This is a genomic window from Methanosarcina acetivorans C2A (assembly GCF_000007345.1).
Lineage (GTDB): Archaea > Halobacteriota > Methanosarcinia > Methanosarcinales > Methanosarcinaceae > Methanosarcina > Methanosarcina acetivorans.
The window spans coordinates 2,537,549-2,595,219 of record NC_003552.1 but is presented as its reverse complement, the minus strand read 5'-3'; the positions used below and the strand labels follow the sequence as shown (position 1 = coordinate 2,595,219).

Annotated in this window: 48 protein-coding genes and 3 pseudogenes (2 of these 51 running past the window's edge); 19 read left to right on the top strand and 32 right to left on the bottom strand. The window is 41.0% G+C overall.

Annotated elements, in window-relative coordinates; translation table 11 throughout:
* A protein-coding gene (locus tag MA_RS10885; protein WP_162013081.1) for a helicase C-terminal domain-containing protein crosses the window boundary here: on the top strand, positions 1-1,280 show its 3' portion. 754 nt of this gene lie to the left of the window's left edge; 1,280 of the gene's 2,034 nt are visible here — the last part of the coding sequence; its start codon lies off the left edge, out of view; the stop codon is at positions 1,278-1,280.
* A gap of 78 nt (positions 1,281-1,358) precedes the next feature.
* Here MA_RS10885 and MA_RS10880 read toward each other — a convergent pair whose 3' ends face one another.
* Entirely contained in the window at positions 1,359-1,583 is a 225-nt protein-coding gene (locus tag MA_RS10880; RefSeq protein ID WP_011022084.1) for a hypothetical protein, read from the bottom strand.
* Positions 1,584-1,873: 290 nt separating this feature from the next.
* Between MA_RS10880 and MA_RS10875 the strand changes: the two genes are divergently transcribed.
* The 4 genes from MA_RS10875 to MA_RS10860 all read left to right on the top strand — a co-directional run bounded on the left by MA_RS10875 (position 1,874) and on the right by MA_RS10860 (position 4,394).
* Positions 1,874-2,092 (top strand): hypothetical protein, encoded by a 219-nt coding sequence (locus MA_RS10875; RefSeq protein WP_011022083.1) that lies wholly within the window; start codon positions 1,874-1,876, stop codon positions 2,090-2,092.
* A gap of 699 nt (positions 2,093-2,791) precedes the next feature.
* Complete coding sequence (locus MA_RS10870) at positions 2,792-3,361, top strand: PadR family transcriptional regulator (RefSeq protein ID WP_011022082.1); 570 nt, start codon at positions 2,792-2,794, stop codon at positions 3,359-3,361.
* Positions 3,362-3,363: 2 nt separating this feature from the next.
* Positions 3,364-3,660 carry a hypothetical protein gene (locus MA_RS10865; protein ID WP_048065300.1) on the top strand — a complete coding sequence of 99 codons (297 nt, stop codon included), beginning with the start codon at positions 3,364-3,366 and terminating at the stop codon, positions 3,658-3,660.
* Positions 3,657-4,394 carry an SDR family NAD(P)-dependent oxidoreductase gene (locus tag MA_RS10860; RefSeq protein ID WP_011022080.1) on the top strand — a complete coding sequence of 246 codons (738 nt, stop codon included), beginning with the start codon at positions 3,657-3,659 and terminating at the stop codon, positions 4,392-4,394. Before MA_RS10865 ends, MA_RS10860 begins: the two co-directional genes overlap by 4 nt.
* A 161-nt stretch (positions 4,395-4,555) precedes the next feature.
* Here MA_RS10860 and MA_RS25470 read toward each other — a convergent pair.
* A pseudogene (locus MA_RS25470) lies at positions 4,556-4,711 on the bottom strand (ATP-binding protein); the annotation flags it as partial.
* A gap of 8 nt (positions 4,712-4,719) precedes the next feature.
* A complete protein-coding gene (locus tag MA_RS10850; protein WP_011022078.1) occupies positions 4,720-5,238 on the bottom strand; it encodes a DUF4386 domain-containing protein in 519 nt (172 codons plus the stop codon).
* A gap of 119 nt (positions 5,239-5,357) precedes the next feature.
* Here MA_RS10850 and MA_RS29785 point away from each other — a divergent pair, with 119 nt between their 5' ends.
* Positions 5,358-5,483: a DUF4326 domain-containing protein gene (locus MA_RS29785; protein WP_083755910.1), complete on the top strand. Its 126-nt coding sequence runs from the start codon at positions 5,358-5,360 to the stop codon at positions 5,481-5,483.
* 504 nt (positions 5,484-5,987) lie between these two features.
* Here MA_RS29785 and MA_RS10845 read toward each other — a convergent pair.
* Positions 5,988-7,742 (bottom strand): tetratricopeptide repeat protein, encoded by a 1,755-nt coding sequence (locus tag MA_RS10845; RefSeq protein WP_226990824.1) that lies wholly within the window; start codon positions 7,740-7,742, stop codon positions 5,988-5,990.
* Positions 7,743-8,061: 319 nt separating this feature from the next.
* On the opposite strand from MA_RS10845, the gene MA_RS10840 reads away from it, so the two are divergent.
* Entirely contained in the window at positions 8,062-9,366 is a 1,305-nt protein-coding gene (locus tag MA_RS10840) for an ISNCY-like element ISMac19 family transposase (RefSeq protein WP_011020207.1), read from the top strand.
* A 158-nt stretch (positions 9,367-9,524) separates the two neighbouring features.
* On the opposite strand, the gene MA_RS10835 is transcribed toward MA_RS10840, so the two are convergent.
* The 4 genes from MA_RS10835 to MA_RS10820 form a co-directional block, all read right to left on the bottom strand.
* The gene (locus MA_RS10835) at positions 9,525-9,941 is read right to left on the bottom strand and encodes a tetratricopeptide repeat protein (protein ID WP_048065299.1); all 417 of its coding nucleotides are present in this window, start codon (positions 9,939-9,941) and stop codon (positions 9,525-9,527) included.
* A gap of 294 nt (positions 9,942-10,235) precedes the next feature.
* Positions 10,236-11,450 (bottom strand): cation diffusion facilitator family transporter, encoded by a 1,215-nt coding sequence (locus MA_RS10830; protein ID WP_226990823.1) that lies wholly within the window; start codon positions 11,448-11,450, stop codon positions 10,236-10,238.
* Between the two features lie 120 nt (positions 11,451-11,570).
* A complete protein-coding gene (locus MA_RS10825) occupies positions 11,571-12,092 on the bottom strand; it encodes a cob(I)yrinic acid a,c-diamide adenosyltransferase (RefSeq protein WP_048065298.1) in 522 nt (173 codons plus the stop codon).
* Positions 12,093-12,712: 620 nt separating this feature from the next.
* On the bottom strand, positions 12,713-13,999 hold the full coding sequence (locus MA_RS10820; RefSeq protein WP_011022073.1) for a transposase: 1,287 nt from the start codon (positions 13,997-13,999) through the stop codon (positions 12,713-12,715).
* A gap of 438 nt (positions 14,000-14,437) precedes the next feature.
* On the opposite strand from MA_RS10820, the gene MA_RS10815 reads away from it, so the two are divergent.
* Positions 14,438-16,534 (top strand): MEDS domain-containing protein, encoded by a 2,097-nt coding sequence (locus MA_RS10815; RefSeq protein ID WP_011022072.1) that lies wholly within the window; start codon positions 14,438-14,440, stop codon positions 16,532-16,534.
* A gap of 734 nt (positions 16,535-17,268) precedes the next feature.
* On the opposite strand, the pseudogene MA_RS29780 reads toward MA_RS10815, so the two are convergent.
* Positions 17,269-18,742 (bottom strand): annotated as a pseudogene (locus MA_RS29780) (catalase).
* A gap of 433 nt (positions 18,743-19,175) precedes the next feature.
* Between MA_RS29780 and istA the strand changes: the two are divergent.
* From istA to MA_RS10795, 3 genes are all read left to right on the top strand, one after another.
* Positions 19,176-20,420 (top strand): IS21-like element ISMac9 family transposase, encoded by a 1,245-nt coding sequence (gene istA, locus MA_RS10805; RefSeq protein ID WP_011022071.1) that lies wholly within the window; start codon positions 19,176-19,178, stop codon positions 20,418-20,420.
* Positions 20,417-21,190: an IS21-like element ISMac9 family helper ATPase IstB gene (istB, locus tag MA_RS10800; protein ID WP_011022070.1), complete on the top strand. Its 774-nt coding sequence runs from the start codon at positions 20,417-20,419 to the stop codon at positions 21,188-21,190. Before istA ends, istB begins: the two co-directional genes overlap by 4 nt.
* A 169-nt stretch (positions 21,191-21,359) precedes the next feature.
* Positions 21,360-21,893, top strand: coding sequence for a flavodoxin domain-containing protein (locus MA_RS10795; RefSeq protein WP_048065297.1), 534 nt, complete (start codon positions 21,360-21,362; stop codon positions 21,891-21,893).
* A gap of 129 nt (positions 21,894-22,022) precedes the next feature.
* Here MA_RS10795 and MA_RS10790 read toward each other — a convergent pair whose 3' ends face one another.
* Positions 22,023-22,805: an exodeoxyribonuclease III gene (locus MA_RS10790; protein ID WP_011022068.1), complete on the bottom strand. Its 783-nt coding sequence runs from the start codon at positions 22,803-22,805 to the stop codon at positions 22,023-22,025.
* Positions 22,806-23,304: 499 nt separating this feature from the next.
* Here MA_RS10790 and MA_RS10785 point away from each other — a divergent pair, with 499 nt between their 5' ends.
* On the top strand, positions 23,305-24,321 hold the full coding sequence (locus MA_RS10785) for a cupin domain-containing protein (RefSeq protein ID WP_011022067.1): 1,017 nt from the start codon (positions 23,305-23,307) through the stop codon (positions 24,319-24,321).
* A 120-nt stretch (positions 24,322-24,441) separates the two neighbouring features.
* On the opposite strand, the gene MA_RS24555 is transcribed toward MA_RS10785, so the two are convergent.
* The 3 genes from MA_RS24555 to MA_RS10770 all read right to left on the bottom strand — a co-directional run bounded on the left by MA_RS24555 (position 24,442) and on the right by MA_RS10770 (position 30,123).
* Positions 24,442-26,793, bottom strand: a complete 2,352-nt coding sequence (locus MA_RS24555) for a M4 family metallopeptidase (RefSeq protein ID WP_226990859.1) — start codon at positions 26,791-26,793, stop codon at positions 24,442-24,444.
* A gap of 93 nt (positions 26,794-26,886) precedes the next feature.
* Positions 26,887-28,440 carry an IS1634-like element ISMac12 family transposase gene (locus MA_RS10775; RefSeq protein WP_011022065.1) on the bottom strand — a complete coding sequence of 518 codons (1,554 nt, stop codon included), beginning with the start codon at positions 28,438-28,440 and terminating at the stop codon, positions 26,887-26,889.
* A gap of 186 nt (positions 28,441-28,626) precedes the next feature.
* Complete coding sequence (locus tag MA_RS10770; RefSeq protein WP_011022064.1) at positions 28,627-30,123, bottom strand: C45 family peptidase; 1,497 nt, start codon at positions 30,121-30,123, stop codon at positions 28,627-28,629.
* A 355-nt stretch (positions 30,124-30,478) separates the two neighbouring features.
* Between MA_RS10770 and MA_RS10765 the strand changes: the two are divergent.
* A pseudogene (locus tag MA_RS10765) lies at positions 30,479-31,721 on the top strand (IS110 family transposase).
* A gap of 153 nt (positions 31,722-31,874) precedes the next feature.
* Here MA_RS10765 and MA_RS10760 read toward each other — a convergent pair.
* From MA_RS10760 to MA_RS10735, 6 genes are all read right to left on the bottom strand, one after another.
* Positions 31,875-32,270 carry a PAAR domain-containing protein gene (locus MA_RS10760; protein WP_048065296.1) on the bottom strand — a complete coding sequence of 132 codons (396 nt, stop codon included), beginning with the start codon at positions 32,268-32,270 and terminating at the stop codon, positions 31,875-31,877.
* A 338-nt stretch (positions 32,271-32,608) separates the two neighbouring features.
* On the bottom strand, positions 32,609-33,451 hold the full coding sequence (locus MA_RS10755) for a hypothetical protein (protein WP_011022060.1): 843 nt from the start codon (positions 33,449-33,451) through the stop codon (positions 32,609-32,611).
* A gap of 495 nt (positions 33,452-33,946) precedes the next feature.
* On the bottom strand, positions 33,947-34,198 hold the full coding sequence (locus tag MA_RS10750; protein WP_048065295.1) for an AAA family ATPase: 252 nt from the start codon (positions 34,196-34,198) through the stop codon (positions 33,947-33,949).
* Between the two features lie 127 nt (positions 34,199-34,325).
* Entirely contained in the window at positions 34,326-34,640 is a 315-nt protein-coding gene (locus tag MA_RS10745) for a hypothetical protein (protein ID WP_157860175.1), read from the bottom strand.
* Positions 34,641-34,688: 48 nt separating this feature from the next.
* Positions 34,689-35,726 carry a hypothetical protein gene (locus MA_RS10740; protein WP_011022058.1) on the bottom strand — a complete coding sequence of 346 codons (1,038 nt, stop codon included), beginning with the start codon at positions 35,724-35,726 and terminating at the stop codon, positions 34,689-34,691.
* A gap of 43 nt (positions 35,727-35,769) precedes the next feature.
* The gene (locus tag MA_RS10735; RefSeq protein ID WP_011022057.1) at positions 35,770-36,123 is read right to left on the bottom strand and encodes a hypothetical protein; all 354 of its coding nucleotides are present in this window, start codon (positions 36,121-36,123) and stop codon (positions 35,770-35,772) included.
* A 470-nt stretch (positions 36,124-36,593) separates the two neighbouring features.
* On the opposite strand from MA_RS10735, the gene MA_RS10730 reads away from it, so the two are divergent.
* Positions 36,594-37,625: a class I SAM-dependent methyltransferase gene (locus tag MA_RS10730; protein ID WP_011022056.1), complete on the top strand. Its 1,032-nt coding sequence runs from the start codon at positions 36,594-36,596 to the stop codon at positions 37,623-37,625.
* A 67-nt stretch (positions 37,626-37,692) separates the two neighbouring features.
* Here MA_RS10730 and MA_RS10725 read toward each other — a convergent pair whose 3' ends face one another.
* From MA_RS10725 to MA_RS10710, 4 genes are all read right to left on the bottom strand, one after another.
* Complete coding sequence (locus MA_RS10725) at positions 37,693-38,373, bottom strand: hypothetical protein (protein WP_011022055.1); 681 nt, start codon at positions 38,371-38,373, stop codon at positions 37,693-37,695.
* A 388-nt stretch (positions 38,374-38,761) separates the two neighbouring features.
* A complete protein-coding gene (locus tag MA_RS10720) occupies positions 38,762-39,256 on the bottom strand; it encodes a DUF6141 family protein (RefSeq protein ID WP_226990822.1) in 495 nt (164 codons plus the stop codon).
* 590 nt (positions 39,257-39,846) lie between these two features.
* Positions 39,847-40,053: a hypothetical protein gene (locus MA_RS24550; protein WP_011022052.1), complete on the bottom strand. Its 207-nt coding sequence runs from the start codon at positions 40,051-40,053 to the stop codon at positions 39,847-39,849.
* Between the two features lie 277 nt (positions 40,054-40,330).
* Positions 40,331-40,690: a carboxymuconolactone decarboxylase family protein gene (locus MA_RS10710; RefSeq protein WP_011022051.1), complete on the bottom strand. Its 360-nt coding sequence runs from the start codon at positions 40,688-40,690 to the stop codon at positions 40,331-40,333.
* 267 nt (positions 40,691-40,957) lie between these two features.
* Between MA_RS10710 and MA_RS10705 the strand changes: the two genes are divergently transcribed.
* Entirely contained in the window at positions 40,958-42,094 is a 1,137-nt protein-coding gene (locus tag MA_RS10705; RefSeq protein ID WP_011022050.1) for an aldo/keto reductase, read from the top strand.
* Between the two features lie 106 nt (positions 42,095-42,200).
* Here MA_RS10705 and MA_RS10700 read toward each other — a convergent pair whose 3' ends face one another.
* The 6 genes from MA_RS10700 to MA_RS10675 all read right to left on the bottom strand — a co-directional run bounded on the left by MA_RS10700 (position 42,201) and on the right by MA_RS10675 (position 48,628).
* Positions 42,201-42,530, bottom strand: a complete 330-nt coding sequence (locus MA_RS10700; RefSeq protein ID WP_011022049.1) for a TrmB family transcriptional regulator — start codon at positions 42,528-42,530, stop codon at positions 42,201-42,203.
* A 159-nt stretch (positions 42,531-42,689) separates the two neighbouring features.
* On the bottom strand, positions 42,690-45,032 hold the full coding sequence (locus MA_RS10695) for an efflux RND transporter permease subunit (protein ID WP_011022048.1): 2,343 nt from the start codon (positions 45,030-45,032) through the stop codon (positions 42,690-42,692).
* A gap of 497 nt (positions 45,033-45,529) precedes the next feature.
* Entirely contained in the window at positions 45,530-46,018 is a 489-nt protein-coding gene (locus MA_RS10690; RefSeq protein ID WP_011022047.1) for a MarR family winged helix-turn-helix transcriptional regulator, read from the bottom strand.
* A gap of 755 nt (positions 46,019-46,773) precedes the next feature.
* A complete protein-coding gene (locus tag MA_RS10680) occupies positions 46,774-47,349 on the bottom strand; it encodes a GDYXXLXY domain-containing protein (RefSeq protein WP_011022045.1) in 576 nt (191 codons plus the stop codon).
* Positions 47,346-47,480 (bottom strand): hypothetical protein, encoded by a 135-nt coding sequence (locus MA_RS29365; RefSeq protein WP_281085382.1) that lies wholly within the window; start codon positions 47,478-47,480, stop codon positions 47,346-47,348. Before MA_RS29365 ends, MA_RS10680 begins: the two co-directional genes overlap by 4 nt.
* Positions 47,477-48,628: a DUF2157 domain-containing protein gene (locus MA_RS10675; RefSeq protein ID WP_011022044.1), complete on the bottom strand. Its 1,152-nt coding sequence runs from the start codon at positions 48,626-48,628 to the stop codon at positions 47,477-47,479. Before MA_RS10675 ends, MA_RS29365 begins: the two co-directional genes overlap by 4 nt.
* Positions 48,629-48,845: 217 nt before the next feature.
* Here MA_RS10675 and MA_RS10670 point away from each other — a divergent pair, with 217 nt between their 5' ends.
* The 3 genes from MA_RS10670 (at position 48,846) to MA_RS28085 (ending at position 51,092) form a co-directional block, all read left to right on the top strand.
* Entirely contained in the window at positions 48,846-49,307 is a 462-nt protein-coding gene (locus MA_RS10670; protein WP_011022043.1) for a MarR family winged helix-turn-helix transcriptional regulator, read from the top strand.
* A 21-nt stretch (positions 49,308-49,328) separates the two neighbouring features.
* Positions 49,329-50,735 (top strand): MATE family efflux transporter, encoded by a 1,407-nt coding sequence (locus MA_RS10665; protein WP_011022042.1) that lies wholly within the window; start codon positions 49,329-49,331, stop codon positions 50,733-50,735.
* 195 nt (positions 50,736-50,930) lie between these two features.
* On the top strand, positions 50,931-51,092 hold the full coding sequence (locus MA_RS28085) for a hypothetical protein (protein WP_162829680.1): 162 nt from the start codon (positions 50,931-50,933) through the stop codon (positions 51,090-51,092).
* 166 nt (positions 51,093-51,258) lie between these two features.
* Here the strand turns inward: MA_RS28085 and MA_RS10660 are convergent, their stop codons facing one another.
* The 3 genes from MA_RS10660 to MA_RS10650 all read right to left on the bottom strand — a co-directional run bounded on the left by MA_RS10660 (position 51,259) and on the right by MA_RS10650 (position 53,151).
* Positions 51,259-51,645 carry a DUF3147 family protein gene (locus tag MA_RS10660; RefSeq protein WP_048065293.1) on the bottom strand — a complete coding sequence of 129 codons (387 nt, stop codon included), beginning with the start codon at positions 51,643-51,645 and terminating at the stop codon, positions 51,259-51,261.
* 169 nt (positions 51,646-51,814) lie between these two features.
* The gene (locus tag MA_RS10655) at positions 51,815-52,177 is read right to left on the bottom strand and encodes a DUF3147 family protein (protein ID WP_011022039.1); all 363 of its coding nucleotides are present in this window, start codon (positions 52,175-52,177) and stop codon (positions 51,815-51,817) included.
* An 80-nt stretch (positions 52,178-52,257) separates the two neighbouring features.
* Positions 52,258-53,151, bottom strand: a complete 894-nt coding sequence (locus MA_RS10650; protein WP_011022038.1) for a D-aminoacyl-tRNA deacylase — start codon at positions 53,149-53,151, stop codon at positions 52,258-52,260.
* 937 nt (positions 53,152-54,088) lie between these two features.
* Here MA_RS10650 and MA_RS10645 point away from each other — a divergent pair.
* A protein-coding gene (locus tag MA_RS10645) for a DUF2341 domain-containing protein (protein WP_048065292.1) crosses the window boundary here: on the top strand, positions 54,089-57,671 show its 5' portion. Its footprint extends 3,062 nt past the window's final position; only the first 3,583 of its 6,645 coding nucleotides appear in the window; it begins with the start codon at positions 54,089-54,091; its stop codon lies off the right edge, out of view.

Here is a 57,671-nt window from a genome sequence, read left to right as displayed (position 1 = left end):
CTAACTTCCCGGACCTCGGGGACATAGAGCTTACAATGAAGGAAAAGCTGGAAGTATATTCGTTCTGGTTGGAAAACATTAAAAAAACGATTCCTGAAGAAATAGCAAAAGAAGTTATCAACCTGGAAAAATTAAATTATCCTGAAAAAGAGCTTCACAGGATTGTAAAAATTATCCGGAACAAAGTTGATAGCAGAATTGAAGATTTAATTGACGTTTGCAAAGCAAGGCTAAAAGAAAAACAAGGTAATGAAGATAATATTTCATCCCTGGTTGCCAGATCACAAAAAGACCGAAGTGAAAGGCCGAAATATGAAGCCCAGCTCAGGGTTGAGAGGCTCAATAAATTAGTAAACTTGCATAGCAAAATTGCGAGATTTTTGTTAGAATACTGGAAAAATCCATCCAACTGGATAATAGACATCAAAGAAAAAGAAAAAGATAAGGAAATCGAGTCCGTTAATTTCAGACCCATTTTCATTAACGAATACGCTGAAGGCAAATTCTTCAGGTTTGGAAAAATCCGTGTAATACTGTCTGCCACTGTCCTTGATTGTTCTTACTTTGCCGGGAATATGGGACTTAATCCTGAAGATACGGTTTTCATCCCGATTCCTTCGACATTCCCCCCGGAAAACCATGGAGTATATCATCTTTCCATAGGCAAACTGAATTTTGAAAACCTGGTTCTGAATAACGACCGGATTTTGTGGACAAACCTGGTAGCGGCTGTGGATGTCATATTATCAATGTTCCCGAAGTATAAAGGAATCATTCATACATCAAATTCCGAGATCTCGAAATACTTAAAATCACATTGTAAAGAAGGACATTCCCGAATTTTAACACACAACCAGCAAAACAGGCTCGAGGTTCTGAGCCACCATCTTGAATCCCCTGAACCTACCGTGCTTTGCACCCCTTCAATGACAGAGGGCGTAGACCTTGCAGATGATTCCTCGAGGTTTCAAATTTTGATTAAAGTTCCGTATCCTGATATAAGTGATCTTTACATTTCAACAAGAAAGGACAAAGACAAATTTTTTTATCAATACAAAACTGCTATTTCAGTGTGCCAGAGTATTGGAAGGTCCATAAGATCGGAAGAAGACTGGGCTTACACATTTACCCTGGACTCAAGGTTCCCTAAATATATTTCGGACCATAGAAGCCTGATAAATGAATCCGTGAGTTTTTACGAGAAAAGAATTCTTGATTTTCCTTCGGAAAAATCAATACAAAAATTGAAGAAAGAAATATTCCGGAATTTACCTTTTTGAAAAACGTTGAATCAGAATCGAGTGAGATTCACACATGAATAAATCAAGTATAGAAATGTCATAATAAAGCAAGTATTTTTACCCTACCCGAAACAGCGAAGAGCCGTCTTCTTCTTTTATATCGCCGGTATATTCGCGGTATATTACGTATTTGCCATTTGCTTTTTTTATACATCTGGCCCCAAGCCCGCTCTTTTTTATCATGGCTTTTCTTTTCTCGGCATTGGATTTATCAAGTCCGAAATAGCTCAGCTCATCGAGCATGTAAGTTTTGCCGTTAAATTCTCGGAAGGTTTTGTGCATAATTTAGACTTAGAGCGTGTCTTAAAATTCAATTTGATTATACAATTGGGATAGGACTCATGTATTTGGATTGAAAAACGGTAGAATTGAACCGTTAAATGTCTAAAGTTTAAATTTTAACCATGATGTCTAATGCATTTGATATTATGCATCGAGCGAATAAGTAAGATCTAATTAATTTGTGGAGTAAACTTAAGATCAACAATGCGTACCACCCAAATGTAGAAATGATTTGAATTTTAAGACAGCCTCTTAGGGATTGATGCTATGAAGATATGAGAGGTTGAATTGTGAAGATAGCAGAGCTCAAAAATGACAAGTTCATATTAAAATGGTTATCCAGCAGAAGAGCAGCAGATTATTACCTTTTAGATAACGTATCATGCTCAGATTTGATATTGATTAATATTTATTACAGTAAAGAAGCAAGAGATAATTTTTCACAAAATCCGTTATGGAAAGACAAGATTCCTGAAATTATGAAATTAAATACATTGGTCATCGGTTAAGGAATTTTCTTGCCTGAAAGCTATCGATTTTGCACCAAAAGGCTGCCTTAAATTTTGGCCTTATTACATGAAATCGATACCCAGTTCCAGTCCACAACACATTAAAATTATTGACAATTGTTGTGAGAATGGAGGCAATTTATCACGATTCCTCACTCAACCGAAGATGCATGAAATTAAATATAAGTGAAATTTTGGGCTTTTGACGACGACGAAGAAAACCGCTGCATAGTATATATTACGAGCTTATCCCAAAACTCAAAATCAGCACTCCGAATCTTGAATCTGAAATAGTCAATCAAGTCACAGAATGAAAATAATTCTGAAATTTTGACCGATGCAGGGATAGAATAGGTTTTGGGATGAGCTCAACACGAAAAGATAAAAAAGGCAATATATCCATCAAACTAAGGAAAAAAATAATAACAGATGTTCGAAAACAATTATTTTTGTGTTTAAAAATCAACCATGTGTTAGAATTTCCACTATTTTATTGTGTAGCCACCTAAAAGTCATCGTAACCACTGCATTTCCAAATAGTCCTACAATGAACCTATGAGAATACCCCTGCAAAAAAACCTTTTCTATCTCTCTTTTTTCCTACAAATGAATAATTATTTATATTACGATGGACCATAGTAGTATTGACCATACTATAATAATGCATCTTCAATTCAGATAAACGGGAGAACAAATAATATGTCGCCTATCGATCTGATAATACTCGGACAACTAAAAAAAGAACCGATGAGTGCTTATGAGCTTACAAAATTCGTAGAACACATCTGCGTGAAGAAATGGCTTAAAGTGGGCACTCCGACCATCTATCAAAACTTAAAGAAACTTTCATCAAAAGGTTACCTTTCCACAAGTGCAGTAAAAGAAGGAAATATGCCGGAAAAAGTGATTTACACTCTTACTGAATCAGGTTCTGAATACCTTTTGGAATTGATGGACCAGTTCTCAGAGAACCCGGGAAAGATCTACTTCGATTTTAATGCTTTTGTTTTCAATTTGGACCTTGTTGATAAGGGTACCGGATTGGAAATGTTGAGGAATCTCAGACAATTTTTCTACAGTGGAAAAAGAGATGTTGGAGAGGATATTGCTAGTTTTCCCAATGTCCCCGTAGGTCCTGAATCTATTATGAGGCAATATGAACTCCTGTTTGACAGTCTGATTCAGTGGGTAGATGAACTGATCGAGAAGTACCTGGAAGATGAAAAACTTCCGAAAGGTTCGTCGAGGCTCAACACTGAGGTGAAATGAATATGAAAGACAATGTAAGTGAAATGAACATGAAAGGCAATGTGGGTAAAATGAACATGAAAGACATTGTTAGTGAAGCTCTGAAGATAGCCTCCGTGGGAGGAATTGTAAGCGGATTAATCACAGCCGCATTGAACTACTATGTTATCCCTTTCCCGGAAACCATTATCTCTAATGTTATAGGACACGGCGTGGGAGGATTCGTCGGGGCTTCAACAGCCGGCTTTATCGGGATAATGATCTATGCCCGACAAATTGAATCCAAAATCCAACGATATGCTATCAGGAGAATTACATGAAAATTGATGGAAAGAACATCGTGATAACCGGTGCTTCTAAGGGTCTTGGAAGGGAACTTGCACTGCACCTGAGCCGGAAGAACGCAAATGTTATTCTGATAGCCCGTACCGAATCACTTTTACGGAAGGTACAAACGGAAATAGAAACACTGACAGCTCATGCACCCTGCATCATCCAATGTGACATTTCTTCCGAAAAGGAGGTGCTTCGGATGAGATCAATAATAGAGAACAATTTTACATGTGTTGATGTCCTTATCAACAATGCAGGATTTGGAACCTATGAAGTCTCTGAAAAACTGTCGAATCAGGAAATGAGAAAGCATTTCGAAGTCAATTTCTTCGGAGCTTATTATTGTACAAAAGCGTTACTTCCTTTGATCAAAAAGAGCGATTGTGGATATATCCTGAATGTCGGGTCTCTTTTTAGCAAAATATCACTGGCAGAGAACAGTGTTTACGCTGCAACCAAATTTGCTTTGGCAGGCTTTACCGAAGGTTTGCGTGAGGAGTTGAGACCCTGCAACATCAAGGTAGGACTATTACTCCCTGGGTCAATGGCAACATCATTTCAGGATAACAAAGACAATAATATAAGAGCTCCTGCTTTCATGACCCTGAAACCTGAAAAGGTAGCTAAGGCATCAGAGAAAATGATCCGGAAAAGAAAAAAGCAGATGATTATATACCGTTGGATGATGTATTTGATTAAGATTCGACAATTATTCGCATGAATATCTTTGGAAAAACTTAGGGCTAACGGCATTAAAAATCCCTGTTCCCAGAGAAGCGGATACGGTGTCAACTGCGGTTTACTTTTCCCCACTTCGGGCGGTTTAAAATTCCCCACCTTTTGATATAAAGTTTGCTCAATTTTTCAAGAACTTCTGTAGAATTAAGTGTATGGAATTACAGTTTTTATTCCCTGTTTCTTCCTTTCTTTTAGCCTATAGCTCCCTCCTTTTATGTTAATCGTAGTGCAATGATGGAGTATACGGTCAAGTACTGCAGCAGCTATTACATGATCCAGGAATATTTCTCCCCAAGCTCCATTCACAGTCACTTCTGAATTTCTTTAGCACCTATGATGGTTATCCATAGCACCCAAATAAGCTCACCCATTGTGAAGGCCTCAACGTAAGCTGGCACAAATCCTATAAGGAAAAATGAGATTGTTCCCCCTAAATATCCTAAAGATCCTAGATATAAAAAATATCCCACCCATTTTGGGAACATTCTTGATCTGATAACTAGCGTACCAATGGGTATAAGCCACAGTCCCCAGAACACCTCTGCTAAGTGTGATGCTTCAGGAATGAGTATTCCCATCAATGCGAGAGGTACTCCTAAGAGACCGAATATGACAATCATCGATGCCTGTACCTTATCGGTCTTCTCGAAAAATTCATACAGCAATAATGCAACCGCTATCTGGAACAGTTGTACAATTATCTGACCTAATTGACCAAGTTTGAAAAATGTAGATTCGTTAGTGAGTGTCGGTGCGTATAGCAATGAGAATATGCTTATAACAGTCCATATTGGATAAAGAATCCTGAGCTTGGTTATGGTCTTCATGATAATATTTGCGCTGATTGAATATATGTGACTTTCCGCAGGTGCGACAAGAAGCTATACCACGAATTGCGTATACGCTACCTTCTCCATTTGAGGTAATCCTATTGGGACATGCATAAATGGTAACGTTTGTGTTTGAAGCTCACATGACAATATCAAGACTCAAGGGCAAAGTATTAGGCTGTTGGTGCAAACCTTATGCATGTCACGGGGAGTTTTTAGCTGAACAAGCGGATAAAACATGATTTCTTAAATATTTCAGCCTATTAAAACCTTCCACACGCTTAATCGTTATTCACAGTAATCGGAAAATAAGGCTTAATCCTGTTTATTCAACTCACCACCAAAACATTTAACTCCCAAAAATTGTATAATATCTACTGTTAACCCTAAATTATGTGCATAACATCACAGGTCTACATGGTTTTTAAAATATCATTTTTATTCATCTTTATCCATTCACCTAAGAGCCTATCCGAAAAGTGTTGTGACCTACTGTAACTTACCATTAGCAATATGCAAAACCGAAGAGGACGCCCTGCTATTATAGACCTGCTGTAACTTTTCGATCGCATTACCGACTTTTCGGATAGGCACTAAGAGCCTATCCGAAAAGTGTTATGACCTATTGTAACTTACCATTAGCAATATGCAAAACCGAAGAGGATGCCCTGCTATTATAGACCTGCTGTAACTTTTCGATCGCATTACCGACTTTTCGGATAGGCACTAAGTTTAAAATATCATTTTTATTCATCTTTATCCATTTCACCTAAGTCCTCTTCAGCCAGTTTCCTGTGTATTTCCTCGGATTTTTTGTTGTAATCCTCTGCTTCCTCACTTCTGCCCAGTTTTGAGAGTAACTTTGCATATTTCTCAAATGTTTCCGCCTGGTTTATCTTATATATGGGATTCTCCGGCTCTTCATCAAGGAGAGCTATATTTATTTCCAGGGATCTTTCAAAAGCCTGCTCTGACTTTTCATACTCTCCGATAAGAGAATACACTTCTCCGGCGTCGGTATAACTGATTCCTGCTTTTTCCCTTGCTTCGGGATTTTCGGGATCTGATTCAATCAATTTTTCCACTATTGAGAGCATCAAATCAAAGATTTTAGCCGCTTCTTCAAAGTGTTCCAGGGCTTGTTGCAGCCTTCCGCTCTGGAAGAGGGCTTCACAGATGAAAGGATAGTTTTCCGGCTCTTCCGGGTCTTTTTCATACTGGCTTTCAAAAAACTTAAGGGTAGTGTCCAGGGCTTCTTTCGCACTGTCAAATTTTCTGGAATTAAGCAGGTTTATCCCATGGAACTGAACATCAGTAGCCAGGATTTGTTTCACTGGAAGCGAGAGTTTTTCATCGTGCAATACTCTGGAGAAAAGTTCAGCAGCCTTTGAATATTGTTCCTTTTCCAGTTCCGTTTCTCCAATTTTTCCATAAAAATACCCTAGCTGATACAGGTAATTAGTAAGAGTCATTATATAGATCCATTCATCGGGATTATCTTTTACTGCCTGTTCCTTGATCTCGATAATGCGCCGGTAAAATGGAATCACATCTATGTACCTTTCCTGAGCTGCAAATGAATCTCCAATTCTGCCCAGCGTCCTGACAAGCTCATCCTGGCATGTTAAATCGTCAGGATATCGTCCAAATTCTTTTTCGTTTAGTTTGAGGGCTTTTTCGTAGTATTCCCGAGCAATTTCAAGTTCTGCATCTTCGGCTTCCTCTTCGGGTTCCATATCTTCGCGCCCCACTTTTGCAAACATGTCCCCAAGAGCGGTAAGGACGTCCGAAATACCAATCTCAAAATCAGTTGACTCCGGGTTTTCGGAAAGCAGCATTTCGTATCCCTCAATCGCCTTCTCATAGTATTCTTTTGCCGGCTCCGTATCTCCTGCTTCAGCATAGAGGTTCCCTATCTCCATTAAGGTGTCGATAATCTCCATTTTGAGGTCTTCATCCTCGGGATCATTTTCGAAGAGGGAATCATAAATTTCAATTTCATGCATATAGCATTGTTTTGCTTTCTCGATGCTCTTTATTTTTGCAAAAAGTTTCCCAAGGTTGCCAAAAGTTTCTATAAGTTTAAACTGATAATCCGGGTCATCCAGGTATTTCCCTTTCATATTTTCAAAGTTTGCGAGCGCTTTTTCATAAAACGAGTTTGCTTTTTCGGGGTCTCCTGATTCAGAATAATCGATCCCGATTTCCTCGTAAATTTTACCTCTGTTAACGAGAAATGCAACGTCCTCAGGGTTTTTGCGTAAGTTGTCTTCTACTATTGAAAGAGCCTGCAGGTAAATTTCTTCCATTTTTTCAGGGTACCCCTGTTTCGAATGGAGGTCTCCTAAGTACCCATAGGAGAAAATAAGATAATGAAGTACAAGCTCGTTATCAGGATCTTTTTCAAGAAGAGTCCTGTAAATTTCCTGTAACTGGTCATAGACTTTTTTCGCATCTTCAAAAAGCCCATTTTCCAGATATTCTTCTCCAAGCTTCTTCACGAATAAATCAAGTTGTTCTAAAATTTTCTGATTCTCGGGCTGGAGAATTAATATTTTCTTGAAAGTTTCCAGGGTACTGTTGGTAAGCGGAATTTGCTTTTCAGGTTGACCGATAATTAAAAAATAAGCCCCAAAATTTTTCAAGGTTTTTAAATAATTCAACAAATACTCAGGATTTTCAGGCTGCTCCGCAATCAGTTTATTATATGCATCAAGTATCCCATCGACTCAGTCCCAAAATCTAGTGATAAAAGTAAGTGTAACATCACTACACAAAATTATAATCCTATAATTATGTAATGATGTTACGGCAGAAGCAATGGTGACTATAAATCTTACACTTAATAACTTTTCTGAGCTCCATGCTCTCTTAGACGTTTTTGGTTGTTTTGGAAACGATTATGAATATACTACACGAGGAATTTTTCGTAGAAAAATTCCTCCCGTCTGTTCAATTTGTAATACTCCAATGGTTCATAATGGCTATAATCCCCATACCAAAGACGGTCTTGGGGAAATCAACATTGGTCGGTATAAATGCTCAAACTGTGGTAGTACACACGAAGAAGATTATAGTTTTTGGGAAGATATGAAGACTTTACTTTTTGATACATTCAATGATTTTTTCCAGTTACTCAGATACCATAACGTTTCATATGATGGAATTTCTGATCTAATGGATTTCATATATCCAAGATCAAGAAGCACGATTTTTAGAGCATTCTACAAAGAAATGGAACAGGAAACTATTCCATATTCAGAAAATATACATATGGTGCATTATGACGAACAACATCCAAAAGAAGGAAGATGTCAGAAATACCGTTTAACTTTACTGGATGCAAAAGCTCAAAGAACGATAGCAGATGAACTTTTCAAAGATAAGAGTCCAGAAACCATCAAGAAATTTCTAAAGAAAAATCTTGATGCATCAGAGCCAGTGTTTATCGTTACGGATTTTGATAAGAGATACCCTGATATATTAAAGGAAATTTTTAGGGATAAGTTAGTCCATCAATATTGTTTGATGCATTTAAATAAGCTTATTGTTAATGATTTTCCAAAGAACACAACGATAGAACAGGAACTTTTGAAGTACAGGTTATTAAGTATATTTTATAATAGAGAGAATGAGATTAAATTTCTGCAAAAACTTCAATCTGAAGAACTCAACGTAATTAATAACAAAGAAAAGCATCAAGAATGGATTAAAAAAGCAAAAAAGGAATTTTGCCAGTATAGACATAAATTAAAGCTTGAAATCAGAAGAAAAAAGGAAAATCTTCCACGTAATAGTCTTGAAAAAGCAAAATATAACTTTGATAAATTAATGGAAAATATAAGAACATATGATGAAAAGGTTCAAAAACGATTGTGGATGATCAATAAACACTGGTTAAATCTTACTTTGTTCCATTATCTTCCAGGAGCGCCAGCGACAAATAACCCTATCGAAAGCTATTATTCAAAAAGTCTAAAAACGGATAACAAGAAGAAGTTTAGAACTGACAAAGGAATTGAAAATCGGATTAAACTTACTCAGATGAGAAGATTAAATTTACTTAAGAAACCACAAAAGTCATTTATGGAATTGTTCAGATTATTTTCTCCATTTAAGCTTTAGTAATATCTATTTTTGAGAGAGTAGTTCAGAATGACATAGCGGAGCGTGTCGATTTTAGTCAATAGGTTCAGTGAAAAATTACAGAAGTAAAAGAATTCTTTGGCAGAAACGCCAAAAAAATTGTTTCTCAAGGGTTATATTACAGTTTATTTAGGAAGTTAGCAGAGAAATTGAAGTTTAAAGGATGGAAAAAAATGAGAAATCACTAAATTATGGAATTGTGTCATCCCATCAAAATATTTATTTGTACGTTCATAAGACTTCTCCGCTGCCGAAAAACTATCTCTATCTTCAAGATTTTTCCCAATAAGACCAATGGAATTATAAAGATATATCTGATAGGAGGAATCCTGGGGTTCATTTAAAAAAAGATTTGACGAAATTCCCAGAGCTTTTTCATACAGCATCAGCGCTTCGCCTGGCTTATCCATGGCATCCATAACCTCTCCTTTGTGGAGCAGGGTACGGCACAAAAGGTCCGAACTTTTTGCCTCTTCCGCCAGTTTTTCAGCTTTATTAAGTTTCTCAAGGGCCTTTTCATATTTCCCCTTTTCAAAAAGAGTAGATGCATTCATCAATTCCCTGAATGTTAAATCTACGAGCCGCCTAGACATAAAGGTAATTTGGAGCTCGGAGTATTAGAATTAAGTGTCTCTTCCAGCAGTTCCCGCAAAAACAGTTAACTTCATAATATCTCAGGTAAAAAGCACTTGATATACATGAACTTCTCAGCTGCTTCACGCTTTCCCAGTAACAAACAGTCTTATGTTTCTATTTTTGAAGGGCATGAAGAGTGCAGGTGGTCGGAATGGAAGAGAAAAAGTATCCATATTTATTATTCTGAAGAATTTACTAACCCTGGGGTTATTTTATTCCGTAGGGGCTGTAAGCGTATTCAATTCCGAAACCTTCTTCACAACTTGTTCAACATCTTCAATTTCTTCCGGCATCTGGAGCAGCTTTACAAAATTATCGCGGAGAGTGTGGAAAGGGGCTTCTCCGATTTCACCCGCGATCAAAACATTGACACCCTGATCCTTCAGAAATTCTGCCGCTTTAAGACCTTTTTTCTTCTCCAGGCCTGCGGCAGGGTTCTCACTGACATCCCAGCTTATTATATCATTATTTTCAAGTTCGATAAAAATAAAATAAGGAGCTTTGCTAAAATGCCGGGAGACTTTTGAATGCAAACCTTCCTGCATCAGGACAGGAACTGCAATCTTCATTACCGATATCTTTTCGGGCTTTACATTGACAACCAGATGTTCCAGGTTCTTTACCTCGTTTTTCACCGTCTTTTCTATTTCCTCGAAAAGCATTTCTACTCTTTTAAGGCTGGCATCGCCCTCTATTTCGATCTCGATTTCCCCGAATACTACAAGACCGGATTTTCGAAGTCTGATTTCATCAACAGTTTTCACGCCCTGAATACTACCCACATTCTGCCTGATTCTTTCAATCGAATCTTTATCCAGCCATGCGTCCATCAGTGTCAGTATTGAGTCCTTTGCCATACCGATTCCAAGCTTGAATATCATTAAAGAGATGACCAGTACTCCGGCACTATCGAGCCATAACACGCCTAAGAGTGAACCGATAATTGTAATAGCAACTATCAGGGAACTGAAAACGTCTGTATAGGAGTGGAGGGCATCGGCAATCAAAGCCTGAGAATCTATCTGTTTGCCGACTTTGAATTTGTATTGAGATAGTGCATACATTGCTATTACTGAAAATACAGCTGTACCAAGTGCGATTCCCTGCAGTTTAATCTCAACAGGACTTGCGATGTTCAGCAGCGCCTCACGTACAAGTTCGACTCCGGAAAAGAGGATTATAATAGAAACAAAAAGTGAAACAAGGTTGTCTGCTTTGTAGTAGCCATAGGGGAATTTTTCTTCACTGCCCCTCATGCTGAGCTTGAGCCCTATCCAGACAGCAAGTGATGTGAAAATATCCAGGGACGTGTGGATAGCATCTGCGATCAGAGATGCGCTTCCGGAATAAAAGCCGACGACGCCTTTTAAAATTGAAAGAAAAACCAGAGTAAGAGTAGCATTCTTTGAAGCCTTAGCTCCTAACAATAAGTTCTCCTGTACAGCCATTTTCTCACATCATTTTTGAATATATACACAGAAAAATATACACAAACGGAAAACACATAGACAATGAATTTTAAAATTTTTTAGAAATTGGTCCGGAAATTAATATTCAATCCCTTTCCTTGCAGGAACGTTTTTCTCAAATGGATGCTTCACAAACTTCATTTCAGTAACAAGGTCCGCTCTTTCGATCAGTTTTCCTGGAGCCCTTCTTCCTGTCAGGACGACTGTTGTCTCTTCCGGTATATCCTCCAGCAATTTCAGGATATCTTCGGTCTTCACAATTCCGAAATGAGCTGCAAGATTTATCTCGTCCAGTATCAAAAGTCTTGGCTTTCTCTTGAGAGCTTTTTTTGCAAATTCGAGCCCTTTTGCCGCCAGTTCATAATCCAAGGGCATAGGATTCTTAAAGTCTATAAATTCTTCCCTCCCGAACTGATGAATCTCATATTCCGGAGCCAGCCTATCCTTTACCCTGTATTCTCCGATGTATTTTCTACCTTTCATGAACTGGATAATTATGGCCCTGTACCCGTGACCTACCGCTCTGAGAGCCAACCCAAGGGCATTCGTGGTCTTTCCTTCCCCTTCCCCAGTATAAATATATATCATGCCCCTGGTCATTTTACACCTCAGAAGATATTCTCCTGTTGACGAAGAGTTATTTGCAGAACCATACATTATTTTGTTTTCATATTATATCTAACAATATTCAGTTCCATCTTTTCTCTAAAAACTTTTTGTACTCTCTAATTGGCAGACAAAAAAATAAGAATAAAAAAGGAGAGGGTGTGTTGTGAAGATCTCTGTACAGTGAGGATTGGTGTACAGTGAGGAACCTTACTCTACAAAGATCTTCGTATATTGAGAGCCTGGAAAATAAAGATGCTTTTGAAGCGAGTAAGAATAAAGAAAGTTCGTATATAAACGAATAATATATATTCATTTTTAGGAAATTTCAAATATTAATTAATATTATTTTCATTATACAAAACAAAAGGAATTTAGGTTATCTCGGATTTTTAGAGTCTTTTTAATTTTTTCTGGTTTTTCTTCAATTTCAAGACAACCACAAAATTTCATCCCAATTTGAGCAAATCAATTAACTCATTTAAAAATGTTGATTCATTTACACAAGCATTCACCAAAATTTTCCAAATTGTGGAACTATTTTTGTGGGAATTTCCGACAGCTACAGCTATAAGCCATCAAGTTTAAGAACTAATTATTCTCCAATTCTAGCATTATCCATATTGGAATCTTGCTCTCATTAAAGGTGAGAAACCTTTCCATTTTCCAGTGCTGAAACACCGTTTGTTGAAAAAAGTAAATAGATTGTAACAAAAATTAGTTAGTCCATTATCGGTTTTGAATGACCTTACTTTGTCTACTATATCACATATCAAAGAAAATATTTGTTCCATTGTATTATCTGTCTCAGGTGTAAAACCTTTTTTCAAGAAGCTCACATTCTTGCTGAAAATCTCTTCGGCATAAGAAATCGCTTTATGAGACGCTTCAGAAAGTTCAAGATCAGAGTTAAATTCTCGTATCTTCTGAATATGCGCAACAGCACTGATAACCGTATCAGAAAGTATCAATTGAGATATCTCATTGTAGGTAATCTTATCGTTATCTGGAATCTCTTCAATAGAACTGAATTCCTCATAATACCTCTTACTAACGTTTTTTAATTGATGAAACACACAAAAAGAATGAGTCACTTCAGGAAAGACCATTTTTACGGCTCCAATGATCGCTTTATCCTCATCAGAAACAATCTTTTTGATTTTATCTTCAGGAAATCGGTTCTTTATTCGTATAAAAAGAGGCATCAGAGCCTCAATTGTTGGTAACCTCTCAGTTACTTCAAAATCTAAAATGACCTTCTCTTTGGTAGCAACAACGTAAACAGATTTATATCGCATTTTTTTCCATTCTTTCTTTGTGAGTTTCGTTCCAATAAATTCTTCAAGCTTTTTTTTCCATCCATTCTTGATCCAATTCCCATCAACATACAATGTTTCTTCAAAGCTAACTCCTTGGTTCAAAAGTTCTTGCTTTGAAAGTTTTGCTAGTTTCTGTTCATATAACCACAATGAAGTGGGACAAGGAGCTCTTCCACAGACATTTATTACTCCTTCTGTATATGTTTCCCCAATTCGCCGAGAATTGTGCAGACTGCATCGTCCATCGTATCTGACATTTATTTGTGTATCATAATATTCAGAACTGTAATTTGCAGAACCCTGAACACCAATAACCTGATCATGATAATGTTTCTTACAAGTGGGACAAAGCCAGTATGTAACATTGAGAGATATAGTGCCGTAACGTGATATAATAAAACGAGTGTGATGAGAGTTAACATGTAATTTACTTCCACAACTATCACACTGAGTAGGGGAGAATATAGAGAACATAGGATAGTATCGATTTTCAACCAAAACTTTTGGCAAAGGAATTATTATTTTGCCGTCAACTATTGTTTTTATCATTGATTTATCTATTGCAATGTTTCCTTTTCCCATAAATAGAAAAAATATATCAATATAATTAAAATTTTATTGTTTTGCACGATATAGAGGGAAAACGAAAAACCAGAAAATAATAAAAAGTCTCGATTTTTAGGATTCTTAGGATTTCAAGGAATAACGGGTATAGCAACCGAAAACCACGGAATGGCTGGATATGTGGCTTTTTTTGTTTCTTTATCTTTTTAAAGTAATATAAAGAAAAATAATTTTAGACTTCAGCAACAGGATCAAAGATTAATGTCAATGTAAACTGGAATACAGCCACGAACCGGCATGGGTAAGGAAAAATCCGAAGAAGTAATGAAGGAATACGCAGATTAAAATGACAAAAACCTTAGAATAGTTTTAATTTCATAAAACTCAGAAATAACATGCTTACGTTGATTAAACGGAAAGTTTTGAATTTATTTTCGTTAGCTGGAGAAGGGAAAAATGGAAGGAAAACTGAGAAATTCTGGTATTGAGATAATTGGAAATGTGCCCTGGGGGACGCACTTTTGCCAATTTTACCAGACAAAAGAAGACTTGATGGAGATACTTGTTCCTTATTTCAAAGCAGGGCTTGAGAATAATGAAAATTGCATCTGGATCACGTCACAACCCCTGGAAGTAGAAGAGGCAAAAGAAGCCCTTAGAAGAGCTGTTCCTGATTTTGAAATTTATCTGAAGAAAGGACAGATAGACATTTTTCCTTACATCCACGGATACATAAATGAAGGTGTTTTCGATTCGGAAAGAGCTGTAAACGGATTGAAAGAAAAACTAAATCAGGCTCTGGAAAGCGGTTATGAAGGACTCCGGGTAACGGGGGACGCCTGCTGGCTGGAAAAAGAAGGCTGGACCGATTTTGTTAATTATGAGAATAAGGTAGATTCTGTTATTGAAAAACATCAGATGATATCTCTGTGTTCATATCATCTTGAGATGTGCAACGCAACCGAAATTCTTGACATCGCCTTTAACCACCAGTTCTCTTTGATCAAAAGAGAAGAACGATGGGACCGGATAGAAAATTCCGGGAGAAGAAGAGCAGAAAAAGCAGTTTTTCAGGCAGCAAAAGACTGGGAACGGACATTTGATGCCGTACCAGATCTCGTAGCCATAATTGACAATGAATGCAGGATTGTTCGTGCGAACAGAGCCATGGCAGCAAGGCTGGGAGTGACACAGGAAGAATGTGCAGGATTGACATGTCATCGTGTTATGCATGGGACAGATGAACCTCCCTCTTTTTGTCCGCATAAGCAATTACTTAAAGATGGACTTGAGCGCATAACAGAAGTTCACGAAGAACTTCTGGGCGGCGATTTCTTATTAAGTGTTTCGCCATTATATGATCCGGATGGAAAAATTATGGGATGCGTGCATGTCGCTCGTGACATCACAGAACGCAAAAGAGCAGAGGAAGCTCTGAAAAAAGCACACGAATGTTTGGAAGAAAAAGTCAAAGCACGTACTGTTGAGCTTGAAGAGGCTTATAAGGCCTTAAAGGAAAACGAAGGAAGGCTTTCCGAAGCTCAAAAAATGGCTCATATAGGAAATTGGGATTGGGATCTCGTAACCAATAGATCGCACTGGTCTGATGAAATGTATCGTATTTTTGGGCTTGAACCACAAGAATCCGGCTTAGATTATGATAAAATTCTTAATTATATTCATCCCGATGATCGAGATTACCTTGAAAATTCCATTAAGAGAGCTTTAAACGAAGGGTCCTGTGACAGTGATTATCGGATCATCTCAGATAATGGTGACGAGCGAGTAGTTCATGCACAGGGTGAAGTAGTATTCGATGAGGAAAATAACCCAATTCTGATGAAAGGAACGGTTCAGGATATTACTGAGCGTAAGAAGACTGAAGAAGCCCTGGAAAAAATGGAGAGAATCCGAATAAAAGAAATTCACCACAGAATAAAAAATAACCTTCAGGTAATCTCTTCCCTGCTGGACCTTCAGGCTGAAAAGTTCAGGGATAAAGAGGTACTTGAAGCTTTCAGGGAAAGTCAGAACCGTGTAGTTTCAATGTCCCTGATTCACGAAGAACTCTATAAAGGGGAGGGAACCGATGCACTGGACTTTTCTGCATACCTTCGAAAGCTATCTGAAAAACTTTTCCAGACATATAGCCTGAGTAGTAAAAATATCCGCATGTACATGAATCTGGAAGAAAATACATCGTTTAACATGGATATCGCAGTCCCGCTGGGTATAATCGTTAACGAGCTAGTTTCCAATGCTTTCAAACACGCATTTCCCGAAAAAGTAGGAGAAATTCGAATCCAGCTTCAAAAAGAAAAAATGTGTAATGAAGTAAACAGATCCCTTTTCAGCCTGATAATTTCAGATAACGGAATAGGAATTCCTGAAGGCGTGGAACTGGCAAGTTTCGAATCCCTCGGAATGAAATTAGTAAACACTCTTGTTGACCAGCTGGGTGGAAAAATCGAGATTATACGAGCACATGGAACGGAATTCAGAATCACCTTCAATGTAACGGAACGATCACAAATCCCTGTGGGCGTCGAGTAGGAAAGTCCGCACCATAAGGGGCCAGATTTGGAATAGAAGAGTAGGAATAGAAGAGTAGGAATGCAGATTAGGAATGCAGAATTAGGAATTTTAGTCAAATACCCGTAATTTCTATCGACAAGGTGCAGAACAAACAAAATGAAATAAATTTGAAATCAATTACCTTAAAAATAGTTTAAGTAGTGTTTCTTAAGTTTAGTCTAGAAGTAGATGGTAGGGTCCGAGTCCCTATTCTCGAGGTCCCTACCTGCGATCCAACCCAAGATTAAGAGGAAACCCTATCACCCTTAATCTGCACATATATAATAACACGGTCATATATATCATGATTGATACGAAAAATTAGCCCTCACTAGAAATTTCAATATATTAGAATAATTATATTACATTGAAAATTTTAATGCCATTGAAAATGATCAGAACTGGCGTACGAAAAGAACAATAATAGGCTTGAAATATTTTACGTCGAATTAATTTTTGTTTGGAACCGATTTTTTGTATAATTAATTTAAAATAATTTACATTACCAGTATATTATGTAGTGGAAAGTAAGATGGGGGAAAATCTACCACATAAAGAATCACCTTGGAGTTGCTGATTCTCTCTTCGAATCAACCTGCTTGGGGGAGCGTGAGATTCGAAGAGGCTGTATTGGGGGATACAGTAAGGATGCAGTGACTCCGGGTTTCTTCTTACATTACTGATTTTTCATGAAACCTTTCCCTACAAGCATTTTATTTTTCAGTTGCCTTTGCACGTTCTTCATTGCTCATGCCAGCAAGGCGTTCGACTTCCTTTACTTCAAGTCCGAGGCCTTTTGCCACCCGGCTGCCGTAGTCGGGGTCGGCTTTGAAGAAGAGAGCTGTCTGCCGGAGCTGGATACGTTTCTGGGCGCCTGAGAGATGGTAGACGATGTTGCCTACCAGATGCTCTCTGTCCTCTTCAGTCATGACATCACGGTAGAGGTTTCCGGGCTGTACAAAGTCATCGTTGGGGTAATTGTAAGGTGTACGGGCTGCCAGTCCCGGGACCTTGAAAGGCGGTTCCAGAATAAAGGGATTCGGAGCAGACCCGCCAAAACTGTTAGGCCAGTAATTCGGTCCGCTGCCTCCATTGCCGTCAACGCGCATGAACCCATCCCGCTGGTAGCTGGTTTCAGGAGAGTATTTTGGCGCATTCACCGGGATCAGGTGGTAGTTGGGTCCAAGCCGGTGGACGTGGGTGTCATGATAGGAAAAGACCATCGCATGCAGCATCTTGTCCGGGGAAATACCAATGCCCGGCACCAGGTTTGCAGGACTGAAGGCTGCCTGCTCAACTTCGGCAAAGTAGTTTGTCGGGTTCCTGTTCAATACAAGTTTTCCTATCTTCATGGTCGGAAAATCACCGTGAAGCCAGACCTTGGTGATGTCTCTGATATCAAACCGGTAATCTTCAGCCTGCTCCGGGGTCATTATCTGCATTTCAAAGGTCCAGGAAGGATAGTCACCTCTTCTGATAGCCTCATACAGGTCCCTGGTAGCATGATCCGGGTCCGTTCCGCTTAATCTCTCTGCTTCTTCTCGGGTCAGATTCTTCATACCCTGATCGGTCTTGAAATGGTACTGTACCCAGAAATATTCACCCTTTTCATTGTACCACTTTATTTGTATGGCTTGAATAGCCATTCATGTTCCTGAAGGCAGCAAGAGTACCCCTATCAGAGAAAAGGATAGTGACCTGGTGAATCGATTCCGGGGTCAGGGAAAGAAAATCCCAGAACATGTCCGGATCTTTGCAGTTTGTTACAGGATGACGCTTCTGCGTGTGAATAAAATCAGGAAACTTCAGAGAGTCGCGGATGAAAAACACGGGAGTGTTGTTTCCTGTCAGGTCATAATTACCTTCCTCGGTATAGAATTTCACGGCAAAGCCGCGCGGGTCACGGGCTGCATCAGCCGAGCCCTTTTCTCCCCCAACAGTTGAAAAGCGGACAAAAACTTCGGTCCGTTTGCCTACTTCAGACAGGAACTTAGCCTTTGTGTATTTGGTCACATCCGCGGTTACTTCGAAATAACCGCCGGCACCTGCACCTTTGGCGTGCACCACACGTTCCGGAATTCTTTCCCTATCAAAATGGCTGAGTTTATCCAGCAAATGAACATCCTGCATAAGTACAGGCCCACGTTCCCCTACTGTAAGACTGTTCTGGTCATCCCCCACAGGAATCCCAAATCCGGTAGTTTAATACTTTAGAACGCTCTTTTCATTCATCTATATCACTCCTCATTATACAGGGGGCATATTGCTAAACTAATTGAACAATAGCCGCACTGGATTATTTATTACAACTCACCAAAAAAGTAAGAATAGTTACGTTCTTTTTTTATAAATTATTTACTTATGTAGCAAATACTCCGGCAAAGTATGAATTAGTATTAAGAAATAAGAGCCTGATAATGCAGCAGCACAGACATTTGAATCTGTTTTTGAAGAATCAGGGAGTGAAAGGGATCGAAATGGAAGCGTAAAATGTCTGAGGTAAAAAGATTCAGGTATGACAGCAATACCTGCTGTCAACGGCGGTTAAGAATTCCCCATTTTCGGCGGATTAAAATTCCCCAATTCTCAATCCTTGAGAAAAGTTCGAGGATTGTGAATCATGCTGAAAAAGGAGGATTTATTCTTGATTCGAGATTTAAGTTCACAAAACTTGAGCATTAGTGAAATCGCCAGACAAACCGGTTTTGACAGGAAAACTGTGAGGAAATATCTCCAGCTGAAAACCTTACCTGAACCCCAGAAACGTCCCGGAAGAAAGAGCAAGCTTGATCCATATAAACCTTATATACTCAAAAAGCTTGAAGAAGGCTCCTACACTACTGCTCGGCTCTATCGGGAAATCAAAGAAATGGGTTTTGATGGAGGAATGACCATCGTCAAGGACTTTGTAAGAGAAGTCCGACCTCAGCAGGGAGTCCCTGCTGTATTCCGCTATGAAACAAAACCAGGTGTACAGGCTCAGGTTGACTGGGCAGAGATGGGAACAGTTGAGGTTGATGGAAAGATAAAGAAACTCTTTTGCTTCAACATGATTCTTGGATATTCCAGGATGAAATATGTTGAATTTACACTGGGCATAGACACTTCCACTCTTATCCAGTGTCATCTGAACGCCTTTGAGTACTTTGGAGGATTTACACAGGAGATTCTCTATGATAACATGAAACAGGTTGTTATCAAAAGAGCCTTAAAATCATCAGATTCTGAATGGAACTCACAGTTTGAGGATTTCTTCAAATGCTTTGGTTTTATTCCACGGTTATGCAGGCCTTACAGGCCTCAGACAAAAGGTAAAATTGAAAATACGGTAGGCTATGTCAAGAGGGATTTCTTCCTTGGAAGACGATTTACCTCTCTCGAAGACCTGAACGCCCAAGTTCACAGGTGGTTGGAAAGGGTAAATTCAACTGTCCACGGAACAACCTATCAAATCCCCCTTGAACGTTTTAAGGAGGAGAAACTGATCCCTCTGGATCAGGTTCCTCCTTACAAAGTTGTCCATAAGGAGACCAGAAAGGTCTCCAGAGACTGTTATATTTCGTTCCTTGGAAATAAGTATTCTGTTCCTTACAGGTTTGCAGGAAGAACTGCAGAGCTTCAGATTTTTGAAGGAATATTCGAGGTCTATGTTGATTATGAGAAGGTTTGTGAACATGAAATTCTTTCAGGTAATTGTAGGGTTTCCAGAAAAAAGGAACATTTTCAGGGCCTCCTGAGTGAGATTCTTAAAGAGAATTCAAAATGCAAGAAAGAATTACAGATTCCGTTGAAGTTCTCAGGTCCTGAAGTTGAAAAGAGGTCTCTTGACATCTATGAAACATTCAGTGACGGTGATTTTGAATGAACAATTTCAGCTATGAGAGACTTCACAGTAACCTGCAATACCTCAAACTGAATACTATTGAAGAGGTTCTGGACAACTATCTTGAAATTGCTGCAAGAGATAGCAAGACAACAATGGAAGTACTTGATTATCTGTTTGAACAGGAAAAGAAGCACAGAGAAGCTGCTGCAATTGAGAGAAGGATGAAAAGTGCAGCATTTCCTGTGAAAAAGACGCTTGATGAATTCGATTTTGAGTTTCAGTCATCTATTGATAAAAAAGTCATAGAAGACCTTGCAACGTTGAGATTTGTTCATAACGTAGAAAACGTTGTTTTCCTTGGTCCTCCCGGAGTTGGAAAGTCTCATCTTGCAATCGCTCTTGGGATTGAAGTAGCAAAAGCAGGGATTTCGGTTTACTTTACCAATACAGGAAACCTTATCGAGAAGTTGAAAATAGCAAATCGAGAAGGAATGCTTGAAAAGAAACTCAAAGGCTTTATGAAATTTAAAGTTCTGATCATTGATGAAATGGGTTATCTCCCATTTGATGAGGAAGGAGCTCACTGTTTATTTCAGTTGATTTCCAGACGTTATGAAAAGAGTTCGACCATCTTTACGTCAAATAAATCATATGGAGAATGGGGAGAGATATTCAAAGACCAGGTAATAGCGGCTGCTGTACTTGATAGAATTCTCCATCACTGTACTACAATTAACATCAGAGGAGAAAGTTACAGGCTGAAAGAAAGGAAGAAACATGGTATAAAATCAGGAAATATCTACCAGTAATTTCTAACAAGTTTATGAAAAATTGAGTAAAATTTATATCAAAAGATGGGGAAATTTAAACCGACCAATGTGGGGAAAATTAAACCGCTGTTGACACCTGCCGGCATCTGTACCCGACAATGGTAAGTAATAGATGCAAAAATAATAATTAATGGGGGGATTGATCCGGATGCAAACCAGAGTTCTTGTGGCTTATGCTACCAGGTATGGCTCAACACAGGAAATAGCCGAGGTAATTGTAGCTACTTTGCGCGAAAGTGGCCTTGAGGTAGATATCGAGCCCGCAAAAGAAGTAAAAGCCCTTGAAGGATACACTGCAGTAGTGCTGGGCGCACCAATTTACATGCTCCGCTGGCACAAGGAAGCAAAAAGTTTTCTTTCACGGTACCGTGAAGCCCTGATGAAGCGGCCAGTTGCAGTTTTTGCACTAGGCCCTTTCTATGATGAGGAAGAGGAGTGGAAAGAAGTGCGTGCCCAGCTTGACAAGGAGCTTGAGAAGTTTCCCTGGCTTACACCCGTTGCTATAGAAATATTTGGCGGCAAGTACGATGAGGAAAAACTACGCTTCCCTGACAACATACTTGTCAGGTTGCCGGGAAGCCCCTTACACAATATGCCAGCAATCGATATCAGAGATTGGGATGCTATCCGAGACTGGGCGAGCAAGCTGGTCGCCCAGTTCCAACCTGCTCTGGCACACTAAAAAAATTCGATAAAAGATTAGATAGAAGATTCGATAAAAGAATTAGAAAAAGAATTCGATAAAAGAATCAGAAAAAGATTCAAAAAACTTTGAAAAAAGAAGAGCAAATAAAGTGTTTGACTGAAAAAGTCAAACCTGAAATTCGAGTTCAAGCCCCACCGGACAGTGATCGGAACCTGTGATTTCAGGGTAAATCGGGGCAGCTTTTACATTATCCCGAAGGTTTTCACTTACGAAAAAATAATCAAGACGCCAGCCAACGTTTCTTTCGCGGGCCCGGGTTCTCAATGACCACCAGGAATAGTTTCCGCCTTCACTGTTGAACAGGCGGAAGGTATCAAGATATCCGGCATCAAAGAATTTATCCATCCAGGCTCTTTCTTCGGGGAGGAAGCCCGAGGTGGTTTCGTTTTCTTTGGGTCTTGCGAGATCTATTTCTCTGTGGGCGGTATTCACGTCCCCGCAGATGACAAGCTTTTTGCCCTCGGCTTTAAGGGCGTTTGCATAATCCAAAAAAGCATCATAAAAGGACATTTTGTATTCCAGGCGTTCCTGAGAGGCTTTTCCGTTTGGGAAATAGATGTTCATCAGGGTAAAATTCTCGTAATCGACCCGGAGAAAACGGCCTTCTCTGTCAAACTCCTCGATTCCCATTCCGGTTTCTACTTTGAAGGGCTTTTGTTTTGAAAAAGTCCCGACCCCGCTGTACCCGCTTCTTTCAGCAGAGACGAAATAGTTGTGGTAGCCAGGAATGTTCTTGACTTCCCTCGGGAGCTTTTCCGGGGAGGCTTTGGTTTCCTGGACACAGATGACATCGAATTTCTGCTCCAGCAGCAAATCCAGAAAGCCCTTTTTCATTGCAGCCCGGAGACCGTTTACATTCCAGGAAATAAGGTTATAATTTTCCGGCATTTTTTACCTCCTTTATCCATTTAGGGTCTTTTATTCACCTATTATTTGGTTTTTTATTTAAATTTCAATTTAACTCTTTTTTCGGCTCTTTAATAGCTCTCTTTTGCTATTATCAGCTCTTTTTTGGCTTTTACAGCTTTTTTGGTTTTTACAGCTCTTTTTTTGGCTCCTTTCGTCGGCTATATGGGAGCCTGAATTTTCGAGTAATATCGATATAAAGTTATTCAGGATTGAACATAGGGTCATAGTGCCGTAAAGAAGTCATTGATTCATAAGTCGCATAGGATAGAATTGTCTGTCACAGTACAGAAACATCTGATTTACTATGAAATTATCTGGAGTTTCAGTAAATAAATGCTTGTTTAAGCAGTTTACGGCATTAACAGAGTGAAAAAAATAAAATAATACTTCCGATAATTATTAGAAGTATGTATTTAAGAAAATTCTGAAGGCAGTTTCAGTAGAGCTGAATAATAATTCAAAAAAATAGGGAAGTCGTATGGATTTAATAAAAATTATATTCGTAATGCTTGCAGTTGCTCTTTTGCTTGGTATTTTTACCTGTGGCAGCCACGACGACCGGGCAGCAGTTGCAGAAGAATTCAAAAATGAAACTTTAGGCGAGCCCGCCTCAGGGGTGACCGGGGAATCCCTGGCTGCAGAAGAAAACATAACAGAAGAACAAACTGTCCAGGGACCTGCCCCGCCAGACTCTCTTATTCTTGCAAAAGGAGAGAGTAAGATGGCGACCGAAAGGAAAACTATCGAATATAAAGTCAGGGCTACAGCCAGACTTATCGAGGCACAGGGAGAAAAGCTCTTCCCCTCATTCCGAGAGCCAAAATCCCCCTGGTACAACGGTGACTTCTATGTTTTTGTCTGGGCAATGAACGGGACTCAGGTAGTCTGCCCTCCGGACAGGGAACGTGAAGGAGAAAACATGAGCGGGCTTCTGGACGCAGAAGGAAAGCCCATAGGGGAACTCTTCATAGAGGCAACCCGGAGCGGAAGGGGCGAAGGCTGGGTGGATTACAGCTGGAAGGAGTCAGAAAGTTCCGAACCTGTCCACAGGTTCACCTTCGTTAAAAAGGCTACTTTTGAAGGGAGGGCTTATTTAGTCGGTTCAAGCTTCTATGCGGATGACTATATCCTCTGCAAGAACCTGACCGAATGCGCCTATCTCGAAGAACCAGGGAATATCCATGTTGCCGAAATGCTGAACCCCGGAAATACCGATAAAAACCTTGATCTTAACTACAGCATAGCTCATTCGGTTATCGAGCCCGGAGAAAATATCGCCCCCCACATGATGAAAAATTCGGAAGTCCATTATATCCTCGAAGGAGAAGGCATCCTCTATATTGACGGAATCCCGGTCGAACTGCAGCCGGATCAGCTCATATACATCCCCGCAGGGGCAATCCAGACGACATACAATACCGGAAACAGCACCCTCAAATTCCTGGCCATAGACCAGCCCGGCTGGTCAGAGAAAAACACAGAAGTCTTTGAATAAAAACCAAACTGGTAGAATAAACAAAAGACTAGTTGAAAAAAGATCAGAATCATTGAATAAACAAAAAATTAGTTGAACAAATATCCAAATATTTGAATAAAGCATCCATAGGGACAAACCTTAAAGAAACTCCGGGTCACTCTCGTATTTAATGCACAGCCCCCAGATGTCAAGGCTTCCTTCATTTCCTGCTGCCTGGTCTGTAAGCTTCAGAGTCCAGACCCCTTTCATCTCTTTATTTACAGCAGGCAGCAGGACCTCATCAGATTCGGTACTGAAGGTTTTTTTGAGGTCTCTTTTTCCGTATCCTGTCCTGTTATGCAGCAACAGTTCCTCTCCCGACGGCATGACAAGTACGGCTTTCAACTCCCCTATCGAAGGGTGGGTAATTTCCAGGGACACTTCAAAGCTTACTATTTTTCCCCTTCTTTCAACCTCAATGAAGCTTTCTAAGCCTTTGGGGTCATCATCGGGCACATTGAGAAAAGGAAAAATCTCCCTTTTAAGTTCCTCCTTTTCAACCTTCCTTATCAGAAATTTAATTCCCCAGCTGTGGAAAGAACCCGTATGTTCCCTTGCAAGATCCTCAACCTTCAGATTCCACCTCCCCCAGGCCCGCTCTCCTATACAGGTTTCAAGGGCAGGAACCGACCCCGGATTATATGTCCTTACAAGGCTCCGGTCCCTTCGGGCTAGCCGGTCGTGCAGAACTATCCTTTTTCCGACAGGCGTAAACAGCGTGAGCCTCAGGTCTCTGAGATATGGGTGTTCAATGTTTACACTGACTCTGATGTCTTTTACAAGCCCGTCTTCCGGAACATAAATGGAACTAAGGATTCCGTCAGGGCTCACATCAGGGATAGGGACTCCGGGAAAAGCCTCTTTTTCGACCAGAAACCGATCACCAAGGTCTTCCGGCTTTCCAAGGCCGACCGCAGCCCAGGCATTTTTTATAGCCGCGTACTCGGGCCCTTTTTCCCCGTAAAGCTGGCGGCAGGCATTCAGGAGGGCATACCTGGCTTCCCGGAACCTCCACCTGCTCAGGGTTGCACTGCAGAGGTATGCAGTAAGAGCAAGGTAATAGATCTTTTCGGCTCTCGCCCTTGAAATCCCTTTGACTTTTATCCCGTAGTGGGTCCCGCCCTTAATGGTCAGGTAAGCAGCTTTATTGAGGATTCCACTGTTCAGGTGAATATACCCTGCCTGGTTCTTATGCAGATCAGGAATTTCGCCGGGAGCAAGCCGCACGTAATTGTCAATATGATCGGGCTGCCCGAACCTTGGAGGATCGGAAAGGTCCCGCAGGGCGTCTCCCGGATGAAAAGGGGTGTAGACTCCTTCCCCTATTTCCCAGTTTTTTATCTTTCCTTCATTTGAGATAAAAGTTGCAAAAACGTCTGCAAAGGACTCATCAAGAGCTCCTGCCTCTTCACTGTACACAAACCGGGCTGTCTGACCTGCAACGGCATGCGTCAGCTCATGAGCCACAATATCGAGCGCAAAGGCCATGGGTCTCCAGCGAAAACCATCCCCGTCTCCGAAAACAAGCTGTTTGTGATAGTCGCTCCAGAATGAATTATTGTAGTTCAGTAGAAAGTGAACCGAAGAAACGAGAGGAGAACCCTTATTATCATAACTCTCCCTTCCGAAGGTGTTTTTGTAGTAATCGTACACTATGCCCATATTTTCATGAGCTGCCCTGGCGACCTCATCCGTAGCCATCCGATTTTCGGACAACAGTTCTCCAGGCAGGATGGACTCATTCTTCGCAGTGTAGGTCTTTCTAAAAAGGGCAGATCGGATCTGGGAAAATGTGTAAAGCTGCTCTCCGGTATGGGCGTCAATGAAATGGAACTTCCCCGCAAACCCTTTGGCAAAGATGGACTCAACCTGCCAGACCAGATGAAGTTTATTCAGACGAGGTTTTTTCAGATGAAGCTTATTCAGCTGGAAATCGTTTGTGGGAAACCGTGTTTCACCATCCCGAAAAAGCATCAACCTTGAACGGGGAACTGTTACAGCCCGTTCCGAACCGATATCCCGACGGACAATTTCAATGGCTTCTTCTCTTTTGATTTTCGGCTCAAGAACAACCGGCACCTCTGTCAGGCGAAAGTCCTTGTATGCGATAACCTCCCCGGCAGGGTTTATGTGGACCTGGACAGATCCTTCAAAAACCGGGATCCCTTCTACATGCTGGAGGAAAATAACATGGTGAAATCCGGAAAAATCGGTATCGGCACAGAAAAATTCCAGGTTCTCATCAAGCCCGGGCTGCATGTCCGGAAGCGCCCTGTATTCTTCCAGAAACTTCGTTGCTATTGTTTCAGGATTTTCGGCTGAAGGTTTTGAAAGGGTGCCTTTGATGAATTTAGGAATTTTCATCCGGGAATCCCAGAAAATTTCGGATTCGGGGTCAATTTCCTTTAGTTTCTCGACAGATTTTGCCTGTTTTTTGCTCAGTCCTCTCATATTTGCCACAGATCTTAATTTTCCTTCTCAGTATATTCCATATTCATCCTGAAGTTATTTATAAGGTGGTTATGAACCTGACTTCCCATCGAATTAGGCACATATTCCAAGCGCATCTAATATTTCTTTTTGCTTTTTTGTCCTTTCCATGACAATTTGTTCTCCTTCTGACAGAAGGAGAATTTTGTTCTTTTCAAGTTGCACGATCAAGCTTTCAACAGAGAACTTCTTGTTGAGTTTTGCCTCTTTCATTTCCTTCATCAGCTTCATTCTAATGATCAAAGAAACAAAGCAGATGAACAGATGCCCTTTTAAAGTGCTGTTTTTCTTGACATTTGCCGGTGGAACTTCTATGTAATTTTTAAGGAAATAAAATCCTTTCTCAACTATATCTTTGCTTCTGTAAAGTGAAAGGCACTCATCCCACTCCAGATTTCCCCTATACAGCAGGATGAATTTTCCCATCTTGTTTACTCGTTGTGACACTGCATTCTTCTTTACTTTAATTTCAAACTTATTGTCCTTGACTTTCCATGTCAAATAAGAAGCATATCTCTTTGCCAGACTAATAAACACCATTTTAGGATCCATCCAACGTCTTAAATCTACCTTTTCAAGCATCTCAAGCGTTGCATGCAGACCTTTGAAAAAACTATTTCTTTCCTGATGTTCTCGCTTTTGATCGTAATAGGCATAACCTTTTACGTTCAACTCTCCAACGTTAATGTCGACTTGCATCGTGAATATAGGTTCACCTTCGTAGACATCGAGATTTTGCGGGTCATATATCGTTTTGTGTATCTCGGACGTTTTTTCCTTCACACTTTTAATCGTTTGTGAAGGTGGGACTATGAAAGAAAGATCGTTGGACACAAGTGATTCTATGTTAGCTGTTGAAATGAAGCCTTTGTCCATGATTAAAGTATAATCATGGACTCCTTCCTCCTGAAGCTTCTTGATCGTGTTTTTTAATGTAGTTACATCCGATATGCTTCTTGGATAAAGATCGTACATCACAGGAATCCCTTTTTCCTTATCCACGATCATCGAGAAGTTTATTTGTGGCAAATCGAGATTATCTCTGTTATAACCGTACTCCAGTAGGCTGATCATCTGTGAATAGGTCGAAATGGAGGTGATGTCATAAATGAGAGTATTGGAAGTGCATACCTCTTTTATCAAGGACTTTGAAAAATCAATGTGTACAGCACTATTTCCAATAGAGTCCAGAAGGTTTGAAATGGATTGAGAGGAAAGAGGTAGTTCAGGATGATCCTTAGAGAGAACAGTACCTTCATACCAGTCTTCAATGTGATCATAAGCTAGCGGTTTTATTATGTGATTCATCGCAAGAGTTAAAATCGACCACGCTTGTTTTTCTGAGAAGCTTTTGCTAAGCAGCAGATCAAGTTTTAACTCTTCTACGATTTTTAAGAGGGGAAGGTACTCTCCATAGGAGAGTACCTTTTCAGGGATAGATATCAGTGGTTTCTTTTGAGAGCGAACTTTTATTGGTTGGTCGTTCACAAGTTTCCCAAGATACTTGCTTTTCTGTCGGATTTTCTTTTCTACAGGATCGTAATAAGGAGTGATCTCATAGAGGTATTCGTTTCCTTTTATTACTTTGACTCTTGTAAATGGCTTCATTATGCATAATAATTAGGCACATAAAGATATATACTTTTCGATAGATAGAGCACTGAAATTAAAGCAAAAAGAGGAGTTGTGCCTAAATTAGTGGGAAGTCAGGTATGAAAGTTTCGAAAAAATTGTTTATACGAGATACGAAAAACAAACAGAAATTCTACAAAAATTGAAAAAAGTGAGAGAAATTTAGATTGAACTGCGTTCTAATAATTCCTTCAAATTGAACTGTTCATATCCTCCGTACTGTGCCGGAAAATCATTGATTGCGAGCCAGAAATCTCCGGTTTCCGGATATGCCACCAGACTCCACATATTTGCTATATGTGCTTTAAACTGCCCCACCGGTTCTTTTGCTTTATAGGCAAAGTCAGGATACAATGCACAAATAGTACAGAGAATATTATTTGTCCAGGAAGGGAAAAGTACGTCGCGGGTCTGGCGTGTATAAGGGTCATAGCAGTCGCTCAAGATTTTTATTGCATTTTCAACCGTAATATTGCTATAATACTCGTGAATCAACTGCTGGTAGCGTTCAAAACGGCTGGGGGCCTGGACATAAAAATTATAAGGTTCTTTCAGGCTGTTCTGCCAGTTTTCGATCGTTGAGATGTCTTTTAGCTGGTTTACCGGGACCTGATCAGCTACCATGTTGTACCCGGAATAACCCATCCAGCCCGGATAACAGTTGGAATGGTTCGTCTGCCACAGGGCTTCAACACCTGGCATAGGGTAACGGCAGCAGACTTTCCTGGAAGAAGTTTCGACCACGACTGCCTTTTTAGCCCTGGCATCAGCTACATGATAGGCAATCCCGGCACAGCGAGGATGCTCCTGGAAAATCCTGATCGCATCCTCAACCGTCCGCGCATGAGTCAGGAGCAAACGAGTAAATGTGGCTATCCCGCAGCCTTTCATACTTTCATGCTGCATGGAACTTAACTGGGTCATCATCGCAAGCCCATCCGCATTTATACCCCCGTCAAGCCCGATCATTCCCGGATAAGTCAAAAAAGCATGTCCAATTCCATCATCGGGACTTGCTACAACCAGCATTCGGTTTGACAACTGTTCCGGCATATTGAAATTGTCTTCATTTTTCCCGAATATCAGTTTTCCATCGCCTCCAGCCCACTCTCCCCAGGCAGAAAAACTGCTGCAGCCCCCACCTGCAGGTTTACTTATATTCTGCCGGGCAGCTCCATTACTTCTGTTTTTCCCGACAACAGGGTTTTCACCCTGATTATCGTCCTGATCGGCCTGATTATTATCTTTTTTATCTACCTGATTATCACCTTTCCAGTAATCAGGATGGCAGTAAATACACCACTGATCATAATTGGTGTTCCAGAGCAGGATCTGCTCGAGGCTTACGTTTATTCCGGCATCTTTGACCCCATCGGCAATTCCAACCATTTCTTCTTTGAATTCCTGCGGTAAAAAAGGTTCAGCTGCCTTTTGCCCCATCCATAAGAGTTCCTCTGCCGTATCAATATCTGAGCCTGTCTGTGCAGCAACATAAGCAGCGGTGGCTAAAAGAGTCCTGTTAACCATCAAGTCTATTTTATCCGCCAGCAAATACCCATGCTGATACCCCATTTCATACGCTTTACCTTTAAGGCGAAGGACTTTGACTCCCTTTATTTCCTCAAAACAAGCCTTACTAAGAATTTCATCTTTTTTCATGGTCTAAAATATAATCTTAAATTATTTAAGACTGTTTGGCTCTTTGGTGCAGGAATGTGGGAGCACCCTTTCAGGCAAGACGCAGATCTCTTCTTACCGGCTCAGTCTGAAAAACGCATATGAAATTCTTCGAATAACAGGCACAACCAATGAAAGTACTCTATGGTCTTCCTTTTTTACCTTTTAACTCCATTATTATCTTGGGCAGGAAGGTTGTACTGATTTGGGTTCTTGAAGCCGTCAAAAAACTAACCAGTGAATTGCTATCGAAGGCGTAACTGTGACCTTGATCACGGATGCCAAATTGCCTTCGAGACAATCACACTGCCCATACAAAAATATGGGGTAATGTAACTTGGCAGGAATAATAAACAAAGCTTGCGTTTTAGATATCCATAAGAAATTTTTAATTACCACAATTCTCAGCATATTCGGTGAGAAAAAGCAACTGCGCTTTGAGAGGACTGAAAAAGGCATTTTAGACCTTAAAAACTTGGTTATCTCAGAGAAATGTGATGTTGTTGCATGTTAATCAACAAGCGATTTTTGGGTTCCGATTTATGAGTCACTGATAAACCATCTAACTGTTATTGTTGGAAATGCTCGTGACATGAAGGCTTTTACCCACAAAAAAACGGACAAGATCGACTCTGAGTTTATTGCACAACTTGCCTTGAATAATATGATCAAACCTTCAAGAGTTTTTTCGAAAAATCAAAGAGAATTTAGATCATATATTCGCCTTCGTCACAAACTTGTGCAAAAAAGGACAGATATAAAAAATGTGGCTCGTGCAATTCTTGCCTCTGAAATGTTTCATCTAAATGATGTGCTTACCGATATTTTTGGTAAGAATGGAATCATAATTCTATCAGAAATTTCTTCAGGTAAGAATGTCGATCAGATCATAGAGAGTCTCTCCCCAAATGTTCGCAAAAAAAGTGATAAGATAAGAGAGGTTCTTGATCGTGAAATGTCTTTAAGCGCTGCAATCAGGATTCAAACCTGTTTAAGCCTTATCAAAAATATTGATGAACAGATCAACATCTTAGAAACAGAAATTTTCCGGTACGCCTATACAAACCATAACCGTGAAATGAAAATTTTATGTCCTCTCCAGGAGTTGGCGAGATTAGTGCCGCAACTATCATCGCCGAAGTAAGCGATTTCAATGACTTTTCATCTGGTGATAAACTTGCTTCATGGCTTGGGCTGGTACCTAATGTTTACCAATCTGCAGATAAATTCCATAATGGGAGGATTACAAAGAGAAGATCAAAGGTTGCAAGATGGATTTTAATTCAGGTTGCTCAGGCAGCAGCAAGAAAAAATGGAAGCATGTTAAAAGAATTTTTTGAACGGAAGAAGAAAACAATTGGACACTCAAAAGCAATAGTTGCTCTAGCAAGGAAAATTGTGACAATTCTGTGGCATCTTATAACAAAAGATGAAATGTACGAGGATGAAATGGAATACAAAAAGGGAGAAGTTCAAAAGAGGAAGATTGTTGAGAGTGAGGAATTCTCGGTTGATGAAAGGTATCAATAATTAGTGAAATCTTCGCTATTGTAAAGAAAGAGGAAACTGACAGTACGTGAACACAGAGAATCCTCAAGTTCACATTCCGGACCCTGGATCCAATTAAAAAGGACTAAAATGTGATGTTGGTGTCCAATATAATCAGAAATTTTGAACGAGGGTCTGGAGTGCGAAATCAGAGATACTTTCATGCCAAATCTTCAACTATCATATTACCCTCCTATAAAAACAGTGCCAACAGCCAATACAGTCCCGGAAGGCAGATCAGAAGGGTCATTGCATGTCATAGCCATATCTCCATTCCTTGCTGCCATTTTTCCATTTATCCGCACTGTGGTGCTTCCCAATTTTATCGTAGCCTTATTGGAAGGCGGTTTCTGAAAAGGACCGCCTTGAGGAATATGAGGCGGAGTGTTCGATGCTGTGGAATCAACCGTAGCCGCAGGCATCCCCATTATTTTTACATCAGAGCTTAGATTTCCGTTAATTATACCCATAAACGGATGGGGTAAAGGCGTTGGGATAGGCGACGGAACTGCAGGTATCATAACTATATTGATATCTATGGCCACGATCCTGTCTCGCTGTTTAGCTGCTGGTTGCCCCATAATCAATAGCTCCTCCAAAAATGACTTCTTAAATTATTGATCCAACATGCTTATTTTAATCCGAACACGACCGGAATTCTCCTCAAAAGTAAACATTGCATGAAAGTAAACACTACATGATATTTTGAAACAAATTAATTCAGGGATAGAAAAAATAAATGCATCGTCCCACAGCAAAGTCTAATATTCATAAAAGAAGGAAAATGCGGCTTCGTAGAAATCCTCATTTGAATAATAAGTATAACCTAGACATACCTGTCAAGGTTATAGACTAATTATTTGAATTTAACCTTTTATAAGAAAACATCAGGACACTCTGAAAAAATGTATAATCAGTATTAATCTCTGAGTTGTCTTACTATTGTTTGTCTTTCTTCGAGAATCTTCATAATATTCTCCTGATTTGAACTAATAAGCTTATAGAGAATCGATCCTACAAGGACGGTAAAAACATCGAAAACAAATGTTATCTCATCCGACAATCCAGTGGTACTAATTTGATAAAAGAAATAAATAATAAAAAATGTCCAAAGGGCAATCATCACTCGAAAATACCATTTTTGCTGATTTTTAGAAATTTTTAAAATATCTGATGACTCACTCAAAGAAGCATCTAAACCCTTAATTTTAGTTTTTCTTTCTGTAATTGTAAGGTACGTGCCTTGATCCTTAATCATTTCAAAAAATAATACCACAGATTTGAGCTGGTCGCAACTTTTTTCAATCTGTTTATCATCAATACGATTAGTATAAATTTTATGAAGCGGCAATGCATTTAAATCAATAATTTTTTTTCGTAATTCAGGATTTTCATTTAATCTAGTTGAATAAACAATCTTAAAAGCTTGTGAATTTTCCTCTAATTTCTCACAAATTTCAAAACCAGCATTCTTATTTTCTTTATAATCATTCCAATGCAAATCGATGATAGCTATGTCGAATTGCTGTTCTTTGTCTTCGGCTAATTTTATTGCATCTTTATAGCTATTAGCAACGGTTAATTTGGATATATCATCTAATGCTTTTTTATGTCTCCATAAACTATATTTTTTGGAGTTAATAGGCTTTTTAAGTTCGTCTTCTAGAACTTTTTCATAAGGGATTTCCTTTCCGAGATCATCCCCTACAGATTTCCTATCTGGAATTTCATCATCGGCAAATAGTATCTTTAACTGTGTCATTTTCGTTCACCAGATCTGTCTTTTTTATGTTTCAAGGCAATCCAATCATCAATCTCGATCTCAATTCCAAGGCCTGTATGCAACCTTTCAACATCTCGATTTTCAATCCTGTCCGGCAATAGATTTCTAAACCATACACCATCTATTTTCTACAGGGGCATGATGGTAATTTGAGAATTACAAAATATTTCCATACATTGTAAATGCAGGAATTTTTTTTCTAAAAAATCGCAAAAAAAACGGGTCTATTGGAAATCTACTTCCTATTTTATTTTAGTATAACAAAGAACGATAAATCCCTGAGTGTTATCTGCTACCAGAAACACAAAGGGGATTTAATATGCTTATTTGACGACAAAATGAACGGTCCTTCGTTTTGCGGGGACAAAAAATGAGGAACAATTTTACTATCTGGATTACTGCCCAAAACTTTTTGTATAAATACAAAACTTGCTGTTTTTGGATTTTGATCTCAAGTACGTAAGTCCTAAAAAATTAATTAAGATTTACCATTGCTCCTTTTACATTCATGGTTCCTGAAGCCTTAAGATCCATGCTTGTTTCAGCTTCTTCGAAGATTTTTTTCAGATTTTTCTCGGTTTCCCCGATGTACTTACTTACAACACTGGAAAGGTCAATTTTATAAAGATCCAGTTTTACATCATTTGCAAGAACCTCAGCAGCCATAGTTTTTCCTGTTCCTGGAGAGCCTGAAAAGAGAACATTCAGGCCTTTTCCAAGAGACATTTTTTTTCAAAACCCCAGTCAAAATGCACCTTTCCTTTATATTTGATGAACCCGGAAACTTCTTTTAGATGTTCCAGTGTTTCTTTCGGAAGTACAATGTCTTCCCATATATAATGCGGACTGGTTTTCAGGGCAAGAGAGCCCAGTTTCTGATTGGACTGCGCCTTGCAGCCTTTATGGAGATCTTCTGGAGATCTTCTGGAGATAACACAGGGCTGGCAGGATTTTTATCTCCTGCAAAAATATATGCTGTGTGGGCAGCGTCCCTAATTTGACCTCCGCTAAACCTGAACTTACTTGCAAGCATATTCAGGTCTATCCCTCCCTCCAGCTCGTAATTTTTCAGACAAGATTCCCATAGCTGCTTACGGACCAGGTATGAAGGCAAGGGAAAGGAATAGGGAACAAAACCATTATTGATCGAACCCTTACTGTATTCCATAGACTCTTTGCCCGCCAAAAATATTAGTCCTGGAAACTTATTTAAGGCCTAGTTTAGGGCTTCTGCAAAATTCATTGCTTCCTTGCCGTCAAAAACCACATCAAAAGCTTGAAGATACAGTGCAGAATTTTGCAGAAGCGCTTCTCGCCTTATAAGATCAATATTTTCTAGAGATGTTTCAAGAGACTGAACTTCAAAAAGAACCCTGGAATTCACGACAAGCAGATTTATTCCCGCTACTCTGCAAACTGCTTCTGCCGCGCTTTTTTTCCCACTTCCAAGAGGGCCGCAAAATACAAGTTTCAGCGGGAGCTTGTTACTGCTGTACCAGATTGCCATATTCATTAGCTTGCTTTTAAAATCTGCAGGCAGAATAAGGTCTTCAAAAGATCTTTTCGATTTTATCAGAGCTGAAAAATTCCCAATTCTGGTATCCAGATCATCATAACCGAGCAAAAAATTAACAATTCTATCATCTATTTTGATAAAGCTGGATATGAGAGACAGACTCGAGTTTGTTTCTCCCTCCAATAAATGAATCAGATGGTTTTTTCTAAGGGACGCATCAGGTAAAAAATATTCTCTAGCTTTAATTTTTTCTTCAATTGCTGGAATAAACATTGAAAGAACAAGGTCTACAGTTGGCCTTTTTTTATTTACGTCGTTTTGAAGATAGGGATAGAGTTTCTCATATTTGAGATCCAGTTCCGGAGCAAGCCCGATTAAGAGTATATCCATCTCAAAGGGATCAAGGCCAAAAAGTTCCGAAAGAATATGAAGCCTCAATTCCGTGCCTTTTCTCAGGCTTTCTATCTTTCTGGCATTTATTTCTTCTCTGATAGCCTCAATTATAGCCTCAATTACCTTATGTCTTTCAATTCTTGCATCTGCTACTACCTGCTGGCCTCCTATACCGGGATTTTTTTGGATCTGTTCGATTTCAGCTTCTGATACGTAAAGACCTCTAAATTCATCGCCAGCTCCAGGAAAACTCTCCAGTACTTTTTCGAGGTAGCTTTGTACCATCAGGTCTATTCTTGAAAGTTCATCCAGAAGATGTTCGAGATTATTAGCATAAGGCTTCATATTGCAAAGTAACTAATGATTTTTGTTCAGAAACTAAGACTCTCTATTCAGAATACTGGCTCACTTCACTCATAGTTTTCAAAACGTTCTGGTATGCATACACCAGAATTCTATCATCCGAAAGCTTACCACAGGATTTTAACCTATCCACCTCAAGCAGAAATTTTGAAACAATTTCAGGAGAAAACTTGTTATTTTCCGCAAAGCGTGCTGCTAAAATTTTCAATTCTTTTCTTGAAGAGTACTTCTTAGGCCAATTTTCCTCCACAAAATCAAAAATAAGTCCGCAATTTCTGTGTCCTATAGTTCTTGTAGATGGATTTCGGGATGTCTTTATGTATACGTTGAATGTGTCTTCCCGAATCTTTTCCTTTACTAATATTCCACACTCACACAAAAATACAAAACCATCTCCTACCCAACACCTTTCTTGAAAAATTAACCGTTATTTTAGAACGAATCAGAGATAGTCAGATGTATAAGAAGTTTCCACAATGCCCCTTTTGACTTCTTATTTACCCGGGTGTTCCCCGATCAACAGGATATTTTCCGACCAATAAAAACTCACATAATTTCAAAACTTCTAAAAAAATACAAAAATGATATGAAACACAAAGTTCGAACTGATCACAGGAGTTTTCATCGCCCTATCGCTCGCTCCAGAACGCAAAAAAATACTGTATCCACTAATCGAATACCTCGCTGACAAGAGATTTATACTCTTTTACTATATGTAATTTCTTATTTAAATTATATTTAGTATGTAAAATAATACTCCCTGCTAAATATCTTATTATTTTCAGTGATTACTTCAAGAAGAGACCAAACAAAAAACATTAATCCCATGCCTGCTATCCTTCAATCCCAATGTATAGAACAATCCGCGTTCCGCCTGAAAAAGGAGAAGAAATCAGGGAAAAAGCAGTTGCCGGAAATTTCCTGGACCCTGCAAGAAAAATCCGAAAAATCCAGACCTCAACAGGTACCTTTCTTGAAATCCCGGTTACTGAGGCTGCAGGAGAAATAGTAGGAGATTTTCCGGTAATCAAACAGGAAAAACCCGAATTCCTGGAAAAAACCTGTTCCCTGAAAGAATACCTTTCAGGCACCTTAACCGAAGCAGAAATGAAACATATCCCTTCCGGCTGGCACATTTTAGGAGACATCATTATCGTCAGCATCCCCGAAACCCTCGAAAGCAAAAAAATTCAGATTGCAGAAGCCCTGCTTTCCATGTACCCTAAATGTCGGAGCGTTGTCAGAGACTTCGGGATAGAAGGGAAGTTCCGTCAACCAAAAAGAGAACTCCTTCTTGGTAGCGGGGCCGAAACCATCCACAAAGAACATGGCTGCTTTTTCAAACAGGATGTAACAAAGGTGATGTATTCCAAGGGGAACCTTGAAGAAAGGAAAAGGATGAGCAAACTCGGTCAGGGAGAAATAGTTGTGGACATGTTTGCAGGGATTGGGTACTTTTCAATTCCCATGGCTGTCCATGCGCATCCGGAAAAAATTATCTCTATAGAAATAAACCCCGAATCCTTTGCCTACCTGAATGAAAATATCAGGCTGAACCAAGTAGAGGACATTATTACCCCGATTCAGGGAGACTGTGCGGAGGCTGCTCCTGAGGGAGAAGCTGACAGGGTTATAATGGGGTATGTGGGAACAACGCACCACTATCTGGAACCGGGTATAAAAGCTCTGAAAAAAAGCGGAGGAATCCTGCATTACCATGAAACGGTGCCTGAAAATCTCTTCAGGACCAGGCCTGAAGAAAGGATAAAAAAAGCTGCAAGATGCCTGGGAAAAAAAGTTGAGGTTCTGGCAATCCGAAGAATAAAGAAGTATTCTCCGGGTGTCCTGCATGTGGTTGTAGACGCGCGGATTTTTGAATGAAGGTTTTAAGAAGACTTTACCGGGCCTTAATAAGGGTTTAATTTTCAAGCTTCGGATCTTAGAATTTTCAGAACCTTTTTTTTGGCGTGAACCGGTATCCTTGAGCCATTTCCTTTGTCGGAGACCCTGTCCCTATATAGACGTCCATATGTACAATTTTTTCGTAAATGTTCCGCCTGTGGACAATCGGCCACCAGCCGTAAAGAAAAATATGAACTGGCTCCCACATTGCAACCCAGCCGATAATAAGGAGCCCTTCAGAAAAAAGAGTGTTCACCAGGCTTTCTTCAAAAGCCGAAAGCAGTCGGATCACTAGCAGGCAGAGAAAAAGGAAGATAAGAGCTATTATAAAGTTCTTTCTCCCCTGATGAAGCAGCCTTTTCAGTTCGATTTCGGCAAGGAGTCTTTTATATGAGAAATGATTTTTTATAGCTTCTTTAAGGTCGGTTTCGAGTTGTGCATTGACCTCGGTAGACGGCAGATATATCATAATTTCAAGGGGCTTTTTCAGGGGAAATTCATCTACAGCGTTATAGAGATATTCTTCTGCGTCCAGATTAAGCTCTTTTTCGTGAAACGGGGCAGGATCAAAAGAATCAAAGAGCTGAAGAAAGCTTTTGAGTTCGAGTTCGATCACAGGTATTCCTGCATGCTCCCTATAAAGAGCTTCCGTACCTTCACCTGAAAACCTTTTCTCCCTATCTGCGTCTGTCTCTCTTCTAATAAACTTCCCCCTTACCGTTTTCATGAAGAAAATACCTAATTGGAAAATGACACAACTTCTTGCCTGTCATGTCTCCTGCCCATAATCTACCTGAAATCCCTGGTTAATATTGGGCTGGCAAGATATAAACCCTGAGATAATCCGCAAACCAGGAAATATTCCGGAAAATTGTTTTAATCGAGTTTCTTCAGGAATCCGGAAAGTAACAGGCCGTGTGTAAGTTCTAAACCACTTTGGAATTTCTGAAAATTTTGGAAATATCTGAAAAAGGGTGGATCCTCATTAGCTGGTTGATCTATTCCGGAATCTGTATGGAATTTTCCAGTTATCTCGCTTTCCGCTGCCTAGGTTTGGGACCGGCCTGTCCGCCGGAAAAAGATGGCTTGCAAAACTCCACTGCAATTGTTCTAGATCAAAAGCTGGCCACGGCAGACATGATAGCCTGATGGAGTTCTTTTGGGTTTTTAGAGCTGATCACTACTCTTTTCCCGCTGATAAGCTGCAGGGTTACAACGAAATTTGCTCTCCTGGAAGGGGATGAATCTTTGTAATCCTTTCCGGTAAATGGGTCATATGCCTGAATCCTGCAATCTTCAACCACATAAATGGGAATTTTCTTAAATGAAGGGTTCAGAGGTATTAAACGGATGTAGATTCCATCTTTTCGGACCTCTGTGATATGTTTTGTACAGTAGAGCAGAAGAGGGAAAAATACCCCAAAGACAAACCAGAGCGCAAATAAGTAGATATCTGGAATATTCTGGACCCCAGCAGGCTTTCCGAAGACCAGGCTGTAGACCTCGACGTACCAGAGCAGAAGGGCAGGATAGAGAACAGAAATCAGAAAAATGTTATTATGCAGATCCTGTACTTCTCGAAAAATTAAACCTGTTTCCGGACGCTCCATAGCAACCCTCCCTATAGCGACCTGACCAGACATATGCCCTGATCAACATATTCCTTACATTACTTCTCAGGCAGGTGTTTTATTATACGAAACAGACAACTTACACATACTCAGCAAATCAAAGTAAACACATTCAAAGTAAACACGTATCGTACCTTAGTTAAAGCCGTGACTTTTAAGAAAACTTAATAGAGGAGTACGTTCCTGCCGCTGGAAACGTTTTTAACTGGAAAGGTCTTTGATTGAAATCTTTCTATTTTTCTCTATCAAAGCGGGGTAAATAAAGCTTCCGAAAAAAAATAGGAGTTCTATATCATTTTTTATTTAAAAATCCAGGGAATGATAAAAAATTAACTGAAGTAATAAAACACTTGAAGAAAATATTTAAAAACATTCCAAAACCAAAAACAGTATAGAAAAATTTATAAATGATAAGATTAACCGGGTTTTTTCGGGACTTACGAGACTTTTAAAACTCAAATATTCCGATATACTGGAAAGAATAAAATGAAATTTTTGAACTGAAAAAATTGAACTGAATAAATTTGGTTTAAAGACAAAACATCAAAGCTAAATAAACTGAAGAAAACTTATCCCGGCTTCTGTTTATTTATTGCTCTGCTAACTACGTCGGAAAATTTTTTCTGGGTTTGGGAACCAATCATTAATTTTTTTACTTTACTCCCTTCCCAAAATTCGAAAAATACGTCCCTGTTGCCCTTTGCATTGTACGCAGTCCTTTTTAACCCGTAGCGTATGCCCCAACCTCCGTAATCCCTGATCGGTCTGTAGATCACGACTTCGTAACTCCGGATAGTTGCTAAAGGAAAAAATCCGAAAGCACAATGCAGCGGGAAAGACGTACATAGATGCCATCTTTCGGACTTCGGGGATCATTTTTAGCGAATAAAAAAAAGGAAAAGAACCCTGAAAACTAGAAGCAAACCGCGCATCATCCATTCAGGAACTGGATTGTTCCCGAAAGGTTTCGAGAAAAAGAACTGGAATAGGTGAATAACAAGAACTAAAAAAGAAATCTTAAAAAAGATTTAAAAAATGGAGAAAAATGGCTGCTTAAAACCCGAGTTTCTCCATTTCCTTCAGCACAGCTACACTGAAATCCGTGAAATTCTGAATTCCACCGGTCCAGGCAGCAATCATCATAGCGTCTGAAATTTCGGCTCTTGTGGCTTCGAATTTCTTAAGCCTTTCAAGGATTTTGACTGCGCTTTCTATGTTGTTATTGGAACAAGCAATAGCAAAGACCATAAGGTGCTTCTGCTTCATGGAAAGCCCGTCTTCCCTCTCAGCCCAGATAGCCTGATAAAAGCTGGCAAGCCCTTCGCCAAAATCCTCATTTATCTTCTCAGCGTAAACAACAGACTTGGGCATAAAGCCCTTTACTTCCTTGATTTCCTGGATATTCTTCCCCATAATAATCGATATGTGATAGGAAAGGATCAGATATAATAGTATCTCTTAGCAGCATTTCGATCAGCCCTCCTGCGAAAAAATCACCGATAAATAACTAAATCAGTCCTCCTGAGAAAAATAAAAGTAATGTTACTCGTTTATAAATTAGTCCGCTTGAGCGAGCGAAGCGAGTGAAACGGACAGCGGGCTCCCGAATCGCAATTCGGGCAGTAAAGGTTTAGACCCATTAATCCCATATGCCGGGTAGACACGATTAAGAGGTAAAAAATGCTGTACCGCAAATTAGGAAAAACAGGCGAAAAGGTCTCTATTCTGGGCTACGGCTGCATGAGGCTTCCCATTCTCGAAGGAGCACCGGAAAAAATAGATGAAAAGAAAGCAACCGAACTCCTCCGCTACGCCATCGACCACGGGGTAAATTACGTTGACGCTGCCTATTCTTACCACGGCGGGATGGGAGAAGTTTTCCTGGGAAAAGCCCTTGCCAATGGGTATCGGGAAAAAGTCCTCCTTGCAACAAAACTTTCCTGCAAGCGCGTAAACTGCAAGGAAGACATGAACCGCTTCTTAAACGAGCAGCTTGAGAAACTCCGGACTGACTGCATCGACTTCTACCTCCTGCACGCCGTAAAGAAAAGCTACTGGGAGAAAATGAAGAGCTTCGGGGTTATAGAGTTCCTGGAAAGAGCTCGGGCAGCCGGGAAGATCAAATACACCGGTTTTTCCTTCCACGACGAGCTGGAGGTTTTCAAGGAAGTCGTTGACGCCTACCCCTGGGACCTCTGCCAGATCCAGTTCAATTACCTGGACGAGGACTTCCAGGCAGGAGTCGAGGGACTTAAATATGCGGCAGAAAAGGGGCTGGCCGTCGTTATCATGGAGCCTCTGCGCGGCGGAAACCTTGCTTCAAAAATTCCGGAAGAGGCTAAAAAGGTCTGGGACCGTGCCGGGATAAAAAGAACCCCTGCAGAATGGGCTTTCCGCTACCTCTGGAACTATCCCGAAATCAGCGTCGTCCTGAGCGGAATGTCCGGATCGGAGCACCTGATAGAAAACCTGAGAATTGCAGAAGAAGGACAATCTAACTCCCTTTCAGCCGAAGAAAAAAACCTTATCAAAGAGGTTAAGGAGATCTACAAATCCCGGATCAAAGTCAACTGCACAGGCTGCAAGTATTGCATACCCTGCCCTTCGGGAGTAAATATCCCGCGGAACCTCAGTTACCTTAATGACGTTTTTATGCTTGACGACGTGGCAAATGCCAGATTCCAGTATGGAGTTCTTCTATCCCCTGAGGAGAAAGCCGGGAACTGCGCTGAGTGCGGGGAGTGTGAGGAGGTCTGCCCGCAGGGGATTAGTATCAGGGAGCTGTTGAAAGAGGTAAGGGTGTATATGGAAGAATGAATGTGGAGAAGTGAGGAAAATAGGAGCTTTTTGCATTACTTCACTTTTTATTTGAATTTTCAAATACCTGCTACCTTCATAAGAAACCTCTAAATTCCATGGATTTTCAGGGAGCTGTCATTTTACCTTCGGCACTTAAAGCATTAAGCCCGGAAGAGGTCTCTCTCAGGGAACGCATGAAATCAGCCCTGATTCTTGTGATCATCTCCTCGGGTCGCGTGCAGCAAAAGAGGATCGGATCACCTTCAAGAATCCGGACGTAACCTTTCTTCCCCATACCCCTGAGGATGCCATAAACCTTGGCCCTCGGAACCCCGGCAGCTCTGGAAATTTCACTTGCTCTTGCCTGGCCCAGGCAGACAAGAACGGCATAAATCTTTGCTTCATTTTCGGTAAAACCTAGCTTCTGGAGATTTTTAATTAAGTTCGAACTCATGTTTATTTCCCTGAAGGGACAAAAGGCCGAGAATTCGTGACTCCCGGTCTTCCATCAATTATTTCTCAGTTCTTCGGTTCAAAAGATTACACATTTCAATCCACTTTCCTGCAGCCTGCAGTTGCTGGCTGTCAAAGTGATCATGTTTCAGTTTTTTACTCAAACTGCTGCTGCAACTGCTGCCAAACTTGCCGCCCTTCTCTTCTCCCGGCGAGTATCCATCATTACGATAAGGGGCGGGAAGACCACGAAGGTTACGAAGATTGCCAGACAAACGTCAATGACCGTCACAAGCCCGAAATTGCTCAGAATGGGGAAGGGAGAAAATATAAGAGCCGAGAACCCGAAAACCGTTGTAGCTCCCGAAGCTATCAGAGCTGAGCCCGTGGTAGTTACTGCCTGGTTAATTGCACTCACCGGGTCGAGACCGTTATCTTTTTCCTCAAAGTAGCGTTCCATCATCAGGATGGAATACTCGGACCCAACCCCCAGGATCAAAGCCCCGAGCACAGCTGTCATGGGTGTATAGGCGATATTTAGCCCTGCCATGATGAGTCCAGACCAGCCCACCACAATAAACATAGGAATTATTGGGGAAAGAGCTTTTATTGGGTCCCTGTAAACCACGATCAAACCCATCAGCACAAGCCCTATACCGAGCAGGGTCATAAGTGATCTACCGCTCGTAAGGGCGACGATTATGTCAATCATCGCTACACTTTGGCCGGTAATAACGACGGTAACACCAGGAGGCGGCTGCATCCACTGTATATCTTCCTGGACAATATCCCGCAGTTCTTTAATGCCTGTTATCTCGATATTCTCCATGGCTTGTCCTATATCAAGGTCAATTGTAAGCAACTGGCTCCCTAATATATACTCTTGCTTCTGGCTGTCAGGGATTTCATCGTATATTGCCTGTATTTCCTCAGAGGTTTCAGGAATTGTACCGCCGTTTTGCTCCTTTACAAGGTCTACAATACTTGTGGCCCCATTTACGTGGCGCCGGTTTGTAACCTCATGCTGACCAAACTCATCCATCCACTTCAGAATTTCCGGGTCACTGTTATCCTTTACTCTCAGAATGATGTTGAAATGGTCTCCACTCCCCGGAAGCAGGTCCATCATTTGCTTATAATTTATAAGGGAAGGCATGTCCTGTGGGATGAAGGAATTTGTGTCGGTCTGGATGGGAACTGACTGGTCTGCATAAAGCCCCGCAAAACATGTAAGCAGGGCAACTACAAGGATAATCTTTGAATGTCCTATAGTAAAGTCAGCGATCTTTATCAGGGCGTTTTCAAGGGCTTTGGCTCTCTCGACTTTTGTCGATGAAAGGTTTGAAGGAGGATTTTCGGTTTCGATTTCTGCTGTCTTCTGTTTAAATAGCTTGAAAGGGTTCTTTTTGGAAACCCAATCAAAACTATACAGAGTTACTAGTCCGAAAAAGAGTGCAGAGAGGTAACACATGATGATGCCTATCAGGAGCAGTATTCCAAACTCCTGGATCATTGGCACAGTGGATGTAAAAAGCGAGACAAAACCAAGCGCTGTCATTATAAGGGCAATCAGTACGGCAGGGCCAGTGTGTTTTATGGTGAGGATGAGGGCTTTTTCTGAACTGTTTCCAGTCCGGATTTCCTCTTCCATCCTGTTATGGAACTGGATAGCATAGTCAATCCCCAACCCTATAAGGATGGGAAAAGCTGCCATGGAAACCATTGTCATAGGCACACCACTATATCCCATAAACCCGAAAGTAAAAAGAACCCCAAGCAACACAACCGGAAGGGGCAAAAGTCCCCACCTTACATGCCTGAAGACCAGAAGAAGCACGATAACCATCAGGATGGAGGATATACCAAGCAACACCCCCATACTCTGAGTCATCTCATTTTCCATGTCAACCCGCAGGGCAGGGGAACCGGTGACAGTGAGGCTATACCCGGGAGGAAAAACAGCTTCTTTGAGAGAAGGGTAAAGGGCATTAAGGATATCTTCTTTCTGCTGATCAGTTGCGCTGCCTGCGATCTTTATTACTATCATCATATGAGTCTTGTCAGGTAGGAGAGTCTCGAACGTGGCTGGCTGGCTATTTATCCGCTCCTGAACCTCCCGGTCCGAATCGGGAATCTTCGACCTTCCGGTGACGTGGTAATTTATTTGCTTTATCAGGGTTGCAGGGCTTGTAACCGACAAAACTCCCGGGACAATCAGCATCTGCTGCTCCAGCCTATCCGCAGCTTTCATTACGGCTTCGGATGCAACCTCATTTCCCTGAACCAACACTACAATGCTGTCTGTCTCGAAGTTTTCCTTGTAGAGGTGGTCATAGTTTTTGTATAGTTGTGTGTCTTTAGAAACAAAAGTTTCCGTCCCGGAAGCCATCTCGATCAGCTGTGCTCCCTGTAAGGAAATAATGACAAAAAGGATCAGCGTGACAATTATAGCTGGACGGCTACTCTGGATGAAAACACCTAATTTTTCGAATATGTTTTTTATAGCGGTACCCCCTTAAAGACTGCATTTACTCTTTATTTGGAACGTTTTTCATTTTTCAGAAAAAAATCCATGGCCACGGCTGTTCAAAACAAATTTTCCATGAAAATTATTCGAATAATTTCCCAGTACCTTGCTTTCTACTCAGGAAATTAGGTCTGGATTTGCTTTACGTTCTCAAAAAATCAGGTCAGATTATTTTTCACAGGACCCCATAAAAGTGCCTGCAGGCCACGGCTCAAAGGAGAGAGGCACCAGAGTTTTAGGGGTGTAGAGATTCAGCCGGAACAAAATGCAGGGATCAACTTTCCGCCGGCTCTTTCGGGTTTGCAGTACTGTTTTAATGTATCCTCAATGTATCCTTAATTTTTTTTGATGCCCGGGTTCTTAATACCCCACTGCTCCTGCAAGCACTTCTTCTACATTTCTGCGGGTTCTCTGTTCTGTAGACCCTCTTTCAAACATCCCTCCTATTTATTTCAGGCATTTTTCCCCGGGGATCATTCCTCTCCACCCAGTTTGGAATCGATTTTCTTCATGATCCGTACTTCCGTTTTCAGGCAGGCTTCATACTCTCTGAGATCCTGCTCGTCAAGAAAATCCATGATAGAAGCATGAACTTCTTCCATTATTCCGAGGAGAAACTCATAGTACCTTTCTCCTTTTTCAGTTAGGGATACCAGAACTTTTCTCCGGTCTTCCGGGTCGGTTCTTCTCTTAACGATTCCCTTTGTTTCCATGGAATCTATCATTCTTGAGAGGCTGCTCCTATCTAGGTTCATGCACAGGCCGAGGTATGAAGGAATGATTTCCCCAATCATGCCGATTATCAGAATAACCGTTGGCTGTTGTTTGCCGAGCTTTTCGAGCTCTTCAAATCTGGCTCTGGATATTTTTTGAGAGACATCTCTTTCAAACAATTTATTGAACAGCATTGTCCTTTCCAGCATTATTAGCCGGAGTTCTCTTATTCTGTTGTCATCTAACATGCTTCCTCCAGGACGCTACACGTGTAACTGCAGATGCAGATCAAAGGATGCCATAGCCAGATTACATCATCGGTCTGTAAGCGCCTGAGGATTTACTTTAGTTTCATACGATGAAAACTTACTGTTTGAGAACTATAACTGATGTAATTATCAATAATTGATATTTACAACAAATTAATTGTATGATATTTAAGTTTATCGAATTTATATAAAAATCCGATAAAAAAGTAGTTAGCCCCCTGCTTAATCGCCCTGCTTAATCGGAAGATATGCAGGATCATCCAAACCTGGTAACTTTTTTGTTACCTCTTTTACTTCCTGCAGGGTGGAAGCTGTCTCGTCTAACATGCAAAAAAGATTGACAGATAGGTTCATGCAACTATTAAGAAAGTAAGATACCATGGAGAAATGTCCAATGGTTCGAGAAATAATATTCCCTGAACCCGAACCTCATAAAAATCCACATGTGAATATAAAGTGCCCTTGCCAGCCTGTCTGGAGACCCTACAAAAGAAACAGAAAAGATAAAAGAAGCAATGAATTCGCGATTTCCCAGGTCACTTTGATATTTAGTCTCTTGCAGGTGCCACAAGTTGTATTTGCTTGCTGGCTGGCTTCTCTTCTTTTTTCTTTTCCTTCTTTTTGGGAAAGACCGCTCTCCTGCGTCGAGCGGGAAAGGACGACACGATATAGTGAATATGGTTGTGTGGGCAAAAATATTGAAATTTAGTCCGCTTGAGCGCAGCAAAAAAAGCTTAAATCTCAAGCTCCTGGCCGTCAATTAATAAGCTCTCAGCCACGGCATTTCCATACTTGTCAACAACAACCTTTACATCGACTCCTTCTCCTCCTGTCCATTGTTGACGTTCGATCTCTATCCCCCTGCCTTCGGGGACAAAATAGCTCTCTATGCCGTATTCGACCCTGAGTTCCTTAACGCGAGGCTCTTCAGCTATAAGGCTGTCTTCATCTTCTTCCCAGTCATAGATCAGCTGTTTTACCGTGCCTTTGAGAAAAAGTTCATCATCAGGCGGATTCCTGTAGATCTTTTTGGGCACTCCGTACCCGTCTTCCAGTGTCAGTGCCAGGTATATCCGGTCATTATAATCAAAATAAGGATCTTCAGCCGGAATCTCGTCCAGGTCAAGGGTACTTATCTCGTAATTAAGGGTTACATAGTCTCCCCTGAAAAGGTCTCTCGGGTCTATGGGCTCGGTTTTAAGCAAAATTTCCGTCCCGGTCCTCAGGGTATATTCTTTGAAGAGGATGAAACCCGAAAAGATCAGGAGCCAGAAAACTATCGTGAGATAAAAGATCTGCTTCTGCTTCATCGCCGGACCCCCCTCATTCCTGAAAAATCCGCGGCTTCACAGCCTTTAAAGCTCAAACAGATGCTTTTCATCGTTCCTCTCATTGTTCCCTTCATTATTCCCTTCATCGTTGACTTCCTTGTTCCCTTCATTGTTCCCCTCCTGAAAACTGGACTTTAAGCTCCCTTCTCTTTCTTTCCAGCACCACACTTATGACCAGCAGGACAAGCCCTCCCAGCATGAAAAAGAGTGACCTTGGAAGCAGTTCCCAGAAGAAGTCGAAATATCTCGCAAAAATAAGGAGGACAAACCAGAACATCGCGGTATTGATGATTCCTATATTTTCGGTGCTGTACCCGGCATACAGGAGCAGGGTCAATAGTCCGAGGAAGATGACGTTGAAAAGGACCATGTAAGTTTCTTCCGATGCAGGGATGTATATGGTTGTAAGCGTGATTCCTGCCATTAACAAAGCAACTATGGACATGCTCGCATCTGCCTGAAAACCTATAAGCCTTTCTCGAAGTGGTTTTGGGAGAAGGACTGCCAGGAAGAGGATTCCAAGGATGGCGTAAATAACAGGAACGATTTTATCAGGCTGGTATTCCCCAAGCTTGAAGGTGTGTGCGAATAAGGCAAAGAGTGCAGCCTGTAGCCCCATAAACTTAAACGGGGTTTCGGCATGTTTTACTTTTTCTGTCAGCCCATTCAAAACCCCCAGGAAATAGATGGAAATACCTGAGATAAGGTAGAGGTCCCAGATACTTATCAATTTATCAAGGTCTGGACTCTCCCGGTACAGCAAGCTGACCCAGAGATAAAAAAGCAGGGAACAGAGTCCGGCAATTGAAGCGGAACGGTAGCCGTAGATAAGGGGAAAAACTCCGAGGATCCAGATCAGGACAAGTGTGCTGTTGTTGGCGTTGATATTGTAGATCTGAGCAATTAAAAACAAGCTGGCTCCAAAGAGCAGGGCTGAAAGTAAAACCAGAGCAGAACCCAGCCTTGGATATTTCTGCTGCTCGTATTTTAAACGATAACCCGCATAATGTACGCCCACCGTAGTTCCGACAAGCAGCAAAACCTTAACTGTATTCCCGATTTTCTCCCAGTTGGAAGCCACAAACAGGATGGCACCAATCCCGATTAAAATAGCCCCTATGGTCGAAAAGGCAACGATTTGTTTTTTTGACCTGCGCTCCCTTTTATACTCCGCAAGGTCTTCCTTCATCTTTTCTGCCTGAGCGTGATCAATGGTGCCTTCATCCAGCCATTTCAGGATAAAGTCTTCATCGAACATATGTAAATTATATCAACCGGTTCTATATACATTTTTTCAGGCACATGAACCCAAAATTCCTATCCATTTCCTTTCCGTGCTCGAAAACAGGCCGAACCGCAACTATTATATGTATCCGAAACCTTGAGGGCATCGTATTAGTTTCATATGAAACTATATTCCTATTCACCTATATCCAAAACAAGCCTCCAAGAATCGAAAAATGGAGGATGAAATTATGGAAGACCCAAGAGAAATCTGCGGCCCGATCGCCCATATTTACAGGAGCCACCTAGCATACATGGCAAAGGAACTTGAGCCTTACGGGATAGGGAGTGGACAGTTTGATTTTTTAATGGTTTTATACAGGAGAGACGGAATCTCCCAGGAAACCCTTGCAAGGACCCTGAAGGTGAGCAAAGCCACGAGCACAAGAGCAATTCAGAGCCTGGAAAAAGAAGGGTACGTGTACAGGCAGGTCGACGAAGAAGACCGCAGGGCTTACAAAGTTTACCTGACCGAAAAGGGAAAGGAAATGAGGGGGATTGTCCTGGAAAAGCTCCTGTCTTTTGTCGATACCCTCCTTTCGGATTTCACACCTGAAGAAAAAGAAACTTTCAGGCGGCTGGTTCAGAAGGCCGCACTTAAACTCTTTGAACCCGGGTTCGAGCCTCCGGAAAAGCCGGGATCTTTGAAATAAAAACGAAGCGGAAGAGTCCAAATGGAAGAAAAAAGTGAATTTCTGGGAAAAGAGAGCGTAAAGAAGCTTCTGTTTAAACTTTCAACCCCTGTGATCATAGGGATGATAGTGCAGGCCCTCTATAATGTTGTGGACACCCTTTTTGTAGGGAGGGCATATGGGGCAGAAAGTGTCCAGGCAATAGGTGGGCTTTCGATAGCTTTTCCAATCCAGATGATAATCATGGCTTTTGGAATCGTCCTTGGAACAGGAGGGTCCTCCATTATCTCCCGTGCCCTCGGGGCAAAGGAAAACGAAAAAGCCGAGCGAACTCTGGGAAATGTTTTTTCTCTGAGCCTGTTCCTCAGTATACTTATTGCCGTCCCCTTCCTCCTTTATCTTGGTCCGATTCTGGAAATCTTCGGAGCCACGCCCGGAATCCTGCCCTATGCGAGCGAATACCTTGAATACATAATTGAAGGAGGGATTTTCTTCGTCTTCGGAGTCGCGGTTCAGCACATCGTCAGAGCCGAAGGAAATGCCCGCCTTGCAATGAACGCAATGCTGATAGGAGCGGGCATCAATATCCTCCTTGACCCTCTTTTTATCTTCGGCTTCGAGATGGGTGTAAAGGGAGCGGCAATTGCAACCGTAATCTCCCAGGCTGTGAGTTCGGGCTGGCTGCTGCATTATTGCCTTAAAGGTAAGGGAGCCGTGAACTTTAAATCCGGAAACCTCAAACCGGACCTGAAGATCATAAAGGAAATAGGGGCTATAGGGCTCGGATCTTTTGTTATGCAGGCTTCGAGCAGCCTTATGATGATCTTCGTATACAATGCCCTTGCAAACCATGGAGGAGATGTTGCAATTGCTGTTTTTGGGATTGTAATAAAGGTCAATTCCTTCATCTTCCTGCCTCTTCTGGGAATGTCCTTTGGGCTGCAGCCAATTATCGGGTTCAATTACGGAGCAAAGAAGTTCGAAAGGATAGTGGAAGCCGTAAAACTGGCTCTTATTGCAACAACGTCCTTCGGGCTCCTTGGCCTGCTTACCATCTATCTCTTTACGGAGCAGCTTCTCGTGCTTTTCAGCGCCGACCCAGAATACCTGGCTGTCGGAAAACACGCTGTAATGATCATGCTGATGGGAATGCCTCTGATAGGCCTGAACGTGGTCACAGTAACCCTTTTCCAGGCTCTCGGACAGGCAAAACCGTCTTTTCTTCTCTCCCTCAGCCGGCAGCTTCTTTTCCTGATCCCGCTTGTGCTTATTTTGCCGAATTATTACGGCCTGGACGGGGTCTGGGCAGCTTACCCGACTTCGGATCTTCTCTCGTTTATTCTTTCGGCATTCATGCTTTTCAGGGTATACCGAACTTTTAAAAAACATGCAGCCCATTCGGGGATCGGCGCAGGGAAAGAAATGGCGGTTTCCGGCGGATTCGAATGAAGTCTGACATGCTGAAATGAAGATAGGAGATTTCTCTTTCCCCTTTCCTTTTCTACCTTCTATTTTCTCTTCTCCTTTTGGCCTGGCCCACAGAAACTTTTAAGTTTACAGATCAATCCTCAGAACTATTGTTTCAAAATCAGTTTGAACCTCAATTACATACATTTCCTATCAAACAAATTGAGGTGACATAAAATGAACTGCAGCGAATTGAAAGAGGGTCAGGTACTTGTTTGCGAAGAGTGCGGGTTCGAACTTAAGGTAGTAAAAGCATGCGGAGAAACCTGCTGCACGACTGATGCCTGCTGTACAGGCAACATAACGTGCTGCGGGGAGCCGATGAAATTAAAGCAATAAGCAGAACATAAAGCAATAAGCAGAACATAAAGCAATAAGCAAAACGTAAAGCAATAAGCAGAACGGCAGAGCAAGATATCAAAACAAAAAAGAATTATAAGAGGCAGAGCTAGAAAAGAAAAGTATCCGAGGCTTTCTTTTGAAGCCTGCATTATTAAAGTGCTTTTTACATACTGTTTCTTTGCTTTTTTCGTTTTTCCAGCAAGTTCTGCATCAGCATAATTGCTGCGTATGAACTGAAAAACCAGACTACAAGAGCGATTCCGAGAGACAGCCCCCATTTCCCGAGATGTTCCATACAGAAGGTGGCTGTGAACACGCAGATAGTACAGCCCAGCATCCCTGCACTGGCTCCGAAGGCGATGTCAGCTGCCTGTTCAGAGTTTCCAAAGTGCCCTGCCATAATCACAGCTGCAGCCATTACCGCAGGGAAAGCGGCAAAAATCCCTGCAAAGGACTTCGAAGGCACAAGCTGGAGCACAACATAACAGGCAGCAACTGCCAGACCCCCGAAGATGAAACGCAAACCCAGGTCGCGAATATCGACTTTCATGAGCGACCTCGCGATTCAAGCCTTGTTTTGATTTCCATTGGTTTAGTTCCCGTTTCAGGCCTTATTTTGATTTCCATTGGTTTAGTCCCAGTTTGATTTTTTTTCATTGAACATAATTATTTTGACTGTCGCTCTCTAAACTGCTATTTTCCGGACCATTTTCGCCTTTTCAAAACCCGAACCATGTAAAGTAAATAAGCGGAGCAAGCAACGCCCATAAGGAAAGGGCATAAGCAAGGCCTCTCTTCCACCCATACCTGAGAATAAAATAGCTTGCAGCAAGTGCACAGCAGATGTCTGCTGCCATTCCCACCAGTGCTCCTCTCGAAAGTTGCTCGGTCACAGACAGCAGTTCACTGCCCTTATATTCCAGGCCCAAGCCCACGACTGCTGCCAGGTACACTGCCGGAAAGGCAGCAAAGATTCCCCCTAGCTTGCCCCCGAAAGTCCGGGCGATCAGGGTGGAAGCTAAAACAGCGCTTCCTCCGAACAGAAAGCGGAGGAATAAAGAAAAAGGACTGATATCGAACATGATGATTCTGTCCCGAAGAACTGAATGACCTTTGTGATACTTAGATACCCACTGATACTTGGGATATCATGCAATAAACTTTATTCTTCCCTGCCGTACTTTTCCCTGATCTCGGATTCTTTCAAGACTTTTAGCCCCAGTTTCTCCAGAATTTGGGAGATCCTTTTTCGGTCCGCACTTTTCATGGACTTCCGGTCAAAGTAAGCAAATTCGGCATTTGATTTCTCAACCGCCTGCCTGATAAGAGCCTCATCCACGAATTCCAGCTGGTACTTGGGGAAATTATGTCCGAAAGAGATAGCTGTTTCAAGCAGCAGCCCGGTCTGGCGCATGGCATAGTGCCCGCCTCCGAAACCTACCGCTGTCGGCACTTTTTCCAGGGATACGGTAAGAATGGCCCGGGCAACAATTTCCCCGGGGACCGGTTCTTCCCACTGTCCCTCTGTGCTCCCGATTTCGGCATAGAGGGAAGGCACGTTTAGTTCGGTTGGTCCGTGGTGGGTTACTTCCAGAGTTACGTCGTAGTCCAGCCCCTTTACTTTGGCAAGCCTTTTCATCTCCATCAGGATGGATTTCATAGCCGGCGGAGAGGATACCGCAAGCTCTTTCGGGTGTCCCCCGAGTCTGGCTTCGTTCGAGGAATTTCCTGTGCAGTGCACGGTCAGGGACTTCACTTCCTCCTTGCTCCTGTGCTTGGAGGCAAAAATAATCAATTCGGCAGGAAGCCCGGCAGCTTCCAGTTTCTTATCAAGCCCGTCCTGAAAAACGTGGATTTCCTCGATATCTACAAGCCTGAACTTCCCGTCCGCAGACTCCAGGACAGCGGAAAACCCGGAGTTTTCGGGGAGTTCCAGAGGCTTCCATTCCCTGAGGGCGAGAAGGTGCTTCTTTATGTTCTGGCTTGCAAGGTCAGGGGCAGAGCAGATGATGGTAATTTTTGAATTATTCACATTTTCTGGATTTGTATCTGTCATTGTCGGATCAGTCCGGTTTTCTTCTGAATTTATCCTGAATCTATTCTGGACTTTCGTTCAGAAACAATTTCGTTCAAAAACAATTGCCTTTAGAATTCGTAAAGATAGATAAAACCAACCCCAAAATTCCGGTTCTGACTAAAAATTGCTGTTTTGTTTTTTGACTGCATGGTTTATTCAAAACTGATGCACTGCTCCCTGATTCATACATCCGCAGGGCCTGAACGGGTATACTTACGCGCTGAGTAGTCCGACGAAGCATAATGAAAAGAACCACTCGTTTTATGGACGTCTCAACTCGTGTACTCAATGTTGATCTTTGCATGATATAGACCAAATTACATACTGTAAGCCTGCTTCTTATCTTCAAATTGCCGATGCTACAGAACGTACAGACCTATACTATGGTAAGCATCAGTAACAAAAACTAAAGAATTTATTTTTATAAGTCATCATCAATTTCTATATTTTGAGGATCGAAAACATCCAAAATATTTAGACACAATAAGCTAGCTAAAAGTAATTGATAAAAATCTAAAAGATCACTGAGGCCAATATTTTTGAAAGCAGGTGCCGCCTTGAAAGGGCTAAAAGTTTTCAGTTTTAGATAACCTCAATTTAACAAAAAACACACATATTAAAAAATCTATTTATTACATAGTAAATAAATAATTTATATTAATTAATGTTATACATAAAATATAGCTTATTTTTAGATTTTAAAGGTGAGAAAAAAGTATTAACCAACTATACAATATTAATTTTTTTAATAGTATATTTTAATATACATTAATTTTTTATATGAGTATATCATTTTTATCGAAGGTTTTTTTTCAAAAATAGATACTTGACATTTATTTTATTTTTATATTGAAAACATACCCGACTACATCGAAAAATTATATTCCATTAAAAAAATAAAGTAAGGATGTTTTTCATGGTACTACAGGTTCCGATCCATACCAGAAGACTGCTTTCAATTTTTATGATTATTGTATTGCTCACACCGAATGTATATTGTCTTGAAAACACAGAGGCAAGCCAGGACGTAAATTCCGAGGGTTCACAAGTTGATTCCGAGTCATACGAGGAAAATAATAAAAACATAGTAGAATCTGAGGAAGAAACGAGTGAAACAATTTCCGATCTTGATAGTGAAAGTGTGGACGATGATACAGAAACTGTTTCTGAAGATACTATGTTAACTGCAACTACAGTTTCCGAAGATGAGGAGCCTTTAAGGGATGCAAAAGCGTATCTTAGTCCTACCCTGGAAAATGAAAACAATTACTTTGACACAAGCCTGTTTACAGGTTCTTTTGTTTATTCTTATCCGATTGAAACTTTAAAAGGAAGAACTGGATTAGAGCCGGAGGTTTCTCTAACCTATTCCAGTGCTACAGGCTCAAAAGGAACATACGGTTCACTGGGGATTGGGTGGTCATTGAATGAGAACTGCATTATCAGGGATACCAGATATACCCCTGAAAACACAAATGATGATAGATTTATTCTTGTTTTGGACGGCTCAACATATAAACTCGTCTATGTGGAAAGTGACAACTCATATCACACCGAAACTGAAAGTTTTATGAAAATTGAAAAGAGTGCAACCAGTAGCAATTCTTTCGGGGACTACTGGACCCTCAACATGCCGGACGGGACAAAATATCGTTTTGGTTATAATATTGATTCCGAACAAAGAAACTCCGTTGAATCAAGAAATTATGTCAGTAAATGGTGGCTCGATCTTATAGAGGACGTCAATGGCAACAAGATTAAATATACGTATCTTGAAAATCCGGTAAGTGGCGAGGTCGGAAGCACATATCCTGACAGCATAACCTACAACGACAATCATGCAGTTATTGATTTTGAGTTCACGGAAAAACCACGTGTATTCACTATTTATGAATATGGTAACAAAATTATCGAAAAAAACTTGATCTCCAGTATTACTGTTCGTAACGATGAAACCGTTCTCTGGAAATATGATCTTGATTATGAAACCCAACAGTTAAAATTACATCTGAAATCCATTACAAAAACAGGATTAAACAATGAAGAGTTCCCACCTACTGTTTTTGAATATGACTCAATAACCGAAGGGTGGCAGGAAAGTAGTTCCTGGACCCCACCAACTTCCATGTCAGGAGACAAGGGAAGAAGAATTGCAGATGTTAATGGCGACGGATTAGATGACATCCTTAAAGGATATGTAGATAGTGACGGGGATGTTTATTGCTCAACCTGGATAAATACCGGAGATGACTGGGAACTGAACAGTTCCTGGACAACACCAACATATTTCAGGCATTATAATCATGATGGGGGAGCTCGCCTTGCAGATGTCAACGGGGACGGATTAGTTGACATTATCCAGCACGGATTTTACATTTCCTCTGCCTGGTTGAATACCGGTACCGGTTGGGAACAAAACAACTCATGGATACCTCCACTGGATTTTGGCTGGTCAAGTGATTATGGTGTAAGAGTTTTAGATGTCAACGGGGACGGATTAGTTGACATAATTAAGGGTTACAAAAACGATCGTGGAACTATATACTATGATGCTTATCTCAATACCGGTGAAGGCTGGATACAGGATAATTCATGGAACCCGCCTACTTACTTCTCATACGATAATATTGATACAGGCGTACGACTCACGGACCTTAACGGAGACGACCTGGTCGATATCTTTAAACTACGCTCTTCATGGTTAAACACCGGCAGTGGATGGGAACAGGATAACTCCTGGGCGCCCCCAATATCTCTCGACTCAGATCAGGGTGTAGTCTTAGTGGATGTTAACGGAGACGGTTTGACTGACATTCTTAAGAGTTATTATAACGATGCCGGGTACACTTACGATGCCTGGATAAGCACTGGCAATGGCTGGGAAAACGATAACTCATGGAATCCGCCAACGTTGATCGCAAGCTACGGCAAAGACCAGGGTGTACGGTTTGCTGATTTGAATGGAGACGGTTTGACAGACATTATCAAAGCAGGCTATAGCGATTACTGTGCCTGGACAAACACGAACACTGAGAGTACAGAAAATTACAAAACTCAGGGCCTGCTCAAAAAAATACAGCACTCAACCGGTGGAAGCACGACCATAAAATATGAACCTTCTACGCTCTTCGATAACACCGGGGAAGACGGCGTTTCGGATTTGACCATGAGTATGTGGGTCACAAGCAGTGTGACAGGAGATAATGGTATTACAGGCACGGGAAGCGTAGTTTCAACAACAGATTACACCTATAAAAACGGAATGCAGTACTTCGACCCACCGGAAGAAATCGAATTCAGAGGATTTGGTGAAGTTACTGTTGAAAACGAGTATTCGATAGTAAAGCACTTTTTCCACCAGGACAACGTCCTCAAGGGCATCGAACACCATACTGAAGTCTGGGACAAAAACGGAAACCTTTACAGTTCCTCGGACACGGAATATACTGCTCAGGAAATATACCCTGATGTCAACCTGATTTTGCTGGACTCGGAGTCCAAAACAAGGTTCGACGGGCTGGTACAGAACCCGACCAGTTCAGCCGGCTGGTCATATCTCACCGAATATAACGAATATGACGATTACGGGAACCCGCTTTCCATAACAGATCACGGCGATGTGAACAATGCCGGGGATGAAAAATATTACCATTTTGGATATGCCAATGCAGAAAATCCGTGGATCCTCGGAAAAAAAACACATGAATGGGTGGAAGACTCCGATCATGTAAAGAAGAGCGAATCATGGTACTATTATGACGAAACAAATGACAACAGTGCCATTAGCAAAGGGCAGCTCACTAAAACAGTATTATGGAACAATATGGGAGATAATCCCAATGTTCTGTACGATTACGATAACTATGGAAATATAATCCGGATTACAAATCCGGAAGGGGCTTCAAAGAACATAGGATATGATGAAAACCATTTATACCCCGTTTACATCGAAAACGCCTTTGGTCAAAAAGAGTGTTATGAATTCAACGACCTTGGCAGGATAACGAAAATAACAGACAGTAACGACATTTCTATAGCGTATATCTATGATGACCTGCACAGAATAACAAAAGTACTGAAAGTCAATGACACACTTGATTCTCCATCTATTGAGTATACGTACTATCAGGATGGAGTAGCGCCTGAAAAAATTTTAACCACAACAAAAGAATGTGGTAGTGAAGAGAACAATTACGTCATTAATGGTTCTGTATTCAGCAATTATAAACGTATCACAATTTCACCATCATCAGACGGAACCCTGACTGATTACCAGGTGAAGCTGGATATTAACTATGAATCAGAGATGCAATCCGATTTTGATGATCTTCGTTTTGTTGATGAAAATGGCATTCTACTTCCATATTGGATCGAAGAAAAGGTTGATTCCAGTTATGCAAAAGTCTGGGTAAAGGTTCCTGTAATCGATGGAATTGATGGTGCTACTATCAAAATGTATTATGATAACTCATATGTTTCATCAGCAGAGAATGGCGATG

Coding starts and splice junctions, on each gene's coding strand:
- MA_RS10730 (WP_011022056.1), top strand. CDS start 36,594: ATGTATAGAACAATCCGCGTTCCGCCTGAAAAAGGAGAAGAAATCAGG.
- MA_RS10690 (WP_011022047.1), bottom strand. CDS start 46,018: ATGTTAGATGACAACAGAATAAGAGAACTCCGGCTAATAATGCTGGAA.
- MA_RS10720 (WP_226990822.1), bottom strand. CDS start 39,256: ATGGAGCGTCCGGAAACAGGTTTAATTTTTCGAGAAGTACAGGATCTG.
- MA_RS10725 (WP_011022055.1), bottom strand. CDS start 38,373: ATGAAAACGGTAAGGGGGAAGTTTATTAGAAGAGAGACAGACGCAGAT.
- MA_RS10660 (WP_048065293.1), bottom strand. CDS start 51,645: ATGAAAGTCGATATTCGCGACCTGGGTTTGCGTTTCATCTTCGGGGGT.
- MA_RS10670 (WP_011022043.1), top strand. CDS start 48,846: ATGGAAGACCCAAGAGAAATCTGCGGCCCGATCGCCCATATTTACAGG.
- MA_RS10870 (WP_011022082.1), top strand. CDS start 2,792: ATGTCGCCTATCGATCTGATAATACTCGGACAACTAAAAAAAGAACCG.
- MA_RS10835 (WP_048065299.1), bottom strand. CDS start 9,941: ATGAATGCATCTACTCTTTTTGAAAAGGGGAAATATGAAAAGGCCCTT.
- MA_RS10680 (WP_011022045.1), bottom strand. CDS start 47,349: ATGAAGCAGAAGCAGATCTTTTATCTCACGATAGTTTTCTGGCTCCTG.
- MA_RS10865 (WP_048065300.1), top strand. CDS start 3,364: ATGAAAGACAATGTAAGTGAAATGAACATGAAAGGCAATGTGGGTAAA.
- MA_RS10790 (WP_011022068.1), bottom strand. CDS start 22,805: ATGCCGGAAAATTATAACCTTATTTCCTGGAATGTAAACGGTCTCCGG.
- MA_RS10760 (WP_048065296.1), bottom strand. CDS start 32,270: ATGGGGCAACCAGCAGCTAAACAGCGAGACAGGATCGTGGCCATAGAT.
- istB (WP_011022070.1), top strand. CDS start 20,417: ATGAACAATTTCAGCTATGAGAGACTTCACAGTAACCTGCAATACCTC.
- MA_RS10745 (WP_157860175.1), bottom strand. CDS start 34,640: ATGGAATACAGTAAGGGTTCGATCAATAATGGTTTTGTTCCCTATTCC.
- MA_RS10705 (WP_011022050.1), top strand. CDS start 40,958: ATGCTGTACCGCAAATTAGGAAAAACAGGCGAAAAGGTCTCTATTCTG.
- istA (WP_011022071.1), top strand. CDS start 19,176: ATGCTGAAAAAGGAGGATTTATTCTTGATTCGAGATTTAAGTTCACAA.
- MA_RS29365 (WP_281085382.1), bottom strand. CDS start 47,480: ATGAAGGGAACAAGGAAGTCAACGATGAAGGGAATAATGAAGGGAACA.
- MA_RS10750 (WP_048065295.1), bottom strand. CDS start 34,198: ATGTCTCTTGGAAAAGGCCTGAATGTTCTCTTTTCAGGCTCTCCAGGA.
- MA_RS10740 (WP_011022058.1), bottom strand. CDS start 35,726: ATGAAGCCTTATGCTAATAATCTCGAACATCTTCTGGATGAACTTTCA.
- MA_RS10815 (WP_011022072.1), top strand. CDS start 14,438: ATGGAAGGAAAACTGAGAAATTCTGGTATTGAGATAATTGGAAATGTG.
- MA_RS10880 (WP_011022084.1), bottom strand. CDS start 1,583: ATGCACAAAACCTTCCGAGAATTTAACGGCAAAACTTACATGCTCGAT.
- MA_RS10675 (WP_011022044.1), bottom strand. CDS start 48,628: ATGTTCGATGAAGACTTTATCCTGAAATGGCTGGATGAAGGCACCATT.
- MA_RS10840 (WP_011020207.1), top strand. CDS start 8,062: ATGGTGACTATAAATCTTACACTTAATAACTTTTCTGAGCTCCATGCT.
- MA_RS10755 (WP_011022060.1), bottom strand. CDS start 33,451: ATGACACAGTTAAAGATACTATTTGCCGATGATGAAATTCCAGATAGG.
- MA_RS10795 (WP_048065297.1), top strand. CDS start 21,360: ATGCAAACCAGAGTTCTTGTGGCTTATGCTACCAGGTATGGCTCAACA.
- MA_RS10655 (WP_011022039.1), bottom strand. CDS start 52,177: ATGTTCGATATCAGTCCTTTTTCTTTATTCCTCCGCTTTCTGTTCGGA.
- MA_RS10785 (WP_011022067.1), top strand. CDS start 23,305: ATGGATTTAATAAAAATTATATTCGTAATGCTTGCAGTTGCTCTTTTG.
- MA_RS10770 (WP_011022064.1), bottom strand. CDS start 30,123: ATGAAAAAAGATGAAATTCTTAGTAAGGCTTGTTTTGAGGAAATAAAG.
- MA_RS10650 (WP_011022038.1), bottom strand. CDS start 53,151: ATGACAGATACAAATCCAGAAAATGTGAATAATTCAAAAATTACCATC.
- MA_RS24555 (WP_226990859.1), bottom strand. CDS start 26,793: ATGAGAGGACTGAGCAAAAAACAGGCAAAATCTGTCGAGAAACTAAAG.
- MA_RS28085 (WP_162829680.1), top strand. CDS start 50,931: ATGAACTGCAGCGAATTGAAAGAGGGTCAGGTACTTGTTTGCGAAGAG.
- MA_RS10820 (WP_011022073.1), bottom strand. CDS start 13,999: ATGGGAAAAGGAAACATTGCAATAGATAAATCAATGATAAAAACAATA.
- MA_RS10860 (WP_011022080.1), top strand. CDS start 3,657: ATGAAAATTGATGGAAAGAACATCGTGATAACCGGTGCTTCTAAGGGT.
- MA_RS10775 (WP_011022065.1), bottom strand. CDS start 28,440: ATGAAGCCATTTACAAGAGTCAAAGTAATAAAAGGAAACGAATACCTC.
- MA_RS10700 (WP_011022049.1), bottom strand. CDS start 42,530: ATGAGTTCGAACTTAATTAAAAATCTCCAGAAGCTAGGTTTTACCGAA.
- MA_RS10665 (WP_011022042.1), top strand. CDS start 49,329: ATGGAAGAAAAAAGTGAATTTCTGGGAAAAGAGAGCGTAAAGAAGCTT.
- MA_RS29785 (WP_083755910.1), top strand. CDS start 5,358: ATGGTAACGTTTGTGTTTGAAGCTCACATGACAATATCAAGACTCAAG.
- MA_RS10710 (WP_011022051.1), bottom strand. CDS start 40,690: ATGGGGAAGAATATCCAGGAAATCAAGGAAGTAAAGGGCTTTATGCCC.
- MA_RS10825 (WP_048065298.1), bottom strand. CDS start 12,092: ATGACCAGGGGCATGATATATATTTATACTGGGGAAGGGGAAGGAAAG.
- MA_RS10850 (WP_011022078.1), bottom strand. CDS start 5,238: ATGAAGACCATAACCAAGCTCAGGATTCTTTATCCAATATGGACTGTT.